At 40.2% G+C, this 42083-nt stretch carries 34 protein-coding genes and 1 rRNA gene; 6 read left to right on the plus strand and 29 right to left on the minus strand.

Going from position 1 to position 42083, the window contains the following annotated elements; translation table 11 throughout:
• Window positions 1–854: reverse transcriptase domain-containing protein (locus A7967_RS23480; protein ID WP_244507115.1), on the plus strand; the 854-nt coding region annotated here is incomplete at its 5' end.
• A gap of 173 nt (window positions 855–1027) precedes the next feature.
• On the opposite strand, the gene A7967_RS20245 is transcribed toward A7967_RS23480, so the two are convergent.
• From A7967_RS20245 to A7967_RS20290, 10 genes are all read right to left on the minus strand, one after another.
• Entirely contained in the window at window positions 1028–1342 is a 315-nt protein-coding gene (locus tag A7967_RS20245) for a hypothetical protein (protein WP_157601519.1), read from the minus strand.
• A gap of 115 nt (window positions 1343–1457) precedes the next feature.
• A complete protein-coding gene (locus A7967_RS20250) occupies window positions 1458–1907 on the minus strand; it encodes a hypothetical protein (RefSeq protein ID WP_054206764.1) in 450 nt (149 codons plus the stop codon).
• Window positions 1908–2182: 275 nt separating this feature from the next.
• Window positions 2183–2545, minus strand: a complete 363-nt coding sequence (locus tag A7967_RS20255; RefSeq protein ID WP_054206765.1) for a DUF3024 domain-containing protein — start codon at window positions 2543–2545, stop codon at window positions 2183–2185.
• A gap of 82 nt (window positions 2546–2627) precedes the next feature.
• Window positions 2628–3473: an Rv1289 family protein gene (locus tag A7967_RS20260; protein ID WP_054206766.1), complete on the minus strand. Its 846-nt coding sequence runs from the start codon at window positions 3471–3473 to the stop codon at window positions 2628–2630.
• Window positions 3474–3590: 117 nt separating this feature from the next.
• Window positions 3591–3839: a hypothetical protein gene (locus tag A7967_RS20265; RefSeq protein WP_054206767.1), complete on the minus strand. Its 249-nt coding sequence runs from the start codon at window positions 3837–3839 to the stop codon at window positions 3591–3593.
• A 123-nt stretch (window positions 3840–3962) separates the two neighbouring features.
• Window positions 3963–4262, minus strand: a complete 300-nt coding sequence (locus A7967_RS20270) for a PH domain-containing protein (protein ID WP_054206768.1) — start codon at window positions 4260–4262, stop codon at window positions 3963–3965.
• 169 nt (window positions 4263–4431) lie between these two features.
• Window positions 4432–4860, minus strand: a complete 429-nt coding sequence (locus tag A7967_RS20275) for a hypothetical protein (RefSeq protein ID WP_054206769.1) — start codon at window positions 4858–4860, stop codon at window positions 4432–4434.
• Window positions 4861–4983: 123 nt separating this feature from the next.
• Entirely contained in the window at window positions 4984–5277 is a 294-nt protein-coding gene (locus A7967_RS20280) for a hypothetical protein (protein WP_054206770.1), read from the minus strand.
• A gap of 124 nt (window positions 5278–5401) precedes the next feature.
• Window positions 5402–5830 carry a hypothetical protein gene (locus A7967_RS20285; RefSeq protein WP_054206769.1) on the minus strand — a complete coding sequence of 143 codons (429 nt, stop codon included), beginning with the start codon at window positions 5828–5830 and terminating at the stop codon, window positions 5402–5404.
• A gap of 139 nt (window positions 5831–5969) precedes the next feature.
• Window positions 5970–6179 (minus strand): hypothetical protein, encoded by a 210-nt coding sequence (locus A7967_RS20290; RefSeq protein ID WP_064436045.1) that lies wholly within the window; start codon window positions 6177–6179, stop codon window positions 5970–5972.
• 256 nt (window positions 6180–6435) lie between these two features.
• Here A7967_RS20290 and A7967_RS20295 point away from each other — a divergent pair, with 256 nt between their 5' ends.
• Window positions 6436–6792, plus strand: a complete 357-nt coding sequence (locus tag A7967_RS20295; RefSeq protein ID WP_082379078.1) for a phage integrase N-terminal SAM-like domain-containing protein — start codon at window positions 6436–6438, stop codon at window positions 6790–6792.
• A gap of 124 nt (window positions 6793–6916) precedes the next feature.
• Here the strand turns inward: A7967_RS20295 and A7967_RS20300 are convergent, their stop codons facing one another.
• From A7967_RS20300 to A7967_RS20325, 6 genes are all read right to left on the minus strand, one after another.
• Window positions 6917–9325 (minus strand): glycoside hydrolase family 15 protein, encoded by a 2409-nt coding sequence (locus A7967_RS20300; RefSeq protein WP_054206772.1) that lies wholly within the window; start codon window positions 9323–9325, stop codon window positions 6917–6919.
• A gap of 37 nt (window positions 9326–9362) precedes the next feature.
• Window positions 9363–10850 (minus strand): MFS transporter, encoded by a 1488-nt coding sequence (locus tag A7967_RS20305; protein ID WP_054206773.1) that lies wholly within the window; start codon window positions 10848–10850, stop codon window positions 9363–9365.
• Window positions 10840–12732 (minus strand): alpha-amylase family protein, encoded by a 1893-nt coding sequence (locus A7967_RS20310; RefSeq protein WP_064436046.1) that lies wholly within the window; start codon window positions 12730–12732, stop codon window positions 10840–10842. The genes A7967_RS20305 and A7967_RS20310 overlap by 11 nt, the downstream gene beginning before the upstream one ends.
• A 100-nt stretch (window positions 12733–12832) precedes the next feature.
• Window positions 12833–14677, minus strand: coding sequence for a glycoside hydrolase family 13 protein (locus A7967_RS20315; protein WP_054206775.1), 1845 nt, complete (start codon window positions 14675–14677; stop codon window positions 12833–12835).
• 1 nt (window position 14678) lies between these two features.
• Window positions 14679–16178, minus strand: a complete 1500-nt coding sequence (locus A7967_RS20320) for a tryptophan halogenase family protein (protein WP_054206776.1) — start codon at window positions 16176–16178, stop codon at window positions 14679–14681.
• 98 nt (window positions 16179–16276) lie between these two features.
• Window positions 16277–19090 (minus strand): TonB-dependent receptor, encoded by a 2814-nt coding sequence (locus tag A7967_RS20325; RefSeq protein WP_054206777.1) that lies wholly within the window; start codon window positions 19088–19090, stop codon window positions 16277–16279.
• A gap of 732 nt (window positions 19091–19822) precedes the next feature.
• Here A7967_RS20325 and A7967_RS20330 point away from each other — a divergent pair.
• Complete coding sequence (locus A7967_RS20330; RefSeq protein WP_054206778.1) at window positions 19823–21448, plus strand: alpha-glucosidase; 1626 nt, start codon at window positions 19823–19825, stop codon at window positions 21446–21448.
• A gap of 93 nt (window positions 21449–21541) precedes the next feature.
• On the opposite strand, the gene A7967_RS20335 is transcribed toward A7967_RS20330, so the two are convergent.
• From A7967_RS20335 to A7967_RS20365, 7 genes are all read right to left on the minus strand, one after another.
• Window positions 21542–22096, minus strand: a complete 555-nt coding sequence (locus A7967_RS20335) for a YceB family lipoprotein (protein ID WP_054206779.1) — start codon at window positions 22094–22096, stop codon at window positions 21542–21544.
• A gap of 75 nt (window positions 22097–22171) precedes the next feature.
• Window positions 22172–24853 carry a DUF349 domain-containing protein gene (locus tag A7967_RS20340; protein WP_054206780.1) on the minus strand — a complete coding sequence of 894 codons (2682 nt, stop codon included), beginning with the start codon at window positions 24851–24853 and terminating at the stop codon, window positions 22172–22174.
• Window positions 24843–25124 carry a YeaC family protein gene (locus A7967_RS20345; RefSeq protein WP_054206781.1) on the minus strand — a complete coding sequence of 94 codons (282 nt, stop codon included), beginning with the start codon at window positions 25122–25124 and terminating at the stop codon, window positions 24843–24845. The genes A7967_RS20340 and A7967_RS20345 overlap by 11 nt, the downstream gene beginning before the upstream one ends.
• Before the next feature lies 1 nt (window position 25125).
• Window positions 25126–25452 carry a hypothetical protein gene (locus A7967_RS20350; protein ID WP_054206782.1) on the minus strand — a complete coding sequence of 109 codons (327 nt, stop codon included), beginning with the start codon at window positions 25450–25452 and terminating at the stop codon, window positions 25126–25128.
• 155 nt (window positions 25453–25607) lie between these two features.
• Window positions 25608–27113, minus strand: coding sequence for an alanine/glycine:cation symporter family protein (locus tag A7967_RS20355; protein ID WP_054206783.1), 1506 nt, complete (start codon window positions 27111–27113; stop codon window positions 25608–25610).
• 217 nt (window positions 27114–27330) lie between these two features.
• Window positions 27331–28461 carry a M14 family metallopeptidase gene (locus A7967_RS20360; protein ID WP_054206784.1) on the minus strand — a complete coding sequence of 377 codons (1131 nt, stop codon included), beginning with the start codon at window positions 28459–28461 and terminating at the stop codon, window positions 27331–27333.
• A gap of 208 nt (window positions 28462–28669) precedes the next feature.
• Entirely contained in the window at window positions 28670–30112 is a 1443-nt protein-coding gene (locus A7967_RS20365; RefSeq protein WP_054206785.1) for a glyceraldehyde-3-phosphate dehydrogenase, read from the minus strand.
• A 175-nt stretch (window positions 30113–30287) separates the two neighbouring features.
• Between A7967_RS20365 and A7967_RS20370 the strand changes: the two genes are divergently transcribed.
• A complete protein-coding gene (locus tag A7967_RS20370; RefSeq protein ID WP_054206786.1) occupies window positions 30288–31088 on the plus strand; it encodes a DUF2989 domain-containing protein in 801 nt (266 codons plus the stop codon).
• A 71-nt stretch (window positions 31089–31159) separates the two neighbouring features.
• Here A7967_RS20370 and ihfA read toward each other — a convergent pair whose 3' ends face one another.
• The 5 genes from ihfA to A7967_RS20395 all read right to left on the minus strand — a co-directional run bounded on the left by ihfA (window position 31160) and on the right by A7967_RS20395 (window position 37019).
• Window positions 31160–31453 carry an integration host factor subunit alpha gene (gene ihfA, locus A7967_RS20375; protein ID WP_054206787.1) on the minus strand — a complete coding sequence of 98 codons (294 nt, stop codon included), beginning with the start codon at window positions 31451–31453 and terminating at the stop codon, window positions 31160–31162.
• Between the two features lie 2 nt (window positions 31454–31455).
• A complete protein-coding gene (gene pheT / locus A7967_RS20380) occupies window positions 31456–33843 on the minus strand; it encodes a phenylalanine--tRNA ligase subunit beta (protein ID WP_054206788.1) in 2388 nt (795 codons plus the stop codon).
• 15 nt (window positions 33844–33858) lie between these two features.
• Window positions 33859–34839 (minus strand): phenylalanine--tRNA ligase subunit alpha, encoded by a 981-nt coding sequence (gene pheS / locus A7967_RS20385; RefSeq protein ID WP_054206789.1) that lies wholly within the window; start codon window positions 34837–34839, stop codon window positions 33859–33861.
• A gap of 417 nt (window positions 34840–35256) precedes the next feature.
• Window positions 35257–35967: a DnaA inactivator Hda gene (gene hda, locus A7967_RS20390; protein ID WP_170174547.1), complete on the minus strand. Its 711-nt coding sequence runs from the start codon at window positions 35965–35967 to the stop codon at window positions 35257–35259.
• Complete coding sequence (locus A7967_RS20395) at window positions 35967–37019, minus strand: DUF2066 domain-containing protein (RefSeq protein ID WP_054206790.1); 1053 nt, start codon at window positions 37017–37019, stop codon at window positions 35967–35969. The genes hda and A7967_RS20395 overlap by 1 nt, the downstream gene beginning before the upstream one ends.
• Window positions 37020–37226: 207 nt before the next feature.
• Between A7967_RS20395 and A7967_RS20400 the strand changes: the two genes are divergently transcribed.
• Both A7967_RS20400 and A7967_RS20405 read left to right on the plus strand, forming a co-directional pair.
• Window positions 37227–37844: a LysE family translocator gene (locus A7967_RS20400; RefSeq protein ID WP_054206791.1), complete on the plus strand. Its 618-nt coding sequence runs from the start codon at window positions 37227–37229 to the stop codon at window positions 37842–37844.
• A 358-nt stretch (window positions 37845–38202) separates the two neighbouring features.
• Complete coding sequence (locus tag A7967_RS20405) at window positions 38203–41421, plus strand: TonB-dependent receptor (RefSeq protein ID WP_054206792.1); 3219 nt, start codon at window positions 38203–38205, stop codon at window positions 41419–41421.
• A 319-nt stretch (window positions 41422–41740) separates the two neighbouring features.
• Here the strand turns inward: A7967_RS20405 and rrf are convergent.
• Window positions 41741–41855 (minus strand): 5S ribosomal RNA (gene rrf, locus A7967_RS20410).
• Window positions 41856–42083: the final 228 nt, after the last annotated feature.

Genomic DNA, 42083 nt, shown 5'->3' on the forward strand with positions numbered 1-42083 from the left:
AATCTTGTGTTAAACAAGGTTATAAAACAGCGGTTGATATCGACTTGTCTAAGTTCTTTGATGAAGTAGACCATGACATGCTGATGAATCGTGTTGGTCGTAAAATCAAAGACAAAGCACTCATGCGTCTACTCGGTAAATATCTACGAGCCGGAGTAGCAGAGCGCGAAACAGGTCTGTGGTTTGAGTCAACCAAAGGAGTCCCTCAAGGTGGGCCACTATCCCCTTTGCTTTCCAACATCTTACTCGATGAATTAGATAAGAAGCTAACCTACAAACACCTTAAGTTTGCACGTTACGCTGATGACATAATCATTTTAGTAAAAACCAAAAGCGAAGGACTAATAATCCAACAGGAAATTACTGCGTTTATCACTAAGCGATTAAAGCTCAAAGTGAACGAATCGAAAAGTCGAGTCGGTCCAGTAACAGGCTCGAAATTTCTCGGGTTTACCTTTCGTTACGGTCAAGTGCAAATCCACGAACAGGCGCTAAAGAAATTTAAAGCAAATGTCAGGGAACTCACTAACCGCAACTGGGGGATCTCAATGACCTTACAAATTCATAAAATCACGCAGTATTTACGCGGCTGGGGACACTACTACTTAATAGCCAACGCTTATCAACTAACAGTGGATTTAGATCATTGGATCCGCCGTAGGATAAGGATGTGCTACTGGCGGCAGTGGCGCTCTTTATCAGGTATAGCACGCACAAAAGTACGCAGTTTAATGAAATTGGGTGTTAGCGAGCGACTCGCCATAGCCTGTGGTATCACCAGTACCAAAAGTAGGCGCTTGGAAGCGAAGGCCCTTGTAGAAGCTCAAAAACAAAAGGAATTAACATTGCGCTAGGCAATGACTACTTAGCATCACAAGGTTTAGTGTCATTGAAAGATATTTGGATCAATATTCATTACAGGAGATGAACCGCCCATTGCACTTCCTGTTAATAAAAAGCGCATGATGGGTGGTGTGGGGGCTGGAGGTTAGAGACCTCCGGCTACCCGATTATGTGCTTAATATACTTAAGCTTTATTTGAATCTAAATTTACCAGTAAGCCCTCAAAGTAGCCAACATTTTGTAATTCTTGGTTGTCCTCAAAAGCCAGACACAAAATAATTCTCATTTTGATGACTAGTTCTGTAGTCAAATTATAACCGTCATTTGAATCAACCCAGTCCCATAATTTATTACGAATTATTTCAAGGTTAATATCAGTATTTTTAAACCAATATTCTTTGATTAATTCAAATGAGTTTTGGGCAAGTTGGTTATCTGGGACACCTGATTTATCAAGCCACTCAATCATATACTTTGCATAAGAAATATTATCAATCAAGTACAAAAGCCTCCTGAGCACATAACGCCGTTTTAAGCGGCAAATTGCAGTTGGCTAAAATAAGTGAGGCACGAACAAAAAGCCAACTGTAATTTGTCCGACTTGAAAACCCTTGTTAGCTGTTTACCCAAAGAAGTAGGTGATTAATCCAGACTAACACTGGCGAACCGTAACTCCATATAATTGCACCTACAATTGCGTAAGTTAGTGCAGTTACATGCATGTAGGATTTGTATTTTTCATATTTACCAAAAGACTGATATACATCGGGTTTAAATGCCATAGATGCATTACCTAATATGTTATCCACGGTTTTTAGTTTAAATTCAACTAACATTCCACAAACACCAATTAGTGCTCCTGAACGCTCAAACCAACTACCAATAGACTCTTCTACAGGTCTTAATAAATCGATTGTATTTATACAAAAAATAAAAACTGTTAATCCCAAAAACCACAGAATACAAAATAAAAATAATCTATGTAAAGGTTTGATAAAACTAGCATATATTTCTTCAAAATTTTCATGCTCTCTACCGACAAATACAGGTAATCGTGGACGCATATATCTCCAAACTAGATTAAACAGCTAACGAGGCTGTAGAATAACTCTAACAGCCAAATTCAATTAAAAAACGAGCTCCTGTAATTAACTCTAAGCGCTTTTAAAGCATTAGGTAATGCATTTGGAACCCATAAAACAGGCTGTTTTTCTTAAAAAAGAGTAATTCTACAGCCACAACGCCCCACTAAGGGGCTAAAAATTGTTTGCTAAAATGTGTAGCGAAGCGAAACCGAGCAAACTGTTTTTAGTCCCGCTTGAGTGGCTTGTTATGAGTTTTAGCCCCAAAAACAACCTTTTAAATCTTCGCTAACAATTTTGAACAGTGGTTCTAAATGTTGATTAATACCATCAGGTGCATATTGTTGCCACTTCGAATTTTGACGAGGCCAATATAATTTCCATACTTTATCTTTTTTAATATAGATAAATTTAGCAACTGGAATTTCTGTATTTGTGGTCGGGTCATCCCACTTTGGGCGAACTTCCAAAAAGTACAATGTTTGGTCTTCCATTCTATAATCAATATAGAGTTGTTCAGGTGGAAAAGGCTTATTTTTATTAACACAGAATTGCTTTGCAGCTTTCTCTACTTTAAATACCTCAAACTCACTAATTGCCATGAAACCCTCGAAACTCATAACGCCTCATTAAGCGGAAATTAATGGTTGGCTATAATCGCGAAGCGATGGCCAACTGTTAATTTTCCGTTTAAATGACTTGTTATGAGGTGATTTCCACTAATTCATATTCTACTGAAATATAGCGAATAATCTCAATACCAATATCAGTAATGTTTCCAGATCGATCAGTCAAATTATGAGATGACAGGCCTGTAATCGCGCCTCTATTAATAATTCCAGAATAGACCAACTTACTGAATTCAGTACGTAATTCCTCATCATTACTTTGAATAACAATGGAAGGCTGAATATGATATGCAGCCTCTTTTAGAATATGAAAACGACCTGGAGATGTATTGTATTTCTCAGTTATAATTTTACAAATGCCATCATCAGAAATATCAGTCGCCGGATGCATTTCAAAATGCTGAATTCCAAAGGTTTTACCATTGCAACGAGCACTTACAACAGACTCAACTAGTAAATCGATCCACCCATAATCTAAAACCATTGTATTACCACAACTAACGGAAACACTCACTCCATTATTCGACATCCCTAAATTCATTGACTCCCTTGGAGGGCTGAACTCTATATCTTCAGGTAACTCTCCTTCATGAACAAGCTCACACCTATAAAATTTATACAAAATAAAAGCTATATCATATTGTTTATTTTTGAAGTTAACACTGATTCCACTGTTACCAGTTTCTGAACCACCGAAATCACCAAATAATATCTTTCTTATTCTACCGCCAATAAACAAAGTGAAAGCTTCAGAGTCCCCCATTTTCTTTGATGGGTCTTTGAGTGATTTTGTCTTACCTTTAGGGAATGTTTTTCTAGATGATGCAGCTACAGCCAGCATTAAGTTGGTTAAAGCTCCTAAGTGTCTTCCATTTTCAGCTAGAAATTTAGCATCCTCAACTTGAATTTTAATACTCATACTAAGCTTCACCTCATAACGCCCACATTAAGCGGACTAAAATTGTTGGCTATAATTTTGTGAGGAACGAACAATAGCCAACTGTTTTAGTTCCGTTTAAATTGACTTGTTAGGTGTTTACTTCCAAGGAAGCTCACCATTTTTATCAGTGAATGTATGTGCAATTGCATGATAGATAACTGGATCTTTATCTTTCCAATGTCTCCAAGCAGCTGATACTCCAGCACCTAAACCGCGGTTATTCCCATAATCTTCACCTTTATCTTTTAAAATTTCATTAAGAGCAGATAGAGATATTTGAATTTTTTTAGAGTAGAGAGCAATTGCTAGCTCACCAATGAAATCATAAACTTCTGACTTTTGCATACACTCACCTATTTAGTATTGAGACTGACACCTAACGCCTTGCTAAGCGGAAAATAATGGTTGGCTACAATCGCGAAGCGACGGCCAACTGTTATTTTTCCGTTTAAGCAATTTGTTAGCTGATTATTTGTTAAGTAAACTTATCCATTCACTTGGATTCGATACGATAAATTGATATGTACGACCGTCTTGCAACGAAATTTCTATGGCATCCGATGTTAAAGGAATAACACCTGCTCCTTTGCCCAAACATTTGTCTACTTTTGAAATTGACTTTCGCTCAATTTTGTATGACCCAAGTCCGGCGTCCTTGTTGAACGATTCAAAGTTGACTTCGCTTTCAGTTACCCAGAGTTTACCATCCCCTTTAGCCACGCCATTCTGAATGGTTGCTATAGTCGATTTAACAGTGTCTTCTTGCATATTTCGAACTCCTTTAGAAAATATTTAACTGCTGAGCTGTTCTTATTATTTGCGCCAATCAGCTAACGCCCACTTAAGGGGCAAAATAGAGTTGGCTAAAATAGGTGAACGGAGTGAACAAAACAGCCAACTTTATTTTGTCCCTCTTTAAGTTCTTGTTATATTTCAGTTACAACGAGCCTAAATAGTCTTTTATTGTCTGTGTTTTAGAGCATTGTTCTTTATATTTGACCTGCTCACTTACACAAATAATATATTCATCACCTAGCTCTACGATGGGTTTTACATCTTTTACTAAATAGTGCCCTCTAACTTTTTTTAACTGAATTAAGGCATAGTTAAATGATGTGTACTTGGGTAAACCTGTAGAGTGAGTAAATCCGATGAATTCAATTATCTCTGGTTCTTTTGAAGTGTTAAGCCACTCAATCACGTTGTATTTCAATTCAAAGGCAACATCCATACAAATGCCACTTTCAACAAATTTATCGCATGATTTTTCACTTTCCACAACTGAAAAAGGTGAACCGATAAATACAACTTCTTCAGCATGCAGGTTAAAAGCAAAAATGAGTAAACTAAATGTGAATATTTTCACTAACCTTTCCCTGAAATATAACGCCCCACTAAGAGGCAAATAATTGTTGGTTAAAATAAGCGAGGCACGAGCAAAAACCAACTGTTATTTGTCCTGCTTAAGTGGCTTGTTATATGCCGCTTACTACTTAGTTTTTCTACCACCAATATCTAGTTCCGACATCTGTGATTTAGTAATTATTTTTAGTGCAATCATTATATACGCAGCTAAGTAGGATAAACTGTAATAACCAAATATAGTAAAAACAATCCATGCAACCATTAACAAAATAAACTGCCCAACACCACTTACGCTTTGGTTAATATCAATACCTAACAGCGAGCAAAAGGGGTAAATTAAAAGCATACCTAAAAAACAGCCGATAACTGAAGCAATTAATACGAATAACTTAGGATATTTTAATTCGCCACTTTCCATGTGAGCACCTTAGGCATATAACGCCCACTTAAGGGGCAAAATAGAGTTGGCTAAAATAGGTGAACGGAGTGAACAAAACAGCCAACTTTATTTTGTCCCTCTTTAAGTTCTTGTTATATTTCAGTTACAACGAGCCTAAATAGTCTTTTATTGTCTGTGTTTTAGAGCATTGTTCTTTATATTTGACCTGCTCACTTACACAAATAATATATTCATCACCTAGCTCTACGATGGGTTTTACATCTTTTACTAAATAGTGCCCTCTAACTTTTTTTAACTGAATTAAGGCATAGTTAAATGATGTGTACTTGGGTAAACCTGTAGAGTGAGTAAATCCGATGAATTCAATTATCTCTGGTTCTTTTGAAGTGTTAAGCCACTCAATCACGTTGTATTTCAATTCAAAGGCAACATCCATACAAATGCCACTTTCAACAAATTTATCGCATGATTTTTCACTTTCCACAACTGAAAAAGGTGAACCGATAAATACAACTTCTTCAGCATGCAGGTTAAAAGCAAAAATGAGTAAACTAAATGTGAATATTTTCACTAACCTTTCCCTGAAATATAACGCCCCAAGCAGGGGCAACTTTTAAGCTGGCTAAAATAAGGAGCGAAGCGACGGGAGCCAGCTTAAAATTGTCCCTTTGACTTGGCTTGTTAGGTGTGATTCAAATAATTTCAATTACTTACATTTCATCTACGACATACTTTTCAGTTCTTTTTCCAAACTGAACATAAAAACTTCTTCCTTCGCGATACACGTGCGCAGTCTCACCTTGCACATTATTAAATGGTCTATCGACCATAGACCATTTTGTACAGTCATCTAACTCTAAAACCATAATACCCATCTCGTTAGAAAGGCTACTAACGATTGCTTTTGAAACTAAACTCATAATTTTCCTTATAACTCCGATGCAACTTGAGCACCTAACAACTTTATCAAAGGACACTTTCCTCTTTTTATGAGCAATGTATGTCCTATTATTTATTCTTATAATTAATAACAAATACTGGAACACATTGCCAGCTTTAAACTTTAAGTCGGGCTGTTCTTTTAATGATGTGTAAAAAAGAGGAAAGTGTCCTCATTTCTTGACTTAGAAGGAAAATCACCAGCACTGTATATAAACACAGTTAATGGCATTTAAAATGAAAACTAAATCCCCTTTTCTTAATAATCTTATCGACTATATGTATAGCCATCACTATGCTAAAAAGTCTATTGAAACTTATGTATTTTGGACGAGTGCCTATATCCATTTCCATAATAAGCGTCATCCAGCCAGTATGGGGAATAATGAAGTAGAAATATTTTTAAATCACCTAACAGTCACTAAGAAAGTGGCAGCGAAAACACAAGCAACCGCTTTAAATGCACTTGCTTTTTTATATAAACATATAAATAAACGACATTATTTGATAGCAAGTTTACTATACCCATGTTTTGCAACAAGGTGCCAATGGCGTAGTGAGCCCGTTTTCGAGATTATCATAGCTGAGGCTTAGATATTTTGTGCTATACGCGATATAAAATTGCTGCTACATGACTTAATACAGCATTGATACTTTAAATTTCCATAAAAAACCACGGCTGTTAACCGTGGCTCTTAGTATTACTGATTAAACCAACTTACTTCAACGCTTGTTCGACCACTGGGTAGTGATCCCATACGTGCTTATCGCTTAAAGAGCGTACTAACTTAACGTATTCTGCATGTGTCCATGCAAGCGGAGTGGCGGAGTTGGTGCCCTCGCCGAGTGTATAACCTGCTTTATTGTTGCCTACGCCATCCCATACTTGCTCTGGCAGCATCATGCCTTCGTTGGCAAACTGCTCTAACCCTTTCACATACGTGTTTTTAATGGCGTGTTGCTTGTCTGCGTTTAACGATTGCGTGGCATTTGCGGCGGCAATTTCGTAATGGCCTCGCTCACCGGTAAAAAACGGCCATACACGCCCACGTTGGCCGGGGGTATTTTGCCCGCCTTCGGCGTAGTTTGCGCCAGTTACTTCGTCCTCACCGTAGCCGTCGTTACCATAACGGCGAAAACCTGGAAATGAGCCGCTGCCATCGCTAAACTGATAGCTGTACTTAACTTGTAAGTTATCGGCTAACGTTTCATCGTCATACTCTGGCAAGGTTTTTACAATGCTGGGAGCAAGTGCATCGCGCACGCCATAACGTACTAACTCTAAAAAGCCACCATCTAAAATTTGCTTTTTATTAAAGCCTTCGCGACCATTATTAGCATTAATTTTAGTGTTTGAATTGGCGTCTTTATCTTGGCCGATACGAATAAAATACTCACCGTCTGAGTTGATTGATTCTAAATTACCGGCGGTGGTAAACATCATGCTTTCTATGCCGCTATTATATTTTTTAGCGGTTTCAAGGTAACGCTTTGCGTTTTGGTCATCGCCAGCGAGTGTTGCAATATCAGCCGCAGTGATAAGGCCTGCTACAACCGCTGCGGTAGTTGAAGGTGAATATCCTTCTTGCTCTTCCCAGCGCTCTTGCTGAGTAGCTGGCGGTGTTATTTGCATGTCGTTCCACAAAATTTTGGCGCGCCCACCGTCTACCAAAAAGTCAGCAGCAGGTTTTAACATGCGCCCGTACCAACCAGTTAGCTCTGCATCTGTTAACACATCTGCTTGGTGCAATTTCCACGCGAGCATAATTGGCATAGCGGTTTGATCTAGCTGTACGCCCACCCATTCAAGCTCGCCATCGACGTGTGTTTTTTGTAGAAACCAGCCTGTATCGCCCTTGTTGCCCGGTGTTTTATTATTTACTTGTACTTTTTCAAGGTATTCGAATGCAGTTTTAGCTGTAGCAGTGTCGCCAAGTGCCATAAACGCCATAGCAACTTGATAAAAATCCCTCACCCATACAGCTTTATAACCGGTTGAACCTGTTTTGGCCGAGACTGTTTCGCCCCATGGATTTGATAACGAGGCAATAAGCGCACCAGCGTGCGTTTTATCTTCTTGCGCTTTTAACACCATGGCACTGGTGTAAAGTAGCTTGCCGTTATCAGTAGTTTGCTCGCTCATGGTATTGAGCGGTGCTAAGCTTTGTAGATAATCTTGCCAGCCTAATGCGTCGCCTTTTCCGTTGTAGTTATCAAGTACGTGTTGATAGCCACGCGCTAAACTTGCTTGGCCTTGCTTAAAGCTCGCTTGCTCGTTGTTGCCAAAACTCAGGGTTAGATCAAATTGGCTGTTGTTGCCAATCTCACCCAGCTCGGCAAGTAAACTCACATTACCTGATTGCTCACCGGTATTTTGATAAACGCTTGGAAGCTGTTGAGTCGTTTTTAGCGCATTTAAACCATCACTTTTGCCTGTAAAGCCCACGCTGGTCTGTTTAAATGGTTTAGCGCCTTGTAATGACAAGTAACTATCGCCCTGCCATGCAATTAGCCCTTGCTCTGTGGTTTTTGCAAAATCATCCAGGCCATTATTATCTATGTATGGATTTACCGTTACATAGGCTTTTACGCTTTTAAGCTGAGTATTAAAAATACTGCGCACAAATAAAGTTTGCCCGTCTGGATCGGTAAATATGTGTTTTTCAAGGCTGAAGCGGCCTTGTTTATCTGTGCTTGTTACTTTGTAAGCCAATGATAACGGTCGGCCGTGCTCATCTTTATATAAGTAGTCAATTGTTACGTCAAGATCATCCGTTTCAGTTACGGTAAAATCTTTACCGACAACCACAAACTGCATGTCTTTAATTTGTGCTTGGTGAATTAGCCCAAACATGGTTTCGGTGATCACTCCTTTTGCTATCGAAAACCATACTTTTGAGACTTTACCCGTCGCTGCGCTGTCGCTATAAGCGCCATTTTGATATTGCTCAAACGAAGTACCAATACCTGTTTTACCTGCGAATGCCCAAAATGGGTCAACGCCTGGGGCACCGGGTGCGCTTAGTTGCTCCGTTACTTTGGGGCTGTCTGTTAAGGCTTGCTCTGAGCTACACGCCGTTAAGCCAAGCATGAGTAAGCTTGTGGTGATCATGTTGTATTTTTTCATTTTTAAACCCTTAAATCTTATCTGTTAGCTATAAGCGTTACTGCGCGTGTTTAACACGCATAACAGCAACCGCTGCCAGTACAAACGACACCGCGCCCAATACTAGTGCGTAAATAGGTTGGTTTTCAAAAAAGTGACGTAAAATTAGACCCAATATGCTGGCTGCTAGTAATTGGGGGATCACTATAAAAAAGTTAAATATGCCCATATACACGCCCATTTTATGACTCGGTACTGACGTACTTAACATGGCATATGGCAACGATAGAATAGACGCCCAAGCGAAACCAATGCCGATCATTGGCCAAATAAGTAAGGTAGGATCTTTAATTACAATAAAGCTGACTAAGCCCAAAGCGCCTAAAATTAAGTTAATTGCGTGAGCGAGTTTTAAACCAATGCGCTTTACGATGACCGGTATACATAATGCAGCCAGTGCGGCAAACCCATTGTACGCGGCAAATAAAATGCCTACCCAGTCAGCGCCATTGTTATAAGCCGCAGAGCTGGTATCACTGCTACCATAATGAAAGCTAGTGACCGCTGAGGTGGTGTAAATCCACATTGCAAACAGCGCAAACCAGCTAAAAAATTGCACCCACGCCAATTGTTTCATCGCCTCTGGCATCGTGAATACATCGTTGACTACTTGATAAAAACCACCCGCAGTATGCTGTTTGGCTTTTAACGTACCGGCAATAAATTGAATAATCCCAAAGCACACTAAACCACCGGCGAGTAAATACAGCTCTTTTTCAAGCCCCAGCCCCATTACAAGGGCAAGTACACTCATGCCCAGTGCGGTAAAAATTGCGCCGCCTTTGCTAAAGTTAACGGTGTTAGTAATGTCGACTTGCTCAGCATCGCTGTCTTGTTCGTTAAACTTTGCAAGTTGTTGTGGTGAATATTCTTTGGTAGTTAAAATAGTCCAGCCCACGGCGACCAATAAAACCACGCCACCAAAATAAAACGAATACTTTACAGAGTCAGGAATTTGCCCCGCAGGCGCGGTGTTAGCAATATCAAACCAATTGGTCATCATCCACGGTAATGCCGATGCCACAACAGCGCCAACGCCAATAAAAAAGCTTTGCATGGCATAGCCTGTTGCGCGTTGTTTTTTTGGTAGGTTATCGCCCACTAAAGCGCGAAAAGGTTCCATTGTGACATTGATTGACGCATCCATGATCCACAGCATGCCTGCTGCAATCCAAAGCGTTGGCGAGTTTGGCATAATAAACAGCGATAAGGTCGTTAAAATTGCACCATATAAAAAGAACGGACGGCGGCGGCCTAATTTTCCCCAGGTTTTATCACTCCAATAGCCAATAATTGGCTGTACAATTAAACCCGTTAGCGGCGCTGCCACCCATAAAATAGGAATGTCATCAACGTTTGCACCCAATGTTTGAAATATGCGGCTTACGTTACCGTTTTGCAGCGCAAAGCCAAACTGAATACCTAAAAAGCCAAAGCACATATTCCATATTTGCCAAAAGCTTAAATCGGGTTTGTTATCTTTCATTGTGTGCTCCAGTGGTGAGAACTGCACTGCTAAGCGCATCTAACGTTAAACTTATCTGTGCGTGTTCTTCGTTGATAGTCATGGCAGCTTTTTGGTTTGCTTCTAGTAAATCCAATAACTTAAACTCGCCACGCTTGTCATCAACTAAGGTGGTCATTGGAATTTCAATGGTGACTATTGTTTGTGCACTCGAAAAATTACTCACGACCCAAAGTTGTTGATTACCAATACTGCGGCTAAACGCGGCAACGTGCTCGCTGCCAGTCACGATAAGGGGTTGCATGTCGCCAGCAACAACTGCTGGGTGTTTACTCAACGCCATAATCGCTTTGTAGTAGTTCCGTAACTGACTTTGTTCAGGCGTGAGTGCTCCGCCGTCAAATTTGCCGTTGTTCATCCATGCTTGGTGCGCAGGTACGCCAATGTAATCAAAAATGCTGGTGCGAGTGGGTTTACCAAAGCCTGCGTATTCTGAGCCGTCTTCGCCTACATCTTGAGCAAAGTACAACAGTGTTGGCGCGCGGCTAATAAGGTGAGATACCACCAGCGCAGGCTTACCTTTTGCTGCATTACCTGCAAAGTCAGGGCTGGCTATGCGTTGTTCGTCGTGGTTTTCTAAAAAGTGCAGCATGTGCTGTTCAATGTCTGCAACGGCTTGCTGTGGTGCAAAAATGCTATTTGCCGCTTGTTTACCTTGCATAACGCCTTTAAGCGTGTCGTAAAAGCCTACTTTATCGTAGAGGTAATCCATTTTCCCTTGTTGGATATACGGGCGGTATAGTGCTGGGTTGTATACTTCGGCCAATAAAAAGGCTTCTGGATTATGCATTTTAATAGAGGAGTTTAAAAAGCTCCAAAACTCAACGGGCACCATTTCGGCCATATCATAACGAAAACCATCTACGCCTTTATCAAGCCAATACAGCGCGATATCACGAAATTTATACCAGCTGTTTGGCAGCTCTTTATCTTGCCAAAACTCAAAGTGCGCCCTTAAGTCTTTGTTTGCATAGTCAGCTGGTAAGCTAGGAAAGTCATAGCTGCCATCGGGTTTTACACCGTAATTTACTTTTACGGTTTCGTACCAATCGTTTATATCTGGCTTGGCAGCTCGTGCACCGTTACCCGTCCACTTTGCGGGTGTTTCATCAAATAGATTATCGGCTAATGGATGCGCGTTACCACCAAGTACTTGGTAGCCTTCGCTGGTTGGCACTTGAAAAGACTGCCCAGTGACATAATAAAAGTTATTGTCGCGCGCATATTCTACGCTGGTGTCATCTTGCTCACCAAAATCTTTAACGCCCATAGGTTTTGCGGTTGACTTATAGTGGCGCGCAACATGGTTTGGCACAATATCAATCACTACTTTCATGCCATGTTGGTGAGTGCGTGTAATGAGCGCTGAAAATTCTTCAAGACGACGTTCTGGATTGATGGCTAAATCTGGGTTAACGTCGTAATAGTCTTTAATCGCATAAGGTGAACCTGCACGGCCTTTTACAACATCAGGATCATCTTGACTAATGCCGTATTGGCTGTAATCACCCACCAGCGCATGATGAAGCACGCCCGTATACCAAATATGGGTAGTACCCAGTTCTTTTATGCCACTTAAAGCCGCATCATTAAAATCACTGAATGTACCTACACCGTTTTGCTCTTTTGTACCCCATGGCACATTGGCTGTTTGCGTATTACCAAATAAACGCGTGAATACTTGATACACAACGGGTTTAGAGTGTTCTGTGACGTGTTCGTGTACTTTTTGCGCTTTAGCCTTCGGTGCGGGTTCTTCAGAGCAGCCACTAAAAAGTAAGCCACTGGCTAATATTAATGGGCCATATTTGAGCGTGCTAATGGTGATTTTTTGTGTTGTCATAATTTTATTACTTACTCAGACATTTACATGTCATTTTTGTTATATTTTTAATACTAATGTGAACCGCCACTGACTAACAGCGGCTGCATACGTATTCACACTATTCAATCACTAACACCACTGCACTCATTGCGGGTAAGGTGACTGCTTTATTTAAATTTACTGTTTGTTGAGTAAATAACTCAGTTGCATGTATTTGACTATCAAGCACTTCTTCCATGTAATGAAGTGGCCAACTTTTCATCTCAGCATGTTTGTTTAAAAACACCAGCACGGTTTGTTTCTCGCTTGTGCGTGCGTAACTATACACCCCATCCTTTGGGCTAAAATGAGTGAGTTTACCTTGGCTCAGTGCAGCGCTTTGTTTTCTAAAATTAAGTAAGGTGCTAATCGTTTGCAGCATATCACGTTGATCAATTGTTAAGCCTTGCCCTGTAAAGGCGTTACTTTTTTGGCCTTTAAAACCACCGGGAAAATCAATGCGAATATCGCCGTGATCGTTACTGCCTGTGTTATCAAGCAGTACTTCGGTGCCGTAATACATTTGTGCAATGCCGCGAGTAGTAAGCAGCAGAGTCATCGCCATTTTAGTTTTAGCAAGATCTTGCTTAAGCTGGGTATAAACTCGGCTCATATCGTGGTTATCAGCAAACACTAATAAATTATCTGGATTTGGGTATAAAAAGTCATTCGCAATCGATTGATACACTTTAACCCAGCCGGTGTTCCAGCTTTCATCTTCATTAAGTGCTTGAATAAGTGATTCTTGCAATGAAAAGTCCATCACACTGGGTAAGCTTGACGTATAACCATCATTATTTACTTTGCCTGCTTGCCAGTATGATGCAATCGCGGGGTTTGACGTCCATTCTTCACCCACAATATTAAACTGTGGATACTCGGTCATGATTGCTTTGGTCCAGTTAGCTAAAAAGGCTTTGTCAGAGTATGAGTAGGTATCTACTCGAATACCGCTTAAATCAGCGTACTCAATCCACCAAATGGCATTTTGAATAAGGTAGTTTGCCAATAATGGCTGGCGTTGGTTAAGATCAGGCATGGTGGCAACAAACCAGCCATCACTAAACTGGCGTTTATCAAAGTCGCTGACGTGGGGATCTTGAATGGTTTGTCTTGCATGGCTGGTTGCATGTTTTCCATTTGCAAAATCGCCATTAAAATTGATCCAATCAGCGGTGGGTTTGTCTTTCATCCATACGTGTTCAGAGCCAAAGTGATTAAGCACTAAATCCATTACCAAGCCGATGCCGTGTTGCTTGGCTTTCGCTGCCAGTTCCCTATAAAGTGCATTGGAACCCATACGCGGGTCTATTTTGTAAAAATCAGTAATAGCATAGCCATGATACGAATAACTTGGCATGTTGTTCTCAAGCGGCGGCGTTAGCCAAAGTTGAGTTACACCCAGTTTTTGTAAGTATGGCAACGCATCAATTACCCCTTGTATATCACCACCATGACGCCCGCCTCGCTCAATTGGGTTTGCAGCCTCTAACATGCCTTTTACGCTGTCGTTAGTGCTGTCGCCATTGGCAAAACGATCGGGATTAATTAAATAAAGTGTGTCGCTACTATCAAAACCACGTCGTTTACTGCTATTGGCTTTGCGCGCATTTAATGAATATTCAAAACGCCCGCCCGCAGTACTATTAAACACTAACGTACCCGGCTTTGCACTTGGGCTTATTTCAAGGTTTAAAAAGGCGTAATTTGGGTTATCTGTTTTTATTATGTTGTGTAAATTTACGCCAGAGTATGGCATTAATTGCCATTGATGCTTAGCAACGTTTTGTTTATGAAGCATAATTTGCAATGAATTAGTTTGCATACCAACCCACCAGCTTTGTGGTGATGCCGTCATTGCATTAACGTTTATGCACGTAGTTAAAAGTGCACTTACTAAAAAAATCTGAATGAGTGATTTCATATTAATTACTTTTTATCCTCGCTAAAAACTCATTATGTGTTGGTAATTGCTTTACCGTGGTGCTGATCAGCGTTTTTAGATTTGTAAATAACTCTGCTAATTGTTCATCATTGAGCGCATCGGCTAATGGGTTATAGTCTTGCGCTTTAAGCCCTTGGCCTATCATTACTTGCTGCCACGCAACCTCTGCAAATAGCTCATCGTCTTGGCGTATAATTTTGCCTGTGTCTTTAAATAAATCAATTTTGGTTTGCAGTGATTTGGGAATGCTCATTTGCTTACACTGACGCCAAAATGCACTGTCGGTACGATCAGTAAGTTTATAATGCAAAATAATAAAATCGCGGATACGTTCGATTTCGGTTTGGCTTTGCTGGTTAAACGTATCAACCAATGATTGCTCAATGTTGTTATGCGCAAAGAGTTTAATTAAACGAATAACAGCGGTTTGGATCAAATGAATACTGGTCGACTCTAATGGCTCTAAAAAGCCACTTGATAAGCCAATGGCTACCACATTTTTATGCCACTGTTTGCGCCTGCGCCCTGTTTTAAAGCGAATAACGCGAGGCTCTGTGATTGGTTCACCAGCAATGTTACCAAGCAGTTGTTGCTTGGCTTGTTCATCAGTTAAGTGACGACTTGAATACACTAAGCCATTGCCAACACGGTGCTGTAGTGGTATTTGCCATTGCCAACCCGCATCACGGGCGATAGAGCGAGTGTAAGGCACGGGATCGGCTGTGCTTTTAGTCTGCACCGCTATAGCACTATCGCAAGGTAGCCAATGTGACCAGTCTTCAAAGCCTGTGTTGAGGGTCTTTTCAATTAGTAATGCACTTAAGCCAGTGCAATCTATAAATAAGTCACCGTTCATTATTTGTCCGCTCGAAAGCTCAAGTGCTGTTACAAAGCCGCTCTCGGTACATTGCTTAACATGAGCAATTTTGCCTTCAATACGTTTAACGCCCCGTGATATGGCCAGCTCTTTTAAAAACTCACCGTACAGTGTGGCATCAAAATGATAGGCGTAATTTAAGCCGGTAAGTTGAGTATTAGGAATGTGTTGTAAGTGGGTAAACTTATGCTGCTTTGCAGCTTGGTAGTTAAGCGAAAAATCCCAAAAGTCAGTCGCGTTGCCTTGTTGCTTGGCTTTTAGCCAAAAGTTGTAAAACTCACAAAACGGAAAGTCTTTGCCAATATCACCAAAGGCGTGCATGTATTTATGATTTTGTTCGCGCCAGTTTTCAAATTCAATACCAAGCTTAATCGTTGCTTGGGTTGCTTTAATAAACTCACTTTCTCGAATCCCCAGTGCGCCATTAAGATGCTGAATGGGCGGAATGCTGGCCTCGCCTACACCAACAGTGCCTATTTGATCCGACTCAATCAGTGTGATCTCTATCACTTTACCAAGCACTTTATTCAATAACGACGCTGTGATCCACCCTGCGCTACCACCACCGGCAATAATGACCTGTTTTATTTTTTGCTGTTGCATTCTCTTTTCCACCGTTATGATCTTTTTTCAGTGTAGCTCAGCGATATAAAAAAGCCCTTGTAAAACAAATTACAAGGGCTTTTAAACGCTAAAGAATGTTATAGCTTGTAACTAAAGCCAAGTAAGAACGTACGACCGTAATCTTGGTAATCACGTACTTGTAAATCACTACTACCTTGTAATGACACAAAGGGTTCTTCAGTAATATTTTGCACTTGGAAAGTCACGCTTAGCCCGTCTAAGCTTTCTATGCCTGCTTCAGTAAAGTCATAACCAATTTGCGCATCAAAAATGGTTTCGCCTTTAATATCAACCTGTGTAGTTGCAAAGCCTAGGCCGTAAACATCGCCTTTAAAATCACTGCGTTTACGCATGCTAGTACGCGCTTGGAAGCCATTACGCTCATAATAAGCCGTTAGGCTGTCAATTTGATCTGATAAGCCTGGTAATTCATATTCATTACCCTTTTGATCAGTAATATCTTGCTCTACTGCGGTATGGCTGGCAATTAAACCAAAGCCGTCAAGCGAAGGGTGAAATATATTAAATGGCAATGCAAGAGATAGTTCATAACCCCATAAATTACCTTCACCACCGTTTATTTTTCCTGATCCAGAGCCTGTTGAATTAGCAGGTATTTCACCTGTTGCTGGATCAGCAACTCCGGTCATATCAACTTCGTAATTACCATCGAATATCCATTGCGTAATATCTTTGTAGAAGAAAGCTGCGGCAAAGTAACCTTCTGCATTAAAGTAATTTTCGTAACTTAAATCAAACCCTGTTGCTTCTTTTGGTTCTAGTAAAGGGTTACCGCCTGAAATATTCCAGTTGTTTCCATCATTATTTTGTTGTTCACTATAAGACGCACTAATAGAGGCATTCATTTCATCTAAGCGAGCACGTGAAATAGTTTTTGCAGCACCAAAACGAATGGTTTGGTCTTCGTCAATCCTAAACGCTAAATTAATACTTGGTAAAAAATGGCTATAGTCATGACTTACATCCGTTGGCGAAACAACAACTAAGCCATCAATCGTGTTTGCAGCAGACCCTTGTGATGATTGATCAGTTTGCACATAACGCGCACCAATATTACCTGTTACAGGAATTGAGCCTAACTCTGCATTGATATCCAGTTGTGCAAATACCGCAATAACTTCTTCTTGTACTGCCCACGATTGTGTTTTGTGTTTTTGGTCCGTTAAGCTCTCTTGTAATAAATCATAGTAGCCATCGTTCACTAGACCGTTAGTGTCATAGGCGACCATATTGCCCATACCGATAAAATCAAGGCTTGCTGTACCTTGGCGGTATTGTTCAGGAATAGACAACATACCCGGGTTTGACAGCGAGAAGCCTTTTAATGTCATGAAGTAACCTTCTGACACTTTGCTCTTTTCGCGGTCACGATATGAAATACCAAAGCTTACGTTGCTAAAATATTCACTTTCAAGTGCTTTGCTGGCAGCAAGTTTTAACGTACTTAATTCGTCGTTAATTTCTGGTGCATTAATAAAGCCATCTTGTGCTGTATTTTGGTATGGCGTGTCTTTTAATCCATATTTGTCATTAAGTGCGGCACTTCCACCCCATGATAATGGGCCACCTAATTGAATTAAATCATAATCGCTGTAATCTAGTTCATGTGAAAATTGCGCGCCTGTGTTACCGCCATCAAATACGTATCCAATGTTATCAGCTATGCCATTTGCATCACCTCGACCAGTACCAGAATAGCTTTCGATACTCCAAATTTGGCGTTCTACTTCTGAGCGACTGGCATCAAATTCCACAGACCATGAATCATCGATATCATATTTTGTATTAAAACCAAATTGAGTTAGTTCTGCATTACGTTCTTCATAGTCATTACGTACAACAACACGTTGGCCTTGGGTTACAGCACTGGTGATAAAGTCGGAATTTGTATCAACAACTTCTGAACCAGAGCGTATTTTACCTTGCCCCCAACCAAAGGGTACTTCAATACCGCGAAGTATTTTTTCATCTGAAAAATCAACATAAAGTGCATCAAATGTCATATTCAAGCGATCAGTGGGCGCAGCTTCAATTACCAACATAGCTGAATCGCGCTCAAGAGTGGACGAACGTACAAACGGCTTTGCGCCACCTAAAATAGGGTTATATGGGCCAACAGTTGTGTCGTCTTTAAGTTTATTTTCAGAAATACTGTAATCAGGGTAACCCCAAGAGTTCCAACGTTTTTCTTGATTAGGTGAACTCATTTTATTGTATGCAAATGCAACACCGATAGTGTCATCTGCAAATTGGTCTATATACGAAACCGTACCGCGGAAACCTTGGTCATCGCCGTCAGGGTTTAGCTTTTCAAAACCCGTTTGCTCTAATTGACCATTGAACATGATCACACGCTCGCCTTTACTTAAAGGCTTTACGGTTTGCATATCGATTACACCGGCAATACCTTCAGCGTCTAAACTTGCGCTTGGTGTTTTATAGACGGTTACACCGCTCATTATTTCTGATGGGTAAAGGTCAAACTCAACGCCACGGTTGTCACCAATAGACACTTGCTCACGGCCATTAAACGTTGTAGCACTTTCATTTTCGCTAAAACCACGCACACTCACACGGCTTGCACGTCCGTCTAGGCGCTGTGCAGTCAGGCCCGGCAGGCGTGCAATTGACTCTGCGATTGATGAATCAGGTAATTTACCAATATCTTCTGCAGAAATAGATTCAACCACTTCTGATGAAAAACGCTTTGTATTGATTGATTCAACAACGCTGCCACGAAAACCTTTCACTTCGATGACTTCAACGTCATTCTTTGCTGCTTGCTGCTCATCTTGTGCGTGTGAAGCGAAACTGCTAATACCTGCGGTCGCAAGTGCAATTGTTAATATACTTGGTTTGAACATAGACATGATGTTTTCCCGTTACCCATATTATTTATTACCAGCGTAATAACAGGCTTGTGATAGAAGCACCGTTATTCGCTGGCTGATTTTGTTGTCAGGATGAATATTAACGCCCGCTTTATTTTATTAACAACTTTATGCATACGTATTCACAGTAGAATAAAACCATCACTTTTAACAAAAATTTCACAAGAATACTGGCAACACCTTGTTTTTATAGAGGTAAAAAATAAATATGTTGGTGCAATAAGCACTAAAACAAATTTCATAATACTAAATAAGTAAATTCAAAACTAACTGACTTATAACACTCTAAAATACAAGTAACTATCAATTTCAATTATTAGTTGTGGCATTGTATATCACCCCTGGCAATTGGTAAGACCAATAATCATTTGCACCAACACAATACAAAGTCAATGAAAGCCGCGCCATATTGGACTTTATAACATGTTAACTTTTTTAACATATTAATTGGTAATAATTAAAACGATGCTTGTTCTACGTTATTTAATGCTGATATTACTCGCATCTGTGCACTGTAGAATAATCTATTTAGCATGCATACGTATGCAGGCTTTTTACAGTATCTAAGCCTTCACGTATGCTTTTCAAAAATAACGTGGCGTAGTTAACCCTACCCATAAAATAAGATTGACGAAAACAACACGCCTTAAAAAATTTTAGCTATTAAGCGACCAACGTTTTTAAGGTATTGATGTCACGATGGAGAAAAGCATGGCTCAACAGCAATGGTATAAAGGTGCGGTTATTTATCAGGTATATCCTCGCAGCTTTCAAGATACCAATGGCGATGGAATTGGTGATTTAAAAGGGATCATTGCTCGCATTGACTATATTAAAAGTCTTGGCGTTGATGCTATTTGGATCTCTCCTTTTTTCAAATCGCCAATGAAAGATTTTGGCTATGATATTAGTGACTATCGTGATGTTGACCCCCTGTTTGGCGATCTTAATGACTTTGATGAGCTGATAGCACACGCTCACCAGCGTGATATAAAAATCATAATTGACCAAGTTTTAAGTCATACATCAGATCAACACCAGTGGTTTTTAGATAGCCGCGAAAACAAAACTAACGATAAGTCGGATTGGTATGTATGGTCTGACTCTAAACCCGACGGTACGCAACCAAACAACTGGTTATCTATTTTTGGTGGCCCTGCTTGGCAGTGGGAGCCACGTCGGGGTCAATATTATTTACATAATTTTTTTACAGAACAACCCGACTTAAACTTTCATAACCCCGATGTACGTCAAGCAGTACTCGACAACGTGGAGTTTTGGCTTAAAAAAGGGGTGGATGGGTTTCGACTAGATGCAATTAACTTTTGCTATCATGATGCACAGCTGCGCGATAATCCTGCAAAGCCACCTGAAAAACGTCAAGGTCGTGGTTTTAGTGAAGATAATCCGTATGCATTTCAATACCATCATTACAACAATACCCAACCTGAAAATATCAGCTTTATGCAAGATATTCGTACCCTATTAGACAAATACCCTGGGACTGTGTCTTTGGGCGAAATTTCATCTGAAGATTCACTGGCGACAATGGCTGAATACACCGCGGGTGGCGACAAACTACATATGGGTTACAGTTTTGAACTACTCACTAATGATTACAGCAGTGAGTACATTCGTACTACCGTCAAAACACTTGAAGAGCGCATGACACAAGGCTGGCCGTGCTGGGCATTTAGCAACCACGACGTAGAGCGTGTAGCAAGTCGTTGGGGTGCCAATGGCGAGGTAAATCCACAGCAATGTAAGATGCTTAGTGCTTTACTGGCGTCACTACGTGGTAGCGTGTGCATGTATCAAGGTGAAGAACTTGGTTTAGGCGAAGCAAGCGTTGCCTTTGAAGATTTACAAGACCCTTACGGCATCACTTTTTGGCCAAACTTTAAAGGGCGTGATGGCTGTCGTACACCAATGCCGTGGCACAACAATAACTGCGAGCAAGCCGGCTTTTCAACCACTAAGCCTTGGTTACCCGTTGATGAGCAGCATAAAAACCAAAATGTAAGTGAGCAAGAGAGCGATCAACATTCGATTTTAAATGCATTTCGTCACTTTATGGCATGGCGTAAAACACAGGCCGTATTACTTGAGGGTGATATTGAATTTATCGATACCCCTGAGCCACTGCTCGCCTTTTACCGTCGCTTTGCAGGTCAAACTATGCTTTGTATATTTAACCTCGCACAAAGCACCACAAGCTATGAGATTGACCATATTAATATCACACCTCATAGTGAGCTTAATCATCATAACGGTACTGTAAATAAAAACACGTTAACCCTGCCCGGCTTTGGCTGTTTTTATGCAAGCATAGGTTAATTCTCCTACTTTTAAGTACACTAAAAAGCCCTGATGATCAGGGCTTTTTTATAACTAAACTAAATTAATACTATGTTAGTTAACGTCGTGTTTTTACATATGAGGCACTAGCTTAATTGCACCTTCAACGACTTTCATATCTAAAGGTAATTTGCTTAATAACGCGACTTTTGGATCATTCATGTTTAACTTATACACTGGATTTACAGCTAAAAAACTATTAATGACATTCATGGCCTCATCATTTAAAACGGCTAGATTACCTTTAAAACCACCTGCATCAATGGTTGAATCAAGCAATTTTATGTCACGTAAAAAAACTGCTTTTTTCTCGCTATCGTAAAATGGCGCACCTTCAATTTGCAACTTTAAACGTACCGGATACTTAAGTGCAAACGCATTAATAACAGCACTTGAATCAGCCCCAAGTATCACTACGTCGCGATTATTGGGGCCAACATTAACGCTTAAATCGTTCACATCAAATTGCACTGGTAAGCCCATTAAACGCACTTTTTCACTGAGTTTAGGAAGCTGTTGATTCAGTGCTGACTCAATTTCGCTGCTAGTAAATGAATAAAACGAGACACCTTGGGTCGTGTTACATGCACTGAGAAATAAACAGGCAATTAATACAATATACTTCATGATTTTTCCTTTTCGAGGATAAAAAAATAAAAGCCGCACAACGGCGGCTTTTTTATTCTTTAACGCATTTAGCCACTAAACGCTAAAAACCGTTTTTAAGCGTGCTAGTGTGTCACTGTCAACTGAACCTTGACTGAGCGCTAATAGCTGCTTTAAATAATAGTGCAAATCAGCTTGTTCGCCACGATGCTTATCATCAAGCATGGCAACTTGTTCAGCCATACGAGATGAGCCATCAGGGCTTGCCACATTGGCAAGAATTTCCATTCTCACTAATAATTGCGCAGCTGTTAAATGCGTATCTGCGTTACCTTGCCATTGAACAGGGATAACTTGCTGATTTTCAAGTGCCGTAAATAGCGCACTAAAATCAGCTTTAGCAGCTTGTTCAGTCAGGATCGCTAATTTGCCATCTATGTTAGCCAATAATTTTTTAATGCGGTTGCCTAACTCTTTACTACTTTGTAGTGCGGTTACTTTAGTGCGCAAATCTAGCAACTGTGCTTTTTGATTCACTGCTGGTAAAGCTTCTTCTAGTTCAATAATTTGCGCCGCAACAACTGCGTTATCCGCTGCTTGTTGCTCTTTATGCTGCGCAAACTCATCACTGCGTTTAGCAAAGGTTAAATCATTAAATTGACGAAATTTTTGCCATAAAGCATTTTCAGCTTTTACGCCTGCAAAACCAATTCCCTGCCATTGCTGTTGCAGTTCTTTTAATTGTTGACAAGCCGTCGCTAAATCATCGCTGACTGATAACTGCTGCGCTTGCTCAACTAACTCATTTTTTGCAGCCGCATTGCCTTTATGAAATGCATTTAGTGCATTAAATACTTGCTGCTGTTGCGCTTTATATTGTGTTTGTAATGCACGGTATACTTTTGGCTCAACATTACCGGCATTGCGCCAGACTTTATTAATGCGGTTATATTGGCTTTCAAACTCTTTCCAATCAAATTCAGTGGCGCTGGTGTCTGCCTGCGCAAGTGCTTGCATTTGATTAATGATTGCTTCACGTTCAAGCTTAGTTGCTTCACGCTGTTGTTCTTGCAGTGCAAAGTATTCGCGACATGGTGCAAATAATTGCTCAATCATGTCATCAAACTCTTTACCTTGTTGTTGCTCTTGCTCAGTGTCTAAACGCCCTAGCTCATTCCAACGACGGCGAAAAACCTTAACCTCATTTGCACGGGCTTTTGGGTCTGTGCATGGCTGCTCTAACAAACTCGTTAATTCAGCTAACAGTTCTTCACGTTTTGGCGCTGACGCATACTTTTGCCAATCTTTAGCATCTGCTAACTGCTGCTCAAGTTCCGCTTTAAGCTTTTCAAGCTGCGCCTGAAAACCCGGTGTTAAGCTGTCATAAAGCTCCGTAAAACCTTTAAACACACCAAATGCCACATTAAAACGGCCTTGCTCAATTAGACGTTTAACATCGCGCGCTTTTCGGCTCGCCTGCTGCTGGTTTTTTGTTAATTCATTACTTAATTGCGCAATACCTTGCTGCCATTGTAACTTTTGCTCTTTAAGTTGCGCTTTAAAAGGCGCTTGTAATGATACAGGTAATTGCTTAAGTGGCGCATTGGCCGCTTTAAATGCTTGCTCAAACTGCGCAGTCGCGGCATCAAAATTTGTTTTATCAACTTCAGTGCTCAAATCACTCAGGGCTGTTAATGCCACTCTATAATCACTGATCGCTTGGCTTAGTGCTGGTAATTGGCTAACTTGTTTAAATAATTGCTGTAACTTAGCAACCACTTTTGTTTTATGCTCGCTATTTGAAATATTGCTTTGTGCTATCACCGCTTGTGCTTGCTCAACTTTTGCATCAAGCCAGTCTTGTTGAATTTGTTCTGGTGTTTCAAGACCAAGCTGCAGTGCATTTTCAATTTCTTCACTAAGTGCTTCAAGATTTGCCAATGCTAAAACTTCGCGCTGTTTTTGCGCTAAAATCGCTTGCTGTTGATCATGCTGATCTTTTAATAAAGCTAAATGCACATTCAATTTAGCCGTCAATGACTGATATTTTTCTTCTAGTATTGCAATTTGCTCTGGGTTTAACCATGTTAGCTCTATCGCTTGCCATTGTGCTATAAGTGACTCTTTTTGTTCACACACAACGCCATAGTCTTGCTTTTCACGCAATGCATTAAGTTTAGCGAGCACTACACGCGTGTCATTTTGCACTTGACCAGGCATAACAGATGCTAAACGTTTATTATCAAGATGTGTCTGTAGTAGCGTGAGTGCCTCACCGTGAGCATGCTTTACTAAGCTTTTTGTCAATTGATGATTTATAACTAATTCCGTTAACTGCAATTGCAATTCGTTGCCGCCTTCTTTAAAGGCTTTTTCTATTAGCTTAGGATTTGATAAGCGCTTTAGTAATTTAACTCTTACTTGTAATTCTTTCTCGGCAAAGGCGAGTTTTTCAAGTGTTTTTACTGGTGCGAAACGTTCAATGTATTCATTTTTAATCTGCGTGTCGAGCGTACTTTCGGCGTTTAATACTGCACTTGAAATATGCTGTTCAGCTAACTCTTTTAAGCTTTGGTCTTGCTTGTACGCTTTCCACCACAACACTAAATCATTGACTTTATTTAAGGCTTTTTTGCGGATTTCTGCGGAACTATCATCTAGTGCCAATGTATTTAAAATTGTTGCATCACGTTCTACATCTAGCTTTTCAATTGCATCTAGACGTACTTGCTGCTTTGGGTGCTTCCATTTCGGGGTAAAAAGGTGTTTAAAGATCATTTTCACTAAACCTTGCTATTTCGTTGTCTGCGGTGAATTCTTTTTGCAATTGTGCTTTTGTTTTTTGCACCATTTCACCATTTGAGCCAATGGTAAATTGCTCATTAGATTGGGCTACTTTTGCTTGATAAAGCATGACTAACTGGACTGTTTGCGCTTTTTGCTCATCACTTAGTACTGTACCATCAGGCCACTTGCCTGTTGCGGCACCATATTGTAATCGTTCAAATAATTCTGGGGTAATTGTTTTTACGAGATTGTCGATGTTCATGTCATTTTTTCTTTTTAAGAGTCACTAAGATAACGCGATTTATTAAATACCAAATACAACCGATAGCAATGGCTGCCGTGCATGCGTACCACTGTGGGGTTTCGGGTTCTGGATGTAAAAAGTATAAACTAAAGAATCCACCTAAAAATATGAACAGTGCAAAAAAAGAATAATTCATAAACATTTGTTGTTTTTGAATTCGTTTTTCGCGTGCCAGCTGCTGGCGTTGTTCGCCATCAAGCTCAGCTACATTATTCTCACAGTGAGGGCACTGCTGGTGTTTATCGGATATTGACTTATTACAACTAGGACAACGAACAATCGCCATATCTCTCTCCATACTTCGCATAAAAATCTACGCATAAAAAAGGCGCCTTGCGGCGCCCTTTATTGTACGTGTTTTATTTGTCGTTGTCTTTTTTCAATTGCAGTCATTGCCTAGACATTTATTTCAACAAACAAATCACGCTAAATTATCAGTGTCTATGATTTATCGTCTTGCTGCTGTTTAGCTAAACGTTTTTCCCAAAAAGTCGCATTTTTGATACCGAGTTTAACTGGATCAAAATTGATAGCTCCACCCGCTTTCTTCTGGTCTTCAAAATCACGTAAACATAATAAAGCCGGCTTCGCCACGAAAAATATTGCCAAAATACCCAAGATATTAATCCACGCCATTAAGCCAACACCTATATCACCAATGGTCCATATATAGCCCGCGTTATTAACCATGCCATACGACACCATAAACATAATCACTAGCTTCACTAATACCAGTGGGATTGCACCTTTAAAGTAGCGATTTAAATACGCAACATTAGTTTCTGCAATAAAGTAATACGCTAATATTGTTGTGAATGCGAAGAAAAACAATGCGATACCAACAAACGCTTGACCAAAACTACCAAATACACTAAATAACGCCATTTGGGTAAACGCTGCTGAACCTATCTCTGTCGCAGCATCAACATTTTGTACGATAAACTGCCCTGCAGGTAGTTCACCCACTACATTGTATTGCTGTGTTATTAAAATCATTAAGGCTGTTGCTGTACAAACAAAAAGTGTATCTACATAAACAGAAAACGCTTGTACTAACCCTTGCTGAGCTGGGTGGTCAACTTCTGCGGCAGCAGCAGCGTGTGGCCCCGTACCTTGCCCAGCTTCGTTAGAATAAATACCGCGTTTTACACCCCAGGCGATAGCAGCACCAAAGCCAGCCTGTGCTGTAAAGGCATCACTAATAATTAAAGCAAATATTCCAGGTACTTTATCAATGTTTAAAAACACTACAATCAACGCTAAAACAATGTATCCCAATGCCATCAAAGGCACGACAATTTGGGTAAAGTTTGCAATACGTTTAATGCCACCGAAGATGATAAAAGCAAGCACAATAAGAATAATCGCTAATGCAACCAGCTTAAAACTACCAACGTCACCAAAACTAGTGCTGACCATTGTACCTTCGCCAAATACTTGGGTAAACGCGTTACCAACGGCATTTGCCTGTACGCCAGGTAGAAAAACACCACAGGCAATAATTGCCGATACGGCAAATAAAATAGCCAGCCACTTTTGGCCTAAACAACGGTCAAAATAATAAGCTGGGCCACCACGATATTGGCCATCCTCTTCTGTTTTATAAATTTGCCCTAATGTTGATTCTGCAAATGCAGTGCTGGCACCTAAAAAGGCCACAACCCACATCCAAAAGATAGCGCCAGGTCCACCAAAGCCAATCGCGGCAGCAACACCGGCAATATTACCAACACCAACTCGCCCAGATAATGACACGGCTAATGCTTGAAACGATGAAATACCGGTATCAGATGTGTTAGGGCTAAACAGCAATTTACACATTTCTTTAAAATGCCTAACTTGAGCAAACCGGGTTAATATTGAATAGAATAGGCCAGCGCCTAAACATAGGTAGATGAGTGCATTACTCCAAACAACGCCGTTAACAGCGCTTACAAAAGCTTCCATGGATATCCTCTATTATTTTTTATTATTGTTTAACGATATTCTGTTCTTTATTGCCCAGAATCCGCTACCTTTTATAGAAAGAGATGAGGAAGAGTCCTCTGAGTGTCCCTTTGATATAATAAATATTAGCCTAAATACTCTATGATTGTTATCTATTAATTTTTGATATTTTTGAACATTAAGGCATCAATAAACGATGCCCTAATTCAAGTGTACTCTATCTTAATTTATCAACAACATTAACAATTGCCGCTAAAGTATCTTGACCAAATTGATATGAGCGGCGATCTGACCAGCCATAATCTGGATCAGGTAAATCATCGTTATCTTTAAATGGCATTTCTACGGTGTAAGCAAGCGCATTGAACTCTTGTGCAACAGCAGCTGATCCTACCGTTAAGTTTGCCTGTCCAGGCTCATCTTTCGGGTAGCCGTGCACATCTTGAAACTCAGGTGTCACAACAAGCAATGCCGCTTTAAAGCTATCTTCTAAATCTTTTAAGCGTGCATCGTACGCTGGAATACCTTCGCTTCCTGCAACAAAGTTATACGGTATTGCTTCATCACCATGAATATCTAAATGCATGTCTAAGCCGGTCTCGCGCATTTTATTAAGCACTAAATACACCTCAGGGCTATTTTCCATGCTTGGTGTTTGCCATTCACGGTTTAAGTTAACGCCTTTGGCATTAGTGCGCAAATGACCGCGTGCGCTTCCGTCTGGGTTCATGTTTGGTACGATGTAAAAAACCGCTTTTGATAACAATGCAGCTGCATGTGGGTCTTCATCATCTAATAACTTATGTAAAATCCCTTCTACAAACCATTCGGCCATTGTTTCGCCTGGGTGTTGACGTGCAGTGATCCAAATCGTTTTTTTGTTTTCGTCACTCTCTCCACCAATGCGCAAGACACTCATGTCACGGCCATCCAGTGTTTCGCCTAATGTTTCCAGCTGACATGCTTCTTGACTTTGCGCCCACGAAAGTAAATCTAAATGACGCTCGTAGCTATATGGTGCAAAGTAAGCAAAGTAGACGCTGCCACACTCAGGTTCAATTTCAAAAGATAATGTGCCATCAGCATAACTTGAAGGTACACGAAACCATGTTTGGCGATCGTACGATGCAACAGCTTGGTAACCATCCCAACCATCTGGGTAAGCTGAGTTTTCTAAATTATTAATATGCAGTTTATGGCTTTGAAAAGGCGTTGTCTCAAGACGGAAATGGAACCACTGAAAAAAATCAGATTGATGATCTTTATTGATCTCAAGTTGAATATTAAGTGGATCGGTCGCGGTAATGACCTTGATATTACCACTGTCAAAATTACTGGTGATTTTCATTTAAATAAACCTATAGATTAAAAAATTAATTCCTAACAAATAATGCGTTAGATTAGAAATTCAACAACGCCTTCATGTTAAAGACGCTTTGTTATTAAAATGTAGCAAACTAGATACAGCCTACCACATGGCTTTGGTTTTGAAAAAACATTCATGACTAAAAAAGCCAGCAAATGCTGGCTCAATATGAATTAACGACTGTAATTACTTAACGTGGCAAACTTGGGAATGAAACCTCTGCCATATCACGCATACAACGTACAACTTGGCAGCTATAACCAAACTCATTATCGTACCAAACGTAAAGTACAATACGGTTGTCATCAACGATTGTTGCTGTTGAATCTACAACACCGGCATAACGACTACCTACTAAGTCGGTAGATACAATTTCAGTAGACGCTGTGTAATCAATTTGATCGCGTAAATCTGAATGAAGCGCAGCATGGCGTAAGAACGAGTTTAACTCTTCAACCGTGGTGCTGGTCGCTAGGTTTAAGTTCAAAATAGCTAATGATACGTTTGGTGTAGGAACACGGATTGCATTACCTGTTAACTTGCCTTCTAGCTCCGGTAGTGCTTTTGAAACGGCTTTTGCTGCGCCAGTCTCAGTAATTACCATATTAAGCGCTGCGGCACGACCACGGCGGTCTGCTTTATGATAGTTATCTATTAAGTTTTGGTCATTGGTGTACGAGTGTACAGTTTCAACATGGCCATTGTTGATACCAAACTTATCGTTTAACGCTTTTAATGTTGGTGTAATTGCATTGGTTGTACAGCTGGCCGCACACACAATTTTATCTTCAGGTAGAATATCTTGGTTATTAACACCGTATACGATGTTTTTGATATTACCTTTAGCTGGTGCTGTTAATAATACTTTTGTAGCGCCTTTACACTCTAAATGTTGACCAAGGCCTGCTTCATCTTTCCAGATACCCGTATTATCAACGATAAGTGCGTTATCAATGCCGTACGCAGTATAATCAACTTCACTTGGTGAGTTAGCATAGATAACTTGAATGTAGCTACCATTTGCTTTAATTGCATTGCGTTCTTTATCAATGGTAATCGAACCATTAAAAGGACCATGAATTGAATCACGACGCAATAAGCTTGCACGCTTTTCAAGGTCGCCATCTTTACCGCCACGCACAACAATTGCACGTAAACGTAAATCAGCGTAAGGACCTGATTTTTCAATTAGTAAACGAGCGAGTAAACGACCGATACGACCAAAACCGTATAAAACAACATCACGCGGCTCTTTTGCTTGTGAGTTGATGATTTCAGCAAGTTCATCATTTAAGTATTCTTCAACTGAACGACCTTTAGCTGCATCATTATATAAATAACCGTATGCAAGTTTACCGATATCGATACGTGCTGAGTTTAAATCCATTTTAGCGATAGCTTCAAGAAACGGAAAGCTTTCACGTAAACGTAGTTTAGTGCCTTCAAACTGGGCAACAGTTTTGTGAGATTTAATAATCTCAATAGTACTGGCATTTACGAGAGGACGGCCATATACAGCGATTTCAATACCGCGATTACGGTAAAGCTTACCAATGATAGGTTGCATGCTTTCAGCATAATCTTGGCGTTCTTGCCAACTATTTGTGTATTCTAACTCGTGAGATGAGGTCATTTTATTTACCTAATTAAACAATTTTTGAACGGATAGCCATAAGGATATATTGAGTTTTGAGAGCAATGCATCCTATTGGGCACAGCTATTCTAATTTAAACTAACTTTATTCTCCACTGTTAGAGATCAATTCATTACGCTAGAATCATATTAGAGATGATGTAGAGGCTAAAAAATGTTACTAAGAGCAAGCATATTACTAAGTTTATTGGCGTTAACAGGCTGTGAAGAACCATTAACACTTGCCCAAGTGTGTAAGGATACTCCTGGGCTATGTAATGATTTAAATAAAGATAGTCATTGTAAAGAACAGCGAGCAGATGTGATTATGGCGCGCTACCATGAATACAAAGAACCCACTGATGAAAATAAATACGCGTTATTAAAAGGGTTTGAAAAATACGAACAATGTGTGTCGTTAGCCGCAAAAATTGAACATATTAAACTAAAAGAAAAAACCACTTCCCGAGTGGAAGGCCACTTAACCAGTATTAAAGAAATAACACGAATTTTTCAAGATACCAAAAATACCAATCACCCAGGGTTACTTTATTATCATTGGTCACGCAATAATGACCAATCTGCATTAACAAAGTTATTAACCATCGAAGATCAACCCAGTGTGACTGAAGATGCTGAGATGCAGTTTTTTTTAGCAACGTATTATATTAAATTTGATGAAGAAAAAACGATTGATCTGCTCTACAAGACTCTAGAGCTGAATAAGCCCGATCAAATCCCCAACCCTGAAATTTACACAACGCTTGTGAGTTTATTCAATAAGCATGAAAAATTTAAGCACGCTTATACGTTTGCTAAAATTGCACAGCTTTCTGGGATAACAAATATTGATATAATGTCAATTGAGCATCAGCTTACAGCATCAGGGAAAAGTTTAAATAGTCTAGACTCTTTAGCGGAGCAAACTTTTGAGAGTATTCAGACTGGACAGTTTGTATCACCACGTGATTTTTGAATCGTACTTTAATCAATTTATAATATAAATTAAGACAAAAGAAAAAGGCAGCTTGCGCTGCCTTTTTTAATCTATTTGCCCGTGCCAACTTCAACACGGGTTTTGAGCTTTTGACCCGGTCGGAAAGTCACAACTCGTCGCGCCGAAATAGGAATGTCTTCCCCTGTTTTCGGGTTACGGCCAGGCCTTTCTTTCTTGTCACGAAGATCAAAGTTACCAAATCCAGAGAGCTTAACCTGCTCGCCTTTTTCAAGCGCTGAGCGGATTTCTTCAAAAAACGCTTCAACTAAATCTTTGGCATCCTTTTTATTGATCCCCAATTTTTCAAATAGGTGTTCAGCTATGTCGGCTTTAGTAAGCGCCATATCTAGTCCCTCAACGATGCATTAAACTGTTCGGCCAGTGCGGCCACCACGTTATCAACTACTAGATTGATATCTTTCTCTTCGAGTGTTCTATCAACCGCTTGCAGTGTTAGAGCAATCGCCAAACTCTTGTAATTTGGCTCAATACCTTTGCCCTTATACACATCGAATAAGTTTAGGTCAACCAATTGATTTCCGCCAACTTTTTCTATCACTGATAAAATGTCGCCAGATTTCACCTGATCTTCCACTAAAATAGCGATGTCGCGGCGGTTTGAAGGGAACTTAGATACCCCTACTGCCTCTGGTAAATTTCTTTTCTCAATGGCTGACATTTCTATTTCAAACACATAAGTCGCATTATTAATATCTAACGATTTTTGTACTTGCGGATGAACTGCACCAAAGAAACCAACCTTTTTACCGTCAACATAAATCACTGCAGATTGACCAGGATGTAAGCCATCCGATTGCTCAGCTTTGATTTCAAAACGTGTTATATCATTAGTTAATGAAAGTAATGCTTCAACGTCACCTTTTAGGTCATAAAAATCAACAGTGCGTTTTTCTTCAACCCAATGTTCACCATGAGCAAGGCCGGTAATCGCACCACCGATAACTGCTACTTGGTTTACGCCATTCTCTGCATTTTCGTCACGTAAAAATTTAAGACCATGCTCAAATAAACGAATACGCGGTTGCTGACGGTTTTGGTTATACATGACTGACGCAAGTAAACCTGGCATCAGACTGACACGCATTGCCGACATTTCTATCGAAATTGGGTGTGGTAAAATAAGCGCGTCGCTGTCTGGGTGTAAAATAGCTTGTGCTTTAGGGTCAACAAAGCTGTAAGTGATTGCTTCTTGATAACCTCGAGTCACTAAAGTATTGCGAAATTTATTAACCGCAATAGTTGCCTCGTTATGAGTTGTCATTTTTAGTTTAGCCGTTGGCGCAACATTTGGAATACTGTTGTAACCATATACACGGGCAACTTCTTCGATTAAGTCTTCTTCAATGCGAATATCAAAACGATAACTTGGTACATCTGCACTCCAGCTTTCATTTTCAACTTTTACATCTAGACCTAAACGAGTAAGAATATCCGTTACCTTGGCGTCTTCAATGTGGTGGCCAATAACACGGTCTAAACGCGCCCGGCGAAGACGAACTTCTGTCACTTTAGGTAGTTTATCTGCAGCTACCGCTTCCACTACAGGACCAGCTTCACCACCGACAATCTCAAGTAACAACGCAGTTGCACGTTCCATTGCATCATGTTGTAGCGCAAAATCAACTCCACGTTCATAACGATGCGATGCATCTGTGTGTAAACCGTAACTACGGGCTTGCCCAGCTATTGCAACAGGATTAAAAAATGCGCTTTCTAATAAGATATCAGACGTTTTATCTGTCACGCCAGATTGCTCGCCACCAAAAATACCCGCAATTGCCAATGCTTTGTTATGATCGGCAATAACTAATGTTGATTCGTTTAGTTTAGCGGTATTACCATCTAATAAAACGAGCTCTTCACCTGCATTAGCGCTGCGTACTTTGATACCGCCTTCAATAGCGCTCAAATCAAACGCATGCATTGGGTGACCAAGTTCAAGTAACACATAGTTAGTTACATCAACTACGGGGTCGATTGAACGTACGCCACTGCGACGAAGCTTTTCAACCATCCACAGCGGTGTTTCTGCGTCTAGGTTAATGTCTTTGATCACACGGCCTAAATAACGTGGACATGCTTCTTCGTTTACTAGCTCAATTGATATTTTGTCATCAATTGTTGGCGTCACTGCTGGAATTTCTAACGCTTTGACGTCGATGCTATTAAGTACGCCTACTTCACGCGCAATACCTTTAATGCCTAAGCAATCACCACGGTTAGGCGTTAAATCAACATCAATGATGTTATCATCAAGGCTTAAGTATTCTCGTAAATCGGTGCCAATAGGCGCATCACTTGGTAATTCCATGATGCCATCGCCTTCCTCGCTAATCCCTAACTCAACGAACGCACACAGCATACCGTGAGAAGGTTGACCACGAAGCTTGGCTTTTTTAATTTTAAAATCACCTGGTAAAACAGCACCTACCATCGCAACCGCAACTTTAATACCTAAGCGGCAGTTTGGCGCGCCACATACAATATCTAGTAGCTCATCACCACCGACATTGATTTTTGTTACGCGTAGTTTATCTGCATCTGGGTGCTGGCCACATTCAACCACTTCACCAACAACAACACCGGTAAACTGCGCTGCTGCAGGTTCTACGCCATCTACTTCAAGGCCGGCCATCGATAACTGTTCCGAAAGAGCCTGCGTGTCAATTGCAGGGTTAACCCACTCTCTTAACCACTTTTCACTAAATTTCATGTTATATTTTCACTCTTAACGGAACTGATTAAGGAATTTTAAATCGTTTTCGAAAAACGCACGTAAATCGTTTACACCATAGCGCAGCATGGTTAAGCGTTCAACGCCCATACCGAAGGCAAAACCTGTGTATTTTTCTGGGTCAATGCCCACAGATTTAAGTACATTAGGGTGAACCATTCCGCAACCTAGTACTTCTAACCATTTACCGTCTTTGCCCATTACGTCTACTTCAGCTGAAGGTTCTGTGAATGGGAAAAATGAAGGTCGAAAACGAATTTCCATGTCTTCTTCAAAGAAGTTACGTAAGAAATCGTGCAAAATGCCTTTAAGCTCTGTGAAGCTTACATCTGTATCAACCATTAGGCCTTCAACCTGATGGAACATAGGCGTGTGGGTTTGATCGTAATCATTACGATATACACGCCCTGGTGAAATAATACGAAGCGGCGGTTGCTCTGTTTCCATAGTGCGGATTTGCACACCACTGGTTTGCGTACGTAAAACTAATTTTGGATTAAAGTAAAAGGTATCGTGATCCGCACGCGCTGGGTGATGCTCTGGAATATTTAGCGCGTCAAAGTTATGAAAATCATCTTCAACTTCAGGGCCTGATTTAACTTCAAAACCAAGCTCACCAAAAAAGCTCTCAATGCGTTCAATTGTACGAGTTACTGGGTGTAATCCACCTGTTGGCATTACACGCCCCGGTAAAGTTACGTCAATTGTTTCAGCGGCTAGTTTTTCTTCAAGTGCTTTACTTGCAAGTAACTCGCGCTTTTCGTTAATCGCAACTTGTACGTCTTGTTTGGCTTGATTAATTACTTGGCCCGCTTCTTTACGTTCTTCAGGAGCAATTTTACCAAGGGTTTTTAATAAGTTCGTGATTTCGCCTTTTTTACCAAGGTAATTAACCCTGATGTCTTCAAGCTGCGCTATTTCATTGGCACTGGCGACCGCCTCAAGTGCTTGCGCTAATATATTTTCTAAGTTCATTCGATACCTGATCTTTCACAGAGGTGATTGCTTTAGAGCGTGCTGACTTTTCGAGATTAATTTTTCAGCTGAGTCTTTGATTTTTAGTTAAGGCAGAGCACATGTCGTGTAGTTTCCTACAAAATAGTGCAATAACATTGCAAAAAAACCAAACATACGCTGCCCGTCGGGTTCTGCCTAAAGGCGTTTTTTACTGTTACTCAAACTTTACATAGAATTACTATGTTGCAGTCCTCGCATCGCAATTAAAACGCCTCTAGGTTGAACAAATTTCAATCCTGAAAGGTAAACACGCTCTGGTAATAGCTAATGATAACTGAAAGCAAGGACTAGATTCTAGACCTTAAACCAATCTTATTGAATTCTTTCCCATTCTGCATAAGCAAAATGGGAACTTAGGCTGTTTTGCAGGAAAATTTAGAGATGTAGCGTGGATTTAATGAAAGGTATGGTCAATTTTCGTTGTGCGGCCATCGATGCATGATCGAGTTTATCAAGTACATCAAGTAGTGCGCGCATATCACGACTTAAGCGTGTTAATAAAAATCGCGCACATTCATCGCTCAGTTCTAACCCCCGCATATTCGCGCGTTTAACTAAGGCTTCTGCTTTATCATCATCACTCATGGAGCGAATTTGAAAAGTCGTGCCCCATTTTAGCCGCGACTCAAGATCAGGTAAGCTGATATTGAGCATATCAGGTAACAAGTCCGCTGTAACGACCAAACATTTACCTGGCTCATTAAAACGATTGAAAAAATTAAATAGCGCTTTTTCCCACGCATCGTTTCCTGCTACTAGATGTACATCATCAATACATAGTACATCTAGTGCATCTAAGCCATCGAGTACCATAGGCCCAAAATCAATTACTTCTCGCATCGATAGCAACATGGTTGATAAGCCATGTTCTTGTGCATGAATACACGTTGCATACAACAAATGTGATTTACCCGAATCTCCTAAACCACATAAATATGTATATTGGAAGGTAGTTGCTAAACTCTTAAACGCATTTTTTAAATGGCTCACTTCAAGGGAGTTTTCACCACCAAAATATGATGCAAACGTTTCATCATCCGGCAATGTAACCGGCAAGGCCATTTGCACTGGCTCCATTGCCTGCATTATAAGCCAATCCATTGATATTCTAAATTATCTTTAACAACAGAATAAAATGTACGAGGGTCGACAAATGCTTCAAAAGCGCGATCAAGTTTCAGCGCTTTTTGTAAATCGCTCATATTGCCTGTATGGCTGATCGTAAAGTGAACAGCATCAGGTGTTCGAGCGCTAATTGTCACTTGCGTAACAACACTTAAACTTTGTAATCTACGTTTAGCAAGCTCAATATCAACAAAGCTATTTGCACCTTTTAATTCGAATGCAGCTTGAGTTACTTGTCCAAGTAAGTTTGGGTCCACTGCATATTCATCGGCTAAGCCTGCAACTAAGCTATCAATCATTAGAGCGATTGTTTGTTGCTTATCACCTGTTAGTCTATTTTCTTCAAAAAGTTCATCATTGGTAAAACGCCAATCTAGAACCCAACTTTCGCTGTCAAGTTGCTTGTATAACCGTGCTGTGATGCTTCGCTCAGCACTATATCGACTTGATGCTTGCTCCACAGGCTCTGAGAAATTTCCCCATACTTCAGGTATACCAACCAATGCACGATCTTGTAAATCAAGTAATGGTACTACAACGGGTAAACCTCGGCGAGATGCTGTGCTATAGATTAATTTTTCTAACTGCGGATAGCTTTCTTGTGTAACAAGTTCTCGACGCCAGTTATCTTCTATCGCAAGCCAAATAGCAATCAGTGGACGACGAGTTCCCCATAACGGTAAATCAAGCTCTTTAACAAGTGCATTAATTTTATTTGCTTCAAACTTAACAACTAAATTGAGCTCACCGTCTGCTTTTTCATCGTATTCAAATTTAAGCATGTACTCTGAAATGTCTTTGCTACGTTGCTGCGCGAGTGGGTTTTGATCCGCTTGAGGGTCACCACTGACTTTCACTAATACATTAAGTAACGCTTTACGACTGGCGCTTAACCTCGCATCGCGAGATTTATCAGTGACTTTTAGCACATCTTGATATAGATCAGTGACTTCAACTGCAGTCGCTGTAAAACACAAAAAAATAGAGGCAATGGCAATTAGTAATCTAGACACAGGTGATTGGTTCTTTGATTTAAACTTTTTTGATCCTAAATCAAAGCACTCAACAAAGCAAAAATATATTTTAAAATACAATATTATAAATACGTTACTACCAAGCTTTACTATTGTCTTAATCAAAGAATAGGTAGTTAAAATAGCGTGGTTAATCTAACAACTAACTGGTATTGTTTGCGTAAATATATTCTACAAGTAGTTAACATGTTTGATTTTGCTATTCTCGCTGTTTTTATTCCCACCTTCTTCTTTGTCTCTATCACGCCAGGTATGTGCATGACTTTAGCAATGACACTCGGAATGAGTATTGGCGTACGCAAAACAATGTGGATGATGTATGGTGAGGTTTTAGGTGTCGCACTTGTCGCCGTGGCTGCAGTCTTGGGGGTCGCGAGCATTATGCTTAACTACCCCAATGTATTCGCTATTTTGAAGTGGATTGGTGGTGCTTACCTAATCTATATCGGTATTAGCATGTGGCTTGCAAAAGCTAAACTTACTGTAGTTGATGAAAAGCGTGCCGAAGCAAGTCATAAAGCCCTATTCATGCAAGGTTTTATAACTGCCATAGCAAACCCTAAAGGCTGGACTTTTATGATTTCTCTGCTTCCTCCTTTTATAAGCATCAACAAGGCGATAGCACCTCAACTATGTATTCTCGTTGCTGTCATTATGGTCAGCGAGTTTATTTGTATGATTGCCTATGCAAGTGGCGGTAAAAGTTTACGCCTATTTTTAAATACAGGCGATAATATAAAATGGATGAATGCAATAGCTGGTAGTTTAATGATTGGCGTAGGAATTTGGCTAGCTCTTGGCTAATTACGTAAATTGGCCAGCTGAATGTTTGCCGCATAAAGCAAAATTATAATTATCTTACTCCCCCCAAAATTATAATGCAGGATCTCTTGCTATATCCGTTATTGATAAACCCAATACTTAATCACTATAAAAAAGAATTTAATCCGAAAATGTTTACTTTTTCGCACTTTATGTTAAAAAGTAACAGTTACACTTTAAATAACTGTTACTTTTTATGCTTTATTAAAAATAATAGGTTATTAGAAGTAGCGAATGAATTTGGCATATTGGGCCGTAATGTCGATAATAAAATAGCTTTGTAAGTCCTTTGTCTGAACAAGGCTACACTGGTTATAAAAAGCAAAAAAGAGATAAAACCATGTCTAAAATAGTCATCAACAGTAATAATAAACATACAAAACGTACTTCACTTAGCCTAGCGGTTTCATGTGCGATCCTCGGGTTGTGCCCACTATTAGTTTTGGGTCAAACAGCGCCACAAAATGACAGCGATGTCATCACAGGGAAAAAGCAGGACTCTATCGAAGTAATTGAAGTATCTGGGATCCGAGGAAGCATATTTAGCGCTCAAAATTTAAAACGCTATGCTGATACAGTAAAAGATGTCATCACAGCATCAGATATTGGTGCCCTCCCCGATAAATCAGTTACCGAAGCTCTGCAACGTGTGCCGGGTGTAACAATCGAAAGGTTCGCTTCTTCAGATGATCCTAAACACTATGCAGATGAAGGGACTGGTGTACTTATACGCGGGCTGGATCGCGTTCGTTCAGAAGTTAACGGCCGTGATGCATTTAGTGCAAACCCTTCTGGTGGTTTAAGTTATGAAGACTTTCCTGCGGAACTACTAGGTGCGATAGAAGTAGTTAAAAATCAAACGGCTGATCTTATATCCGGTGGTGTTGCAGGTACTGTAAACCTCATTACTCGTAAACCATTTGATTCTACAGAACAATTAATCTCTTTTAATGCAAAAGCAAACTACAGCGACTTCCGTGATGAAACGACTCCTTCATTCTCCGCATTGTTTTCTGATAACTGGGAAACAGATATGGGTAAATTTGGTTTTTTAATTGCAGGATCAAAATCTGAATATAAAACCCGAGGTGATGGTGTAGGTATAGGAAACTTCCATTCTCGTGGCGATTCATTTTTACCAACAACCGATCAGTGGGGTGGAATTACAGGCGTTGATCCTAGCTCACCTGTAGATGGTCCGGCCTTACCAGGCCAACCAGAAGGCAGTGTCTGGCATGTGCCAGCAGCAATACATATGAGTACAGCGACCAACGACCGTAAACGAACAGGTTTCACATCATCCCTGCAATGGGCAAGTAGTGATGACACTGTTGTGGTTACACTAGAACACATCAATTCAAAAGCATCACTTGAGTGGAATGAACGTCAAATAGGTCAAGCAGCACAAGGCTTTAAAAGCTTTATGGGATCATCACAAAACTGGATGGACGATACAGCTAGTGGCCATCCTTTAATAACTGATAATGGATTCGTAACCTCAGGTATCGCACTGGGTGTCAGCCCTGAGACTCCCTTTTTCTATCGCAGTCGTTGGAATCAAAACGAAAACACAGTGAAGGATACCTCATTCAATCTAACGATAAAGCCCATTGACCGTTTAACCGTTGAATTTGACTATCAGCATATAAGTTCAGAAAAATTTTTAAATAATTATAGTATGTCTGGTCAGACACGCGGCAACCATGTTCATGTAGTATCCCCATACTTTCTCGATATGAGAGGCTCTCGACCAACAGTAGAGTTTTTAAGCGATAATATTATGACCGCTGGCTGGTCACCTAACGAAGATTGGAATGGACCCGTACCTAATTTATTCTTAGGCAGTGGTATGGAGCAAAAAGAACACAATACTGCAAAAGCTGATAGTTTTAAATTAGATCTGAATTATGAGCTTGATGGCGTATTTACCAATATTAAAGCAGGTTTATATCTTTCAGACAAAGACCTAACAGTACGAGACACCGCCTACGAGGGTTGGTCTGCCATTGGTACTCCTTGGATCCAAGATGATAGAAATGCTGCATCAGCTATAAATAGACCAGAACTATTTGAACGTGTTGATTTTTCTGATTACTACAATGGTCAAGTGTTACAAGGCGATGTAAATAACTTCTTATTTCCACGCATGGAGTTAGTCAAAAACTACGCAAACTCATTACGTCAAGGTTGTAAAGATGGGTGGCACAACGCAACAAATAGCGCCGCTAATAATGGCGTTTGTAGTGGTACTTACGTTCCTTATACAGACAAGCCAAATCGGGTCGAAGGCCCATATGCAGCACATAACATTAGTTCAACAAATGAAAAGCGTAACGAACTTTACGTGCGCGGTGATTTTGATTTTATTGCACAAGATATACCAATTGTAGGTAACATTGGTTTACGCTACGTCAATTATCAATTGGAATCCACAGGAGCATTTGTACAGCCTGCAACTATCAAACGCGGCGATCCAGGAACATCTCTTAATGCTGTTATGCAACAGCCTGAATATAAACGTTACTATGATATTGCTACAGGTGAGTCTCAGTTAAGTACCGTTGAAGGTACTGATTACAGCACTATTTTACCTAGCCTGAATATAAGCTTTGGTGTCTCTGAAGATGTCGTTGTTCGTTTCGGCGCTTCAAAAGCGCTATTTTACCCAAGCTTAGTTGATGCCCGTAATATTAGCATTCTCAATCTAGACTATACTCGTCGTTTACAAACCCCTGGCGCGGACTCTGATGAAATAAACAACCCCGTTGTTGGACTTGATAATATAGAACTCACCGCACTATCAGGCAATCCAAACTTAGAGCCTGAAACATCTATTAATACTGATCTAACCACAGAATGGTACTTCGCACCTGCTGGTTATATCACTGTGGGCTTATTTTATAAGAAATTAGATAATATTATTCGTAATAAATCATTTGATCTTGATGTTAATTTTAATGGTGAGGAGTACGATGTATCTGCGTATGGGCCAGACAATACAGGATCAGGCACAATCCGTGGAGCTGAGTTTTCATACTCTCAATTCTATGACATGTTACCAGGCGCATTCAGTGGTTTAGGCTTACAATTTAACTACACTTATATCGATCAAAATGGTTTAGAAGATCCTAATAATATTTCAGAAGGTACTTTAGGTTTTGATGAAAACGGTAATCCAATTGCAGATACTAGAAACACCTTTCGTGTATTTAGTGGTTTACCATTACAGGGTTACTCAGATCAAAACATGAATATTATTGGTATGTATGAGTACGAAAATATTTCATTCCGCCTTGCTTATACTTGGCGCTCTGAGTATTTACTTACTTTACGTGAGTCAGAAGAATATGTTCCAGCTTATGCTGAGGCATCTGGCATGATGGATGCCAGCTTCTACTACACGATTAATGATCACTGGAAAGTTGGTATTGAAGCAAGTAACTTGCTTGAAACTGAAACCAAAACTCAATACCAGATGGATCAAGCCGGAACAAGAACGCAAGCATTAAACTTCACGACTGATCGACGCTTTGCGCTTAGCGTACGAGCAACATTCTAAAATAAACACCTTGGATGTAATACCAATCGACTTAAATATTTAACCACCCTAGCGAGTTAAATAAAGAGCTAACTGGGTTATAGCGTGATTTAATTCGTTAAATTGTTCAAATATTTATGCAGATTGGTATTACACACACTATTTGAGTTCACTCAGTACGATGTAGGTCGTGATTTATCGCAACAGCCGATATATGGGGGTGTATTGCTTTCAGATGAACGCCTGAGCGACACTGGCCACCTTGCACCTTGCTCGCTTTTTCACTTTCCTGCAGACGTAAAAAAGCCCGACTCTATGAGTCGGGCTTTCTTTATTTGGAGCCTAGCGATGACCTACTTTCACATAACAAATGCTACACTATCATCGGCGCTGTTTCGTTTCACTACTGAGTTCGGCATGGGATCAGGTGGGTCCAAAACGCTATTGTCACCAAGCAAATTGGGTGTCAGTTCGTATCTCTACGCACTAACTAAAATTTGAAAATGCTGATAATTGTCTTCTTACAACTTTAAGCTTATCGCTTATAGCTGCCAGTAATCTACTTTAGTTGTCGCGATAAATCACGACCTACAATCTTAACTTCTGCGCTTAAACAGTCACATAAAACGCGTTTGGCGTTGTATGGTTAAGCCTCACGGGTAATTAGTACAAGTTAGCTTAAC

Origin of the sequence: Pseudoalteromonas neustonica, assembly GCF_001653135.1 — a bacterium.
GTDB classification, from domain to species: domain Bacteria; phylum Pseudomonadota; class Gammaproteobacteria; order Enterobacterales; family Alteromonadaceae; genus Pseudoalteromonas; species Pseudoalteromonas neustonica.

Bases quoted from the DNA above. Each gene is read 5' to 3' on its own strand.
- A7967_RS20340 (WP_054206780.1), bottom strand. From the start codon at position 24,853: ATGATCTTTAAACACCTTTTTACCCCGAAATGGAAGCACCCAAAGCAG.
- A7967_RS20405 (WP_054206792.1), top strand. From the start codon at position 38,203: ATGTCTAAAATAGTCATCAACAGTAATAATAAACATACAAAACGTACT.
- A7967_RS20355 (WP_054206783.1), bottom strand. From the start codon at position 27,113: ATGGAAGCTTTTGTAAGCGCTGTTAACGGCGTTGTTTGGAGTAATGCA.
- A7967_RS20250 (WP_054206764.1), bottom strand. From the start codon at position 1,907: ATGCGTCCACGATTACCTGTATTTGTCGGTAGAGAGCATGAAAATTTT.
- A7967_RS20320 (WP_054206776.1), bottom strand. From the start codon at position 16,178: ATGCAACAGCAAAAAATAAAACAGGTCATTATTGCCGGTGGTGGTAGC.
- A7967_RS20325 (WP_054206777.1), bottom strand. From the start codon at position 19,090: ATGTCTATGTTCAAACCAAGTATATTAACAATTGCACTTGCGACCGCA.
- A7967_RS20315 (WP_054206775.1), bottom strand. From the start codon at position 14,677: ATGAAATCACTCATTCAGATTTTTTTAGTAAGTGCACTTTTAACTACG.
- A7967_RS20310 (WP_064436046.1), bottom strand. From the start codon at position 12,732: ATGACAACACAAAAAATCACCATTAGCACGCTCAAATATGGCCCATTA.
- A7967_RS20370 (WP_054206786.1), top strand. From the start codon at position 30,288: ATGTTACTAAGAGCAAGCATATTACTAAGTTTATTGGCGTTAACAGGC.
- A7967_RS20350 (WP_054206782.1), bottom strand. From the start codon at position 25,452: ATGGCGATTGTTCGTTGTCCTAGTTGTAATAAGTCAATATCCGATAAA.
- A7967_RS20290 (WP_064436045.1), bottom strand. From the start codon at position 6,179: ATGAGTTTAGTTTCAAAAGCAATCGTTAGTAGCCTTTCTAACGAGATG.
- A7967_RS20255 (WP_054206765.1), bottom strand. From the start codon at position 2,545: ATGAGTTTCGAGGGTTTCATGGCAATTAGTGAGTTTGAGGTATTTAAA.
- A7967_RS20300 (WP_054206772.1), bottom strand. From the start codon at position 9,325: ATGAAAAAATACAACATGATCACCACAAGCTTACTCATGCTTGGCTTA.
- A7967_RS20280 (WP_054206770.1), bottom strand. From the start codon at position 5,277: ATGGAAAGTGGCGAATTAAAATATCCTAAGTTATTCGTATTAATTGCT.
- A7967_RS20360 (WP_054206784.1), bottom strand. From the start codon at position 28,461: ATGAAAATCACCAGTAATTTTGACAGTGGTAATATCAAGGTCATTACC.
- pheT (WP_054206788.1), bottom strand. From the start codon at position 33,843: ATGAAATTTAGTGAAAAGTGGTTAAGAGAGTGGGTTAACCCTGCAATT.
- ihfA (WP_054206787.1), bottom strand. From the start codon at position 31,453: ATGGCGCTTACTAAAGCCGACATAGCTGAACACCTATTTGAAAAATTG.
- A7967_RS20365 (WP_054206785.1), bottom strand. From the start codon at position 30,112: ATGACCTCATCTCACGAGTTAGAATACACAAATAGTTGGCAAGAACGC.
- A7967_RS20345 (WP_054206781.1), bottom strand. From the start codon at position 25,124: ATGAACATCGACAATCTCGTAAAAACAATTACCCCAGAATTATTTGAA.
- pheS (WP_054206789.1), bottom strand. From the start codon at position 34,839: ATGAACTTAGAAAATATATTAGCGCAAGCACTTGAGGCGGTCGCCAGT.
- A7967_RS20400 (WP_054206791.1), top strand. From the start codon at position 37,227: ATGTTTGATTTTGCTATTCTCGCTGTTTTTATTCCCACCTTCTTCTTT.
- A7967_RS20295 (WP_082379078.1), top strand. From the start codon at position 6,436: ATGAAAACTAAATCCCCTTTTCTTAATAATCTTATCGACTATATGTAT.
- A7967_RS20260 (WP_054206766.1), bottom strand. From the start codon at position 3,473: ATGAGTATTAAAATTCAAGTTGAGGATGCTAAATTTCTAGCTGAAAAT.
- A7967_RS20305 (WP_054206773.1), bottom strand. From the start codon at position 10,850: ATGAAAGATAACAAACCCGATTTAAGCTTTTGGCAAATATGGAATATG.
- A7967_RS20270 (WP_054206768.1), bottom strand. From the start codon at position 4,262: ATGCAAGAAGACACTGTTAAATCGACTATAGCAACCATTCAGAATGGC.
- hda (WP_170174547.1), bottom strand. From the start codon at position 35,967: ATGCAGGCAATGGAGCCAGTGCAAATGGCCTTGCCGGTTACATTGCCG.
- A7967_RS20330 (WP_054206778.1), top strand. From the start codon at position 19,823: ATGGCTCAACAGCAATGGTATAAAGGTGCGGTTATTTATCAGGTATAT.
- A7967_RS20265 (WP_054206767.1), bottom strand. From the start codon at position 3,839: ATGCAAAAGTCAGAAGTTTATGATTTCATTGGTGAGCTAGCAATTGCT.
- A7967_RS20335 (WP_054206779.1), bottom strand. From the start codon at position 22,096: ATGAAGTATATTGTATTAATTGCCTGTTTATTTCTCAGTGCATGTAAC.